Source organism: Legionella bozemanae (assembly GCF_900450575.1).
In the GTDB taxonomy this organism is placed as follows: Bacteria; Pseudomonadota; Gammaproteobacteria; order Legionellales; family Legionellaceae; genus Legionella; species Legionella bozemanae.
Genome location: NZ_UGGY01000001.1, coordinates 520,685 through 578,355 on the forward strand (window position 1 = coordinate 520,685; position 57,671 = coordinate 578,355).

Consider the following 57,671-nt stretch of genomic DNA (forward strand, 5'->3'; position numbering starts at 1 on the left):
GATCAAAATGATGAAGAGTTTTTCTCGAAACTTACATGTGCACAGCAAGAGCAATTCTTGAAACTTTTAAAGAAACTTGTTTATTTCCATCAAATTAAAACCGCACCAATTGAATAGACTTCTTTTGAAACTCTACTGCAATGGCAAATTGCTTTGCGGTGCTCGAATCCTCATGTGACTGCGTGTACACTCCGGTTCTGCGCTCCGTTTCTTCTCGCACTTTGCTCACGGCAGCGAGTTTTGAAAGAAGTCTAAAAAAACGGAGAATTAAACGTGAGTAAAGCAATTGATAATTTAATGAACGCAATCCAGTCGGCAATTGCAATTCGTCCTAAAGTAGGAGGTTTTCCTGTTTTAGCAGAAGTGATGCGTCAAGCAGGAGTCAAACAGACTCTTTGGTATTTACCGTCTTGTCAGAGTATCTATATTACTAAAGAGGGGAATATTGTTTCTCAAGAATCCCCTTTGGTTACAGGACAAGTCGATATTCCCGAGTTTAATAAGGCAGAACTTATAAAGGCCATTCGTATTGATCAAGCGGGTGAAAGCACTTTTCCTGAGTTTCTTCGCGCATCTTGGGAAGCTGGAGTAGTCCATTATCATGTTGACTTAGAGAAGCGCACCGTAACTTATTATGGTGTACTTGGTGAGTCGTATGTTGAAGATTATCCTGCTGTAACAGTGAATTAATAAAATTTTATTTTACAGTGAATTTGGCTCAGAATTCATTGGTATCTTTCAAAAGAGTTTTCCGGGATGTTCTAAACATCCCAGATGGTGCTATTTGTTGCATGTGTTGCGTTTTAAAAACTGCTTCTCTTCAGGTGTTCACTGCAGTTTATTCTCTTGTTCTGTCTGCTGTGAAAGAACATCGATCTTATAAGTGCAGCCATTGCGCCAAAGCATGGATCCCTGCTGTTAAATCCTCTTCACTGCCGCCAAACGATAAGCGTACATAACCTTCTTTGCCAAATGCAACTCCTGGCACGAGAGCAACATGGGCTTCTTCTAATGCGTGTTTACAAAATTCTGTGGAGTTCTGTTTTTTAAAACCGAGACTGCTTAAAGAAATAAATACGTAAAGGGAAGAAGCAGGAGCTTGTATGGTGAGATCAAAATGCTGACACAAGGCATTAAGGAGTGTATCTCTTCTTTTTTGCATGCATTGTTTCACCCAGGAACTGATATGATCTATTTCATTTAATGCAGCAACTGCCGCCCATTGACTTAAAGTAGTGACGCCGCTGGTACTTTGACCTATTAATGCTGTTAATGGCTGGATAATTTGTTGAGGGGCAAAAATAAAGCCAATTCGCCAACCGGTCATGGCAAAATTTTTTGAGCAACTTTGAATAATAATGACGCGATCCTGAAATTGGGGAAAGGAACCACAAGAGATGTAATTGTGCTCATTGTAGGTCAGGGCACTATATACTTCATCAGCAATAACTAAAAGTCCTTGCTCATGAGCAATTTGCAATAATTGGACGAGCTCGGATTCAGTATATAAAGCACCGGTTGGATTTGTGGCATTATTCAGAATAAGGATTTTACTTTTAGGAGTGCATGCGTTTTTGAGCGCCTGAGGCGTCAGCTTCCAGCCTTCTGTTTCTTTAGTTTCAACAATAACTGGTACCCCGCCAAACAGTTTGGTCATGGCTGGATAGGAAACCCAATAGGGGGAGGGGATGATGATTTCATTGTGCTCTTGCACTAATAATTGCATCAGTAAGTAGATTCCAAATTTTCCACCATTAACGACAAGGCAGTTCTCTTTTGGGAATGAACAATCATAAACTTCATTCATCCATTTACTTGCTAAAAGCCGTAGTTCTGGAATTCCTGATACTGGAGGATAAAGAGTATGTCCTTGCTCTAAAGCACGCGTCGCCGCAGTGATAATTAATGGATGGGGTGGAAGTTTGGGCTCACCAGCGCTTAGATTATAAATTTTAATCCCCGCATTTATTTTTTGCTGAGCCAATGAATTAATCACAACTGTTGCTGAATCCTCAGGTAAAATCTTCATTATTTTTGTACCTTTCTAGAGTTTGATATAATTATTTTGAATAAACGATTAATAAATTCCTTTGGCAAATGATATTGTTTGGATAAATACTCATAAAACTCAAACAATTGTTTTTCACGGGAGCGGTCTACTATTTTTTTTCCTTCTTTTGATTTTAAGGCGCCAATTTGTTTCGATAATTCGAGACGCTTTGCTAAGATTTCAATGATGCACGCATCAGTTTGTTCAATTTGTTTTCTCAATTCTTCGAGCGTAGGCATGATTTTCTCCTTACTTGAGAAGACTTGTGTTATCGCGATACTTTTTTACCAGGATAAAAGCAGTTCGATTCGGATGGCTGTCGTGAATATTTGCTGCTTTTATTTCTAAACCATAAAGTTCGGCACACCGTGCCGGTGCAATCACCGCGGCATGGGATGGCAATATCCCTTCTGCTAAATCCTTTGCTGCTTTTGCGGTATCGATCCACTCTATTTGTTCGGTCTCTTTAAATTGTTTTCGTAAAAATTGGTTGCATTGAGCTAATCCTTGGGGATGGGATACAATGTGCGTAATTTGATCGCGCTGAATTCCAGGATTTACAAGCAAGCATTGATTAATTTCATGCCATAATTCGTCAACAAGAGTAAATAAATGTCTGCCCATTGCCTGGAATGCTGGTTTTACTAATCCTCCTAAAAGATTAACAACAGGCACGATACCCAGATTAATGGCTCCGTTTTCAATAGCATTGAGAACGCCTTCCATATCCAGTAAATGGATAAGAGTGGGATCAATTCCTTTTTGTCTTGCATAAATTAGGGCTGCTTCTTCAGAAAACGAGCCCACATCACCAGAAATACCGAATAAAGTCGTCATACGAGTTCCTCCATGGGTAATTCTTTTTTCTCTAAAGATCGTAACTTAGCTAATTCCAACAGAAAAGTTTCTGTTTGCTCCCAGCTTAGACAAGGGTCGGTGACAGATAGCCCACTTAAATCAAGGGCTTCTGGGGCCATCGGATCTACTTTTTGACTCCCTTCTTTGATAAAACTTTCAACCATGAATCCTTTGACCAATGGCTTTAAATCAGGATGCCTTTTAAGGCTATCCAAAACACTTAAAGCAATGGAGGGTTGTAATTGATGATTTTTTTTGCCATCTACCAGACAATTATCATGGCTGACATCAACAATGACCGAAGGGTTAGCTATCTTATGGAGATCCATATAGCACTTCACCTCTTTAAGATGGGCAATGGAATAATTAGGTGCATGGTTTGAGCCACGTAAAACCAGATGAGCATGATGATTGCCATGTGTTTGCACTTCATAGCCATCAAATACAGCGACATGATCATGTTGTGAGGCAACAATACTATTTACCCCCACTGCTAACGAACCATGTGTGGGATTTTTTAATCCTACAGCGCAATCTAGAGCGGAAGCAAAAATTCGATGCTCTTGATCCTCTGAGCTGCGAGCACCAATGGCTACCCATGAGAGAAGCTCAAGAAATCCTTTGGCATTATGAGTAAATAAAGCTTCATCGGCAATGGACAATCCCATTTCGATGACTTTAATCATCATCTCTCGTGTGTATTTTATTCCGGCTGCGATGTCTGGGGGAGAAAATAAATCGGGTTGGTTTACAGGGCCTGTCCATCCTTTAGTTGTCCGGGGCTTTTGAATATATACTCTCATGATTAATTTTAATTCGTGTTTTACTTTCTCATTGAGTTTCACTAAACGTTTGGCGTATTCCAGAACAGCCTTTTTAGGCCAGGCAGAACAAGGCCCCACGATCATTAAAAGACGATGATCACGGCCTTCTAAGATTGCTTTGATTTCTTCTCTATCGCGAGCAATTTGTTGAGCGGCAGCATGCGATAAGGGGATTTTTTGAATAATTTCTTCTACAGGAGGTAGTTTTTTTAAAATTGAATAACTCATAATCCCCTCCTGCAACCCGTAAGTACTTTGGATAGGTCATGAGAACAACGCGGCGATTGATGATGCATGATGTACACTCCTCTTTGGTTCTATCCAACGCCCATGCTTTTTATTGTCTGGGAATTCGGGTACCAAAAACCCCCAGACTAAGCTGGGGGTTGGAGTGTTAGTTTATTCTACCTAACCACCCAGCGCCGGGCTAAAAAAGCTAAAATAAAAAAAGCAAACAACGGCTTGTGTAAAAGCTGCTTTTCTATTTAACTTTTGGTGTACGGTAGAATGAGACATGAAAAAATCACAAAAATTTATCTGTACTATTAATATACAATTTAGTGGTGGGGCTGTCAATACCCTAAAGAATATTGAAATTATTTGCGCAGCAGCACTTATAACCCTCTGTGTGATTATGTTGGGTCTGATTTTGCTGTGTTTTCTGTGACTTGCCAGCGACGTGCAATAGGGCTATATTTTTTACTTCTCTTTCTAAAACAGTAAAAAATGACCAAAATTGCGCTTTACTTAGCTGGTGGTGGAGCCCGCGGCGCCTATCAGGCAGGGGTTCTTAAAGCGATCAGCACCATTCTTGATACAAAAAAAATTCCTTTCAATATGATTAGCGGCGTGAGTGTTGGCAGTATTAATGCTGCGGTAATTGCTGAAAATGCACTGGATTTTTCTGCTGGTACGAACAAATTAAATGAATTATGGAATAATATTACGTGCCAGCATATTTTTAAGTCCAGCAATTATGCGCTAAGCATATCAGCTATGCGGAATATGAGCAGTATGCTGACCAGACAACGCCTTTTGGGCCATATTCTTGATACCTCGCCTTTGCGCCAGTTTATTAATAACATCATTAATTTTGAGGTTCTGGATGGCGTGATTAAGAATAAGCATTTAGACATGATGGAAATCATCAGTAACTGTTATGAAATGCAAAAAACCATCTCCTTTTATCAACATCATGCAGAGGATTTTGCAGATTGGGATGATCCACTTCACAGCAGTCAACGGGTTACTCTGCAAATGAAGTATTTTTTGGCGTCGACCTCATTGCCTTTATTCTTTCCGCCTGCAAAAATCGATGGACTTCATTATGGAGATGGTCATGTGGGATTAGCAGCTCCGTTACGTGGTGCTATCCGTTGTCAGGTAGATAAGATTTTAATTATTGGTACGCGCACATTACCGAGTATGAGCGATCCAGAAAAATTACGCGGCGGCGATATTGATTTTTCTCGTGTTTTGGGGGGTATGGTTAATGGGTTATTTTTAGATAATCTCGAGCGTGATCTGGAGATGGTAAGTCATATGAACCATATGGCGCATATGGTTCCCACGAGGGATCATTCTCATTGGCGTCCCATCCAAACCTTACATCTACGACCGAGTGTGGATGTAGCCAGTCTGGCTCAATCTCAATACAATAATATACCTATGCTCTTGCGTATTCTGCTTAATTTTCTTGGTGCTAAGCGGCATTCTGGTGATTTACTCAGTTTTCTTTTATTTGAAAAGGCGTTCACTCGCGAATTAATAAAATTAGGTTTTGATGATACGATGGCTGCACATAATTCCGTTTTAGATTTTTTTAATGCATAGCCTATTTTGTGCCTGGAATATTCTTGTAACGTTTCATCTAATAATTGTCTTGAACTCCTACTTCAAAACAGTTGCTTAGCGTTTTTTATTCATTATGTTGTCTTCTAATTGAGTGGCATAATCAGTTAATAACTTTGCAACGTAGTCTTCTGTTTTTTTATCATAGAAAGATTTAGGGGCTTGCCACATGTCCGCTTCGGCTAAAATTGATTCTTTAGATTCATCCAATACGTGTGCCAACTGTTCTTTATCTGCTGCCGAAATGGGAAGCGTTTGTATTGTTTGCAAAACATGTTCTTTTTCTAGGGGATGATGTTGTGAATTTTTTGTTGATGGAGAGTGGGTACTACTAAAAAATAAAAAGGATTTATGATTACTATATTCTTTAGGTGGCTTATAGGTACTTTGAGGTTGAATCGCACGGCTCAAGTCCATTAAAATTTGTGCTATTTGTTGACTCAATTGCTGCTCGTAAAATGTGCTGTCTCGCCACGCAGAAGCTTCTTTATTGAGTACTTCGACAGGTTGGTCTATCAATAAAACTAATTCTTCCTTATCTTCTTCACTGATAGGAAGACTGAATAAGCGGTTCAAGGTTTGTTCTTTAAGACGAGCATGGACATAGTTTGTTAGAATTTGCTCTACTTGGTTGCAAACATTTTGTTCGTATAAGTCGCTATGCAGCCAATCAAGCGCTTCTTTTTTAATGAGCTCAATAGGTTGATCCAACAATAAAACGAACTCATGTTTATCTATATCGCTAATAGGAAGACTTAATAATGCGCTTAAGGTTTGCTGCTTTACATCCATCGCGTCATTTTCAGAAGTTTCTGGAGGATACATCATCTCTTCTGCATCTACATCATAATTATCCGATAAATATTCTTCAGAAATACCTGTTTTAAGGATTGCTTCAATTCCCGAGGGAAGTAAATGTGTGGGTAAAATTTGAAATAAACTGGATAATGTCTCAGAAGAAAGTTTTTTAAAGTATTCCTCATCATTATCTTCAAGTGCTTTTTTACATAGAGCGATAATATAGTCTTCATCGATATCCATTGTGATGTCGATGCTAAAATTTTCTAATGATCTGCAGTCAACAAAGTCTGCATATTTATCTTTTATCCATTGATTGCCACCGGCATTTTGTGCACAACGCAAGAAAATATTTGATAAAAAATATTGCTGATTTTGGGCATCTAAATGATGCAAAATTGAAGTAATTAATCGATCATCGTCTGCATTTAGAATTAACTTGAATATTTTATTGTTTTTTTCCTCGAATATTTTTAATACCGTGGTTTGCTCCAATTTTCTGGTTTCTAATAGTTTTATGAGTAATTCTGTTTTTTCTGTATGGATAAGATAATTAAAGAAATCTTCCTGATATTTTTGTAAAAAAATACTCCCTTTCTCGCCTTCCAAATCACGGGATAACTCCTGTGCTGCCAGTGCAAAAAATTGATATGTGGCGTTTTCTTCAACAAATCTTAATAACCCATCATAGGCATTAAATTCTTGATGAATCGTTGCAGTAATTTGTTGCCACTGCTTTAGGAGGACTGATCTTTGCTCCGTGGCAATTTCAATCATTTTTTGTAACATTTCTTGATTGATTTCATCTTCGGTAACAAGATGTACACAAGCATTGATGTAATCATAAAGTGGTTGGTGCTCATTAAGTTCTTGAATGAATTTTAAAAATTGGTTATCCAAAAAATATCTTTTATTATCTACAACATCAAAAAAAGGTAAGGAAAGAGAAGACATCACCTGACCAATAGAAGTATCCCCCGCTGCACATGTTGTATCTGCTATAGCGAATAAAGCATTTATTTCATCATTGGAGCAATCTTTCATTTGCAACACATCTATTTGTCTTTGCCCATCTCCAATTTTGATAATCGATTCACTACCATCACTGTTATGAAAAACAATGTGTCCAATGCCTGCTTGAGACAAACTGGATAAATCCATTTCTTTTAAAGTGGCAGGATTTAATTGATTCGAGGTAATTAAAATATTTTTTTGCTCCGATATCTTACTGACTAATGTGAGGTAAGCTTGCTTTGTTAATTTGGTATGCAGATAACCTGTAGCAATAAAGCAGTCTTGACTTATCGCTTGGGACACAATCTTTTTAACAAGCGGGCTTTTAATGTGTTGATCGATTATGTCTTTTTTAGAGATTTTTTGAGAATCTAATTCGTTACTCAGCTGACTTATTGTTTCATTTAATTTTATTCCTGTTTCTTTATTATGCTTTTCAAGTCCCATATAAACTAAACCTTGGGCATAGGGTTTGGTTTGGTGTGCAGATATGCCGGGTCTAATTTCAAAAAAAGATAACCAATCGTGTTGTGTAAAAATTCCGTTAGCATTCAAAAATGTATTTTTATCTGAAATTTGAAGTTGGGCAGATATCTGCATTCTAAAATCGGAGCGTTCTAAAATACCTGCTTGTTGTAAGGCTTTTAAAGCACCTTGCCCTTTATCTGTTAAAACCAATGCTCCATTTTCATTAACTGTGTAAGGAATAAGATAATAATTTTCAGACTGCCCGACTTCTAAAATTGATGCCGCTTTCTCCATGTCTGTATCAAGGACAAATGCAACACGAGTAATATTGGTATGGGGGACTGATTCAAGATAATCAGCAAAATCTTTCAAATGAACTAAATCACCAATGCCATCGGGCAACACATGAGTACAGAGTACAAAATTAATGGGGGAGTTTGTATCTGAATTAAAAAGTTCAGATTTTTCTTTTCGTAAAGAGGCCATACTCTCTAGAAAATGATGTATCTCTTTGTCGGTATTCATCGTCAGCGTACTTCTCGTTATTTGCTTATTTATTGTTGTTTTTGGTTAAAAACTAACTCATTATTGAAGTGTAGCATAGGATGTTTTGTGATTTAGTGTCGATTTAAATAATTAATCTAAAGTTCTAATAACAAGAGTGGGTTAAAAGATTTTACAGGACCTAGGACGTTTACAATAAAACTGGCTCCCGTGGATAAGCGTGGGAGGTAGTAATTCATTGAAAATGACTCAATAACTCAAGATTTCTTATCAGAAAACAGAAGGGTTATTGTTCGTAGGATTTTCATTTTCAGGTGGTAGTTCTTGCGTCTTTAAGCGAACAAACCTTCGCCATGCTTTTTGTAGGGTCAGTGCCGCATCATGATGTTCGGCATGATATCCGTCTTTGAAAAAATAATGACTTCGAATATAGTTCGCGGTACTTGGCGTAACCAAGCCAGCTATTTGAGGTTCTTCATCGTTGGGCATATTACATACTTTGGACCGTACCAAAGTTGAAGAAACAGTTAAAAACTCATTTCCCAGCTCCAGTATCCTAATATTGTTCAATTGGTGCTCTGCTATGGCCTTGGTTAATTGATCTGCTTCATTTTCGCCTCTGGGAGCAACAATAACTTCTTCATAGTTTTTACAATATTTTGCTGAGGTGATAAATGAATCTTGACCAACGATAGGTACAATACAGGCGTTTCCATTCATCTTCTCAATTAATTGACTGTCTACTTTATAATTATCTGTTTGAACAATGATTTCGATTGGGGTCTGCTTCATCAAAGCAATGGGTTGTTGTTTATCACTATCCCAAAACATTTTTCGAATCATGGCCGCTCTATTTTTGCCTGGAGTATGGTAGTGCTTAGGGCCAGTATTATCATTAATTACAATGACTAATTTATCGAGGTTGCCTTGAGTTATTGCGTTTTTCATGATGTTGAAATGTGCCACGGTTGGTGGATCAAACGTTCCCCAATAAAGTCCAATCTTACTTCTTGCCATGATACTCCCGGATAAAAAGGAAGAATTATATAAATTGAACATTAAGGAATTATTAATGTTTGATGCTTCGAAGCATAGGTCAGAGTAACTGCATGAATATAAAACAGCTTTTTTGCCTTTTGCTTTGTGCGCGGGATCCACCTCTTTGGTGGTCATCATGGATTCCGCGCACAATGCGCGGAATGTAGGTATTTTGATTCGACGTGATCCATTACTTGATGAGCATCAGCCATTTTGAGGATGGATCAATCTTTTGATTATTATTAGGGTTTCCAGCGGTATAATGTTTGCTCATTAAGGTGCTGGTGGCACTATCAAATTTATTATTATTAATATGCTTATTAAGGCAACTACCGACACTAGAGGCAGTTCCTGAACAGAACGCTTGATTAAAATCATAATATTGATTGAGCTGACTCTTAGCAGCAGTATCACCGATGAAATTGTAAGTAATGTAGTCTTTCAATTTCCATGGAGCCTGTTCATTGGGTCTTGATAAATTTAATGTTTTAAAAGAAGAAGCATTGCCATGATCTGAGCCAATGGAAGCAGAATAAACAATTGGAATGACATAACCGTTACTTGCAACTTTAATTGCATGGATTTCATCAAAATGAGTATGGGCTGCGAGCATGCCAATTACAACTTCTGGATAAGCTTTTATAATGTTTTTGAATGAGTTTTTATAAGTTGTTTCCCAACTTTGTGGAGGAACATGCATGGCTAAAAGAACGCTCTCATGATTTGCTTTACTTGTTTTGAACTCTTTTTCTAACCATTGCAATTCATCCATAGCTCCGTCGCGAGAAGGAGAAAATCCTGGCCTTGATACAAATACAACACTGTTTAGTGAAATAAGCTTGAGGTGATCGCCTAAATAAGCAGAGTAATAACCGTATTTAGTATTTTCATTGTCAATACACGTTTCACCATTAAAAGGACATTGAAGTCCTGTTGAAAGAAATCCATCATCATTTCCTGTTATTGCTTTTAACAAATCAGAAACAGATTCACTGTTGTAGGTAAAGGGTCCATAGTCTCTTTGCAAGGAATCATTATTACCAAAAACGTAATACCAGGGGGCTGGGTTTACTTTTTCATTCAGTTGCTCAAAAACTAAATTAATATTGTCGTGGGTTGTTTTACGGCTGTATGCATTATGGGCGGGTAAGTCGCCGAGCAATATAACTGCATGATCCGTTTCTTGATGTAAATCAATTTGCTCACCAATTTTAGCGATTAAGGTTGTGAAACTTTTTTGATCTAATTCTTCAGAGGTGCCTGGACGAGGGTTTATATGAGTCGCTTGACGCTTGGTAATATCCACATGGGGGTCTGAAATTAAAAAAATATTCATTTGATTTTGATCTGCTGCCAGGGCGGCAAAATTAACCAGATAGAGTGGAATCACGGTTAAAACGGTTATCAATTTTTTGAAACTTAACATGTTCATCTCCTCCTCTGCCTCAGTGACAGAGTAATTTGCTGTTTAGAGTAACGGCTTTAAGAAGCTTTTATTCAACTTACAATGATACGCTTCGTGTTTTTAAGAGAAGTTAAATTTTGTACGTAAATTACGCAATTAGATTGTTTTTTTAATGATTTTTATTCGTTTATCGGGAGTAGTCATCCTAGGCTGCTCTTGCTCAACTCGCTCTATTCGAGTACATTGAAGTGTTTTGCAATTAATAATGTATCGCGGTAAGTTCCCGGTTTCAAGGTAGTTATTAGTAATATAAAGAGTAAATTTTACTTATCGATTGATTCATTCATCGCAAATAATCTCGGAGGAATAAAAGCAATGGAAGGTGTATTCATTTGTTTAATACTTCTTTTTCTTATGGTGATCTCTGGAGTAATTACACGTTTTGTTTCTTTCCTGCCGACTCCCTTAATCCAAATTACCCTAGGGGCAATTATAGCAGTATTATTTCCCACCTTTGATGTAGGATTTAATCCTGAAGTTTTTATGTTGTTGTTTATTCCTCCTTTATTATTTAATGACAGTTGGCATTTTCCTAAACGTGAGTTTTTACTCTATACCCGACCAATTATTATGTTATCCATTGGATTAGTATTTTTTACTGTGGCGGGAATTGGTTATTTAGTTCATTGGTTAATTCCTCTTATTCCCTTACCTGCTGCTTTTGCATTAGCTGCAGCTCTTTCCCCAACAGATGCTGTATCACTCCGATCAATGACTGCAGGAACTCGAATACCTGAACGAATTATGCATATCTTACAAGGAGAAGCACTTTTAAACGATGCTTCAGGTCTGGTTTCGTTTAAATTAGCTGTTGCTGCTATGTTGACTGGCGTGTTTTCACTCAAAGAAGCAGTAGGAAGTTTGTTATTTATTAGTGTGGGAGGAATTGCTGTTGGTGTTATTCTTACCTATATCTTTATTTCACTTTTAGGAAAGTTAAGCAAGCATAGCGCTCACGAAACCACTACTGAAAATTTATTATTGCTGCTTTTACCTTTTACTGTATATCTTGCTGCAGAAAAATTAGGTTTTTCAGGAGTACTGGCTGCTGTTGCTGCAGGCTTCACTATTGACAGAGCTGGATTTTTAGACCGAACAATGGCCAAAATGCGTATTGAAGGTCATTTTGTTTGGGGGGTCCTTGATCTTACTTTAAATGGAATTATTTTTATTCTCTTAGGATTATATTTGCCTCATTCCATTAAATTCTTTGCAACAACAGGCTATAGTTTATCCGAGTATGCACTGATTGTTGTTTTTATTACGGTAACCTTAATTTTACTTCGTACAGCATGGATTTATTTAACTTTGCCTTTTGAAGCATTAATTTCCAGACGAAATCGTAGCTCTTGGCGTTTCCCTAATATAAAAATAATCAGTACTTTTTCACTCGGGGGAGTGCGCGGAGCAATTGCTTTAGCTGCGATTTTATCGTTACCTCATATGATCAATGGAGAGCCTTTTCCAGCACGAAAGCTTTTAATTATTCTTGTCATTGGTGTTGTGCTTTGTTCGCTATTAATTAGTAGCCTACTTTTGCCTTTGATTACACCGGGTTTGAAAAACTTAATACATCGACATGCTCAAGAGGAAGAAAATGAAGCAGTGCTTGCATTATCCAAGGCGGCAGTTGAAGCAATTAAAACAAAAATGAAGAGTTTATGTGACGAGGTAAATGAGCGGGATCGGGCTTTGTGTATCGAAGTTGCAGATAAATTAATGACTACCTTTAATCAATTTATTGTCTCCAATCAGGGTACTGAAAGTGAAAAAATGGAGGGTCTATTAGCCTTAACCTTCGAACGACAATTACGATATGCTGCTTTAGAAGGAGCCCATCAGGAATTGCGCACATTGAGGAAAGAAAGAAAAATCAATAATACAACAATGATGAAAATTATTTCTAGATTGGATTTGCGGCAAATTGCTTTATATTCGGAACATCAAACAATTTCTAGTTTAGGAAAAACAATACAGGGCGCAAAAAATATTTTTGGTGCAAGCTGAATAAGCGAGCAGAGTGCTAATCTCCCAATGCTTTTTGTAGTTTCTGCTACACTGTATTTATATAAGAGTATAAGAATAGCAAATGTAGTCTGTATTAATTGAGCGTCAGATCTTTTTCAGATTGTGTTCGTCAAGTCAATATTTGTATCTATATTTTGCAGACATACTTTTAAGTCAGTTTCATTTGAGGTGTAGGGGATTGTATGGCTAAGAAATTAAAAACAATAGTTAAAACAGGTACCACCCCAATCACTAAAGAACAAAATCTTCACTCAGATCATCATCCCCAATTATTCGGTAAAACATTAATCTGGAACATAGATAAAGATAATGTCAATGATGATTTAGAAATGAAAGCCTTTGCCATCGCTCAAAAAATTAACAAAGGAGATGTTACGAGTGGCATGTTGCAGGAAGTTCCTCATGATTCCCAAGATAAATTAATCACCAATATCGAGAAGTATTTAAATCCCAAGCAAAAATTGAGCATGAGGTATAATCAAAATGGTACTCATCCTTTTGGTAATCTTACGTTCAGTTGCAACCCAACTACACCTACCCCCAGTCAAACATTAGAAAAAGACGTCAAAAAGTTACAACAAAAATATGAAAATTCAGGCGCAACACAGGGGCAAGTTTTAATCACATTGGTTGAGGATGAGAAGGGCAAAAAAAGGCTTTTGGTCAATGTGCATGCAGAAAGTCCTCCAAAATCCGGAGCTCCTCATCCTCCAAGAACTCCTCGAGTCGATCTCAATCAAGTCATGAAAGATATGGAGCAATTCAGAAAAAATCATAGCGATATCGATGTGGTTGTGGGCGGTGATATGAATAAAGGACCTAAGGGTTTGCCTAAGGAGATGCCCAACTATCGAGCAAATCCCAATTTTAGATACCAACACAGTGAAGCGAATACCGCCTTTAAACAAGACGGAACAGGTATCGCCGTAGACGCTGTTTTTTCAACGGAAAAAGGAATTGATTTAAAAACTCAAAAGAAAATGAATTCTTTTAATGAAAATTTTCGAAAAGCTTTTAAGAAAAGCAAAGATGAAAAAGAACAATTAGCACAACAAGAAAAAATGAAACCAGTAGTTGATTTACAAAAAAATCTTAAAAGCAGTCCTGCTTTTACTACTGCAACAGTGCATACGGGTCATTATCAGCAAAAAATTAAGCAAGATACCCAACAGGATTTTCCTGTAAAGTTAGTTTTCCAAGATGCACGACAAGCGCGGCAATTTACCAATCATGTTTCGCTAAGGGATAAGAAAAATTTATTTCAAAATGAAAATGAAGTTTATCTAACTCAGGGGGCAGTTGCTAAGATATTAACCCTTGATATTAATCAACCCAAACTTGTATTTACTCATGTAATGCAGGGGCATCAAGATGAAAAACCTTCTAAACAAAAAACAGAAGAATTACAACAAAAATGTATGGAACAAATAAAAGCAGTTAAAGGAGTGCAAATTTCTGCTGTACCTACTGTTAAATATGAAAATACTAAAATACGTCAAGACACTCGTGGAGAAATAGACTATTCCATACAACTGACCTTTGCGAGCAAGGAGGAAGCTCGTGCGTTTAGTGATGCAATGGGTTATAAAAATAAAACTTTATTATTTCAAGATGGTAATAAAGTGTATATCGCAAAAGATGCTGAAGCGGATTTTCTTAAAAAGATGTGTAAACCGGAAAATAGCGCAAGTTTCAAAACACATTTAGCAACGCTCAAATCATCATCACCATTATCACAACCTAAGGAATTACTAGAAGATGTTGAGATGAGTGCACCTAAAAGTGCTCAGGGCCCTCTATCTTAATGGTTTTCTTTTTGCTGGGAGTGATCATTTAATACCTAATACTTTGAGAGAAAGCGTGTAGCTTTCGGGCTAAGCTACTCCCCGTTTTTTTAGACAACACTTCCATCGTGCCACTGCTCAGAATATAATTTTTACTTGCCTCCGAAACAAGCTGCAAGCGTTACTGCATTACTTTCAGGAAGCCAATGACCGTAATGTTCTCCATGCCAACGACGGGTTTTCTCAAGCTTAGCTTGCACCATTTGCGGTGTAAGGCCTTCACGACTAATCCACTGAGCACAACGTTTTTTAATTTGTCTACGAATTTGACTTCGGTTAAAAGAATATCGGCAAGGATTATACGCTTCATTTAAATTATCTGAGATATAAGGCTTGAGTAGATTTTCCTTGGTAACGTGCTTGGAAAACTCCCATTGATTTCCATTTAAAACCAGGATGGGAGGAAGCGTACGATCGCCAATTTTTACGCTATGGCCAAGATTCATATAAAATTTCCATCCCGCATAATTTCCCGATAAATCACCATTGGAATAAACGCCATTAGCTAATGTACCCAAATAAGTTTGTTCAAGGATTTGACCATATAAAACAATCGCAGCATGGGCTTGTTCCGCAGGTTTTCCATGATCCAGATAATACATATAAATTTTGTAGTAGGTATGGCCCATCATGAAAAAATGGCCTAGCTTATCTGTACCAAAGTAATGGCCGTACATATTGATTGTGGGGGCAAGTCCAATTAAAAATAAGGGGGATTGTGAAAAAACGAGCCAATAAACCGTTTTCCAAGGTAAGACTTCTTTATAGAGTAGAGGTTTGGATTCTTTGGGTAAACGACGTAACCAGCGTGGAAAACCTGGGCCAGTATATTTATATACCAAATCAACGAGGTAGCTATCATTACGACGTGATGCCAATTGGGATGCTGCGTGTCGGCTATGTTGAGCTCTTGGCAGAAGCATTTGAATTTCTGAATTGGTTTGAGCAATCACTTTTTCGAGCACTTCATAAAGTCTGTAGCTTGCTACTGGACCGATGTCTTGCAGTTCGCCAGGAGGAAGGGTGAATTGATCCGTTTCTTCTGCCTGAATTTCTTGTATCCTCAAAAAACTAACCAATACAATTAAAAAGAAAATCCTTGTAAAAACCATAATTCTTCCCTTTCCTAAATCGTTATGACATTAGAATACAAAAGCTTTTCCACTGTCTAGAAAAATTGCTTATGAAATGTATTTTTCAATGAATTGAGAATAAATAGGGGACTTAACTTTAAGTTAAGGTTAAAGGTTTATTATCTAGTTATTAAGAAGCAGAGAATTTTCAGTATCTTGAATGCTATCGAGGTTTCCCATGTCAAAAAAGCAGAAAGTAAATACTGGTCAACATTTAATTATACCAAATCTCAATAAATACCTTAAATATCATAATTTACCGATCAAATTAGATGAAGAGGGAATTTGTCATGCCTTATCCACTTTATACATTCAATATGTGTTAGAAGGAAAAGAACAGGAATTTGTGGAGATCTTATCGTTTATTGCACAAAAAATTCCTCCGACAACTGAGCTCAATGTGAAATTATTTAGTTTAGTGGAAAAAATAATTGCATTGCAAGTAAGCGATGATCTCAGCACCCGCAATAGATTCAGTCAAAGTAACTCAATTGAGCAGTTAGAAGTAAAGGGCAAAGATCTGCGATCGATTTTCCAAATAGGACTTAAAACAAGTCGCGAAAATTGGGCTGAAATAATAAAGCAAATTGATCTAAAACCAAATGAGGCGATGCGTGTTTGCTCTTTAGATCATGCTATTGCCATTGTGCGCGATGGCAATGGATATAAAGTATATGACCCTAATAATTCAATAGTGAGCAAGAGATTTGATGACGTAACCAAGATGACAAAGTGGTTATCGGGTACAGCATATAATTTTTCAATACTTCCCTTTGCGTGGCGTACGACGCTTGATATGCATATTGATGTGATAAGTACTGAGCTTCCAAGTGATAGAACATTTCCAGATAAGAAAGCACTTCTTGATAAGTATTTAACACCAGTACAAAAAAAATTAAACCCTAAGGTTGGTGGTGGTTTATACTTTGCTATGAAATATGATGATGCTGAGGCCGCTGAATATATTTTCAATGATAGCAAGACGCAATTATCTGAAGACGAACTTTCAAATGCTGGAATAGTGGCAATTAATAGTGATTCAGCAAAAGCCCTTGAGAAACTCATACATAAATTACAAAAAGAGAATAAAAATGAGTTACTAGGGCCTTTTTTCATGCTTGCGTGTCAAAACGGAAGTTATAGATGCTTTGCAATGTTATTGCAAGGACAGGAGATAAGAGATCTGTATGAAGAAATTATTTCTGATGCCCATGAAATGATATTAAAAAAAGTTTTTGCAGGCCTGAATGATCATTTAATTGGTAGAGTAATGGATGACGTTCTAAAGAAACATAATGCGAATGTTTTTACTCCGAGACTCTTAACTGATTTGATTGATATTTCTATTAAGGAACGAAATTATCAAGGCGTCAAACTTATTGCGGAAAAAATTAATGATTTGGCCAAAAAAATTGATGATCCAGAACTGCGATTAAAATTTTTGAAGAAAGCAATAAAGCAAAATGATCCTTTAATGGTTAGAGTATTAATCGAAAAGCTTAAAATAACAAAAGATGAATTAAATTGTATGGATATAAGCATTACCATGATAAATAAGCAAAACATTGAAATATTCACCACATTGAAAAAGAAGGGGTATGAGTTTTCACCTCAAGCAGTTGATTTAATTGAAAGAAAACAAAAAAATAGCGTTGGTTTTTTAAAGAGTTTGGGGATAGCATTGATTAGTTTTTCAGAGTTTCTTCTGCAGCAAAGTAAGATAAAAGTAGATAATAATAAACTCAGGCTCTTTTTTGATTTCAAGAAGAAATTTGTTGACATAAAACTGAATGACACATTAACACAAGGCCCGCAAGATGATCCGACGATTAAATCTTTTTCTGGTAATTAAACAAATTGTGGTGGGTTCGGAGCATAAAAATCAAGAAAGGCGCTAATCTTGGGTAGCTCCGATCCATGAGGTTGATAAAAAGTAAAAACTTCATATCGTTTAAATTCGATTTCTGGGAGAACTTGTATGAGCGTTTTTTCCTTAAGCGCATTTTCAACCAGTCGATCACCTGTTAAAAAAAGACCTATTCCGTTTTTACATGCCTGGTTTAGCGCATTAAAGTCATCCATAAAAAGTATTGGCTTTGGACAGGGTAAGTACGTTCCATTTTCTAATGGAAGCTCTGTAGCAGGTTTCCTTAGACTATGTGAAATAAAAGGAAATGACATAAGATCAGCAGCCTGAGCAGGCATGCCATATTGTGTAATTAAACTTGGAGCTGCACAAAGAATATTGGTAATAGGCCGCATCCTTCTATATTTTAAGTGATCAGTAAAAGGTGGAATCTCAGGAAAGCCAACCATCACATCGATGTCTTTTCGTGCCAAATCATTATCTTGCTCCGAGAATAAAAATTCACACTCAATTAAAGGATATTGTTTAATAAAATCAGAAAGTCTATCTAAAATTAACTCGCTTGCAAGAATGCTCGAAACCAAAATAGTAATTTGGCCTTGAGGAACTGTGTGTCGTGATTCAATAAATTGTTCGATGAATTGGGTTTCTTGGAGTAATCTCTGACATTTTTCCAGGAGCATGATACCAAATAAAGTCAGCTGTACCTTGCGCGTGTCTCGAATAAAGAGTTTTTCACCCAATTGATATTCCAGATTTTTAATTTGCTTACTCACAGCCGTTGCCGTGATACTCAACTTCTCTGCGGCACGATTGTAATTGAGATGTTCTGCAACTTTTATGAAACATCTTATTTGGGAAAGATTAAACATAATAAAGTATTGGTCATTAAATATATTTATAATTATAAACTAAAAGTTCATAATGGCAGAAATAATATTGATTAATATTGGAACAATTAAACTGTAGAATATAAATAAATCAAAGCAATTAGGGGCTTATTATGAAATATCAATATCATCATGTTGGAATACCGGTAACTGCCCCCCGTCCTGGCGAGCGTTATAGTTCTGTTATGGACATGTATACCTCGGGAGGAGACTTGCCTGGTCGAATTCAATATCATCGATTTGGCCCAAATTGTCCTTTGCATCAGCTGATTCAAACGCAACCACATATAGCCTATAAGGTAGATAGTATTGATGAAGCAATAAAGGGAAAACATGTGCTTCTGGAACCCTATTTTCCATTAAAAAATTTTAGAGTGGCTATGATAGAGGAGCATGGAGCCATAATTGAGTTCATTGAAACAAGTTTATCTGAAGACGAAATATGGGATGATGCAAAGCACCAGGATTCAATGTTATATCCTAAAGAATAAGCGTAGTCTGGCTGCAAGCAAAAGCAACTTGGTTGCCTTGAAATCAAATTATATCAGTAATTTTAAAAACTGATGAATGTTTACACTGAATACCTAATGATTTAAAGTTCATCATTTTGATTCATGTTGAGATTGTTTATGTTTGGTAAATTATTAGAAAGCTCAATAGGGTTAAGTATACGGTATTACTCAACCCAAGCTTATGAAACTGCGGTAGGTATTTTCCATCAAGTTGAACGATTTGGATTTGGTTACACTAGAGAATTTGTCCAAGATCCTAAAGTGATCCTCCAAAAATTAATCTCTAAAGCTCGAAGCAGTGAGGAGGGGTATAGCGTAATTAGCTTGGGATATTTGGGCGGAAACTATGCAGTAATCACGCCACGATCTCAATCTCAGCTCGTTGAATTAATAAATCAATTTGACAAAGAACAATCGAGTCGCAAGGGACATGCCTCATTTAAATTTTTTTCTGGGAATGATTTTTTTATTATTTCAGATATTGGACATGATGCAGTGCTATCAAGAAAAAATCTTTCTCGTTTTCTTACACCATCACGACTTGCTTACCCTACGATCACAGAAATTGAAAAAACTGTAGCTGCTGATACAGACATTTCAACCAGGCATATAGTTTGTGGTATCGTGCGGGCTGTTATGGTAGAAAATATGCTGGGCATCAAGCAATTACCGGCTGATACTTATGATGTAATGGAGTCTTATCGAAATGATGTAAAGCGGTGGGGCGCATTCCCTTTTCCTGAATTGCTTCATTTTATGCCGAGTTTAAGAAAAAAACGGGATGCTTACCGTGCTTTTTCAAGAAGTATTTTAGAGCAAGAATTCGAAAAAGTTGTTGAAGTACTTCATCAAGATGATCATCCAGGAAACGCTAATTTAATTGCTGCTTCTATAGTTAGTTTATTTAAAGAGGAAAATCCAACACTTAAAGAGGATGAGCTGTCATTTGCCTTAAAATCTTTGTCTACTGAGGAGATTAGAAGATATTTTGAAAATCCAATAGTCCAATCGTTGCCAATGATCCTAAAAGCTGCAGATAACCTCACTGATGCAATTGTACTATGTCTCGAACAAATTGCAGCAGACCCCAAAAAACTTGAAATGCTTCGATATGAAATTGAAGGATCTCATCTAGTGTTGGATGATAAGTTAGATATTAGCGCTCTTAAGTCATTGCCTGTATTGAATGCTTTTTATAAAGAGTCAGTTCGGTTTGATGCTCCCGTGGCGGTACCCAGATATACCCAAAATGGATATTCATCTGATTCAATGACCATACCTCCTAATACGATGATAATATTTGATTTACATGCTTTAGCTAAAGGAGAGCAGTACTGGACTAATCCAAATGAATTTGAACCAACACGCTTTTTGCAAGTTGAGCCACAACATGTTGATGAAGAGGGAGCGATGAGCGTTAAAAATAACCATCCTACGATAGGCCAATTCCCATTTGTACCTTTTTCTGTAGGTATGCGTAATTGTCCAGCAGTCGCCGTGACTGAGGTTCTTTTTAAAGTGGCTATTGCTAAATTTGTTTCAGACTACCAGCTTCAATTTGTTAAAAAAGACGCTGATGATTCAACCTTGCATATTAGCTCCAAAGATAAATCTTTTGAATTCATATACTAGAAGCTTGAACGAGTAAGTTTAGGGATGAGCCAAGATCCAACCTAAACTTGCTGAACTGATATTAGAGATTTATTGCTATGTGACTCAAGCCATTCATCGAGTGTGCGTAACTCATTGAGATGTTTTTGTGCCGACTCTGTGAGCGTGCTGTATTTTTGAGTGCCTTCAGGAGATAACTGGCGTAAATCTCCCAGAGTAAGATATAAAGGGCTATGTACTTCAGTAATCGTACAATAAACTATTGATTCAGATGTGTTAGGCTTTTTTACGGTTAATTGATAGATGTGAATAGCAGCTGATTCTTCAGTTGTTTTCATCTTATTTTTTGCAATCTCAGGTAATTCAGTAATGCCAAAATATACATCTTCTTTAGTTAAATCAAATCCATCATCTTTAATCGTTTGACCAATAGTACTTCCGCTGTAAATTTTATTATGAGTATCTTTCAGCCAGGGTGAGGCTGGTAAAGAGAAATGAACAACTGCAAAAGTTCGCATGACACCATTTGAATTTAAATTGGATATACGAACATTGTTTTCTTGTAAAATGAGTTCTACTCCATAGTTGTCAAATATGAGTTTAATTCGTTGACTGTTTAGTAAACCCTGCATCTTCTCAAGTTCATCGAGTTTTCTACAAGGCATTTGTTGATTTACCTTACCTGGTTGAAAAAACCTATCAATTTTGGTCGCTGAGGTAGTTGTTTTCGCATACATCTTAAAATCCGTGGGATTAAATAGCTATGAGATTGGATGTTGTAACTCTTTGAGGTAGTGCATGTCAATAAATGGAAGGCCAAGAGGTTGCCTTCCTAGAAAGGGTATAATCAAATAAGCATAGCAATTAAATTTTCTACACATCGCTGCGAAATCAGCCCAGGCCTATTCTGCTGTCGTATTCGCACAGCTTGTTCGTGGGTTCCAGAAGAGCTGTCCCTAAAACACTGGGCCTCGCGAACAAATCCTGAGCAATCCACGCGAAATTTGAATGTGACTTTATATTTTTAAATGAACGATACTCAACGTTCTACGTACTGCGCTTTATGCGCGTTACGTAGGGGGTAAATTTCGCGTGGATCTCTCAGGAACAAGTCGCGGGGTATAGACAGAGATGTGTCAAGAGCTGCATTTGCAGCTCGGAACTATTTGGCACATTTCAGGAAAATCCTGGTGGCAAGCCGCCTATCATAATAGCGAGTATTGTGCAGATCATGTATAATTTATACTGTGAGGACGACCTCACCCATTATGGTTGCATGCGGGACGGCCCGATTTTTGAAAGGAGGGCTGTATGGCATGGGTTCTCTTAGTTTTCGCTGGTCTATTTGAAGTGGTCTGGGCTTTTTCCATGAAGCAGTCTCTTGGTTTTACTAGGATTTTACCTAGCATCATCACTATTGTAACGATGATTGCGAGTTTTGTTCTCTTATCCATATCAATGAAAACTCTTTCATTGGGAACAGCATACACGATTTGGACTGGTATCGGGGCCGTTGGTGCTTTCCTGGTTGGTCTCATCTTTTTGGGTGAACCGGTAAATACCATGCGCATTGTTGCGGCAGTACTGATTGTATCAGGTCTTTTGCTGATGAAGCTGTCTTCATAGATAGAGGCTCGTATCATCCTAAAAACCAATTAACAGAAAATCTGTTAATTGGTTGGAGAATGCAGTAGTAAATCAAGCATACATCGTGTGTCGGATTTCTTCGAATCGAGCTTGATCTTGTTCTTGCATTTTTTCAGCGGCTTGCAACTCTTCTTGCTCTTGTTCTTGCTGGGTTTTTAGTTTCATGAGTTCAATCATATTTTGAGTCTTTAATTCTTGCAAAATAGCAGCTAATAAGATGTCAGTAGTAGTTTGTAAACTGATTTCTTGAGGTTGTGGCGTTTTTTGTGCTCCTTGCATTTCTGATGAGGGAGTAATTTGTTTTTGATTAAAAAAACGTTGTGATCTCGGATTAGAATCGGGTTGTATTGATTTATTATTTCCATTTTTTAGACGAGCATTTTCTTTTTTACCCATGATGATCTCCTTTTCCTTATGAGTCCCCTTCAGATTAATATAAATATTGCCTTAAATGCAAATGTTTTTTTCAATATTAATAAATTTTGTTTTCTTGCAGTCAATATTGCTCACATTGATGTTATAAGTCCTATTTGTTTTAATTTTAATAATAAATCTCCAGGAACATTGAACTGAAAATAATGCGTAAAGTTAATAAGCTGAATAGTAATGTTCCTATTTGTCCGAAATATAATAGAAACTTGCAACATTAAATGAAAAATTAAATGTCTGAATCGATTAAATTTGTTGTCACCGGAGAAAGTGCCGGGATAGTCGAAGTGATTATTGATAATACGTCATCAGAACTCACTGTAACATTCATTTATAAGCCAAATCCAGAAATCCCTATCCCCAAAGAAATGTTATTGGGTTATCGTGATTCATCCGGGAAAGGTCATATGATTTCCATGACAGAGGATAATGGTCAATGGATCGCAAAAAGGTCTATCGAGCCAAATGAAAGTAGCGATTTTTTCATGCATCCTGATGTGAAACCGGGAGAATTGACTCAAAAACCTAATATTATCAACAAAATTGCCTTATCTGATGGAAAAATTGTCACATCTGTGTATGAAAATTCTGAATTAGCCAAGAAAAATAAAGGAAGCATACAAAAACGTGTGCTTCATGCAGAAGGTATTTTAAGTGAACCAGTGGATGAGCATTATCAATTAGGCTTTGGGGAGCAGTTGGTTGAAGTTTATTTGCCGGCGGGTTATAGGGCTTCCGACCCTAAAGAGTATGCTATTCAAGTAATGCTGGATGGTGATATGCACTTACGCCAGGATGCTTTTGGAAATGCCATGGGCACAAAGGACATTTTAGATAATTTAATTGCTGAAGGTAAAATGGAGCCCGTCATTGCCGTATTTGTATCGCCTACACAACCTACCATGGAAATGGGAAAATGGGTATCAATGCCTCGACTTAAAGAATATGGTTGTGATCTGCAAACGGATGCGATGCTTATTAAAATTCCAGGCGCGCTAAAACAAGCAGGTATTCCTGTCACAGATGATCCCCAAAAAATAGGTTTATGTGGCCAAAGTATGGGGGGGTTGCAAGCACTGTATACTGCTAAAATGCATCCTGATATTTATGGACAAGTGATTGCTCAATCGCCTGCTGTTTGGTGGGGCCCCTCTTCTCTGCGATTAAGTGGTGAAGAGGTGACTGTTCCTGTGCGATATGAGGATGATCAAACTTGGCGTGCTCCTTTGGCAAATAAGCAAGAACAGCGCTATTTGTTGCATATGCTACAGACTGGTTATGATGTACTTTCCAAGCGTGAAGTACCGAAAGGAAATCCCTATATTTATCTCCAGGCGGGAACCCATGAAACAGGAGACTGTGGTCTAGGTGATGAACCTTTAACCCAGGCAGCCATGTTATTAGCTCAAGAGTTACATGTTGAATGCAGGCTACACGATGGGGGACATACTGCAGAATCCTGGGCGACTGGACTTGCCGTACAGCTGCCTCAGGCACATCCTAAACTGGCTGCTTTTAAGGAGGAGCAGTTGAACTCCATACCAAAGACTGAATCGGGCGCAATTGATTTAACTAAAGCCGAGCGTATTGCTGAAGGAGGGACTCATGTGCTTTATCGATTTCCAGAAGCCCCCTTTGTTATTAAAGTAATGAAACAAAATCCCAACCCTAAAGAGCTTGAAGAGTTAGAAAAAAAATATGCTGTTTTATACGAATGCTTTGACAAAGATGGAAAACAGCGATGCATTCGCGAGCATCATATTACTCTTCCTGTACAGCTTCCGAGAAAAGAACCTCAAAATGCAGCATTGTCAATCGTTCCATATGAAAAATGTTTCAAATCTAAAGTAAAATTTGATTTTAAAATAGAACCTGCCGAACTGGATCCTTACTTAATGGAGCACAATAAAGAGTTGTTTGGTAAGGTACATAAAGCGCTTATACATAAAAATGGCTCTGAATCCAGTTTTGATCTTAATGATTATCTGTTCATTGATGAACGAATTGGTGCAATTTTGCAACGTTTAGATAGTGATCCTACGCTCAGAGACGTAATGATTGAGTTTCTGACTCATTATCGTGATTTTTATCAAAAGACAGGGATTATCATGGATGCCATGGGATTTGAAAACATTCTGTTTTTTAAAGATGAACATGGTGATTGGCAATTTAAAGTAGGAAGCGTGATCAAACACGATACAGGAAAATACACGAACGAATTGTTTGCTGCATTACATCACGGACGAAAAATCGATTTAGACAGTTTTGTCAACTTTACCCATGCTTATTTTTCACCGGCGAACATCAGGGCTGTTAACGTATGTGCCATGAAACTTGGCCTGGAGCCTGTTATTCATAATGTGATGATCGATGCACACGATTTATTTAAAATATCCCAGGCATTATCGATACCAGAACGGATGCTTGCTTATGTGCGGCATGGTGATTTTGAAAAAATGAAACAAATTCTCCAGGAGCATAAAAGCGAGCTACGTTTTAGTTATAGAGATTTTTGGGCATATTCTTTAATTGCTGATGAATACATCAAACATGCGCAGCCTCCTGAAGCCCTGCAAACGTTTCTCCATATTGTGAGTCAATTACCGGTAATTTTGCCTGAAAACAAGGAGGATGCACAACGAGTACAGGATGCAAAAAAAGCAATTATTGCTCGAAACAGGGTGCATGATAAAAAAATAGCGCTGCATGAAGAGCTCACAAAATCTGTGCCTGATTTTAAATTTAGGAATAGGATATCCATTTTACCTGGAGAAAAGGCTTATGACACAGAATCAGTGACCTACAATTATAAAAAACAACTGCAACAAACAAAATCTGAGAACCTTCCTGATACTCCCCTTTTTATTCTGGAGCAGTAACAGTAATAGGGTCTACTTATAAATAAGATGTAGTATAGGAGCGTAGACTTTTTAAAAATCGGTCAGCATTGCATTAATTTTTTAAAAATATCCAATATAATGTTTTTTTGAAAAAATTTAATGCTGGAGAGCTAGGGATGAGTAGTGCAAGTTGTACAAAGGTACAATCAAATGAGCAGGATCCAAAATTAAATTATAAACAAAAGATTAATGTTGATGTTGCTAGTGGGTTAATTGCAGGTATATCCAACTCAGGTCTTTTTAATCCATGGGATCGCGCCTCCAAATCGCAAACTGCCATCTGCATGTGAGGTATTCACTAAAGTATGGAATGAATCAAAAACACCACAACAAGCCTTCTTAAGTCGATTGAGTTTTTTTCAGCAACGATTCAGAATTGGACAGGGCACAGCACGAGTTGCAGTTGGAATGGCTGTTGGTCAAAAACTATTTGATTACACGCAAGCACACCTGAGTAATTTATTCTCAGAGACCTCAGAGAACAGTTTGAAAAAATAAGCAGTTAAGAAAGCGTGGCTTAGAGTTTGCCAGATAAATCAATGTTGTTTATCAAAGCATATTACTTAAAAAGATAAGGAGAGGTTTTAAATGAATCGATATACAGGCGAATGTTTATGTGGTGCATGCCGTTATGTGATTACTGGGCAAAAGCCTACAGCAATGTATTTATGTCATTGCAGTCGATGTAGAAAAGAAACTGGCTCGATTCACGGGGCAACTGTTTTTTTTGATGATGCGCAATTATCCTGGGAGAGAGGTGAAAAAAATATCAGCTATTTCAAACTGAAAGATACAAGAAAGGAGCGTATGTTTTGCACGACGTGTGGATGCCCGCTCCCTAGAAAGAATGAAAAGGGTAACGTGGTGTTACCAGCGGGGACCCTGGATAATGATGCCTCTCTAGAGCTAACTGCCCATATTTTCTATGCGAGTCGAGCATCCTGGGAAGATAAATTAGTGCACTTGCAACGATTTGATGAGTTGCCAAAATGAGACTAAATTGGTTTCAAAATTTTTTAAAATCAATGTGTTAAAATTAGGTGTGGTGACTTTTTAAAGCCCAAGAATGTTAGTGAGATAGGACTCGCTACATGATCTAATTTTTTTCGGTATTTACACATTTATTTATATTTTAACGCAACCAGGAAAAAGTATTTTTTGACCGTACGCCCTGTATAATATTCATAATGTTCAATGTATGATCTATAATCTCAAGTTTAGAGCATTTGAGAGAAAAGTATATATGCCAATTCCAAATATTGTTGTTACTAAAAAAAGCGAATTTTTTATCACTATTGTTAAAAATGGTATTCATAGCATGCTCATGCTGGGGGTTATGGTAAATGGAAAACCTGAACTTTTAGCGAAGGTAGGTAAAGGGAATGTTATTGACAAAGACTTTGAGCATCCCTTCACTCTATTTGGAAAAATTTTGGGAAGTCATTCTGATGCTTCATTGATGGATGAAGGGCACGATACAAGAGACTCAGACATTAGCTATCAAGCGTACTCCATTACTTATGAGCACTATTTAGAATTTTTAGCGATTACAAGAGATATTCATCAGGATCAGCGTGAATTCTATAAAGAAAGAAAAGTTCGAAATGTTCCAGTTAAAAAATTAACCTATCCAGAAAGAGGTGTATTTTATCTTCGAGAGGGCATCAAGTGCTATATTCCTGCGGAAGAGTCCTCAGGGCAAATAACATTGAAACATCAAAAAGTTGATACTTTTGCTAGGGCAAGCACTTTTAATAATGAACAAATTCGCCAAGGTATCATTGACGGGGCAAGAGAAATTAGCGCCTCGAACACATGTCGTACTACAGCACGTGATATTCTTAATTACACCTTACAATATTCTCCCCATGTTCCTGCTTTATTTGCTATTGGGCTTGATTACAAAACAAAACTTGTAGAAGGACAATTACCGCAAAAGGGATTTTATATTCTTCCACCACCACCCAATTGTTTTAAGGTAAATCCTACTCAAATGGAAGTACTCAAGGAATTGTATAAAAAACTTGAGAATCTTCCTAAAAATCAGCCCAATTTAGATATTACAGAGAAAAAATTTAATCAATTAAAATACTTATATCAGGAGATAGCTGGCGAATCTCAATTATCATTGAATCAGCTTTTACATAAGATCACGACTCACAGAGTCGACAATGATCTATTATTTAACACCCGTAGAAGTCAAAGCATTTTTAGTAGCCTAGGTGAAGCACTTGGGTTTAAAACAGGCACTCAGCAGACTTATGACCGAATGACCAAAGCTGTAACTGATGAAATTGAAAGGAAAAAGAAAGGCGAAACAGAAATAGAAGAGGGTGCGATGGTTCCATCCATGTAAGCCAGTTCTAAAACCGGCCAATCACAACTATTCTTACAAGTCAAAACAAATTCGCTGTGATGTATCGACCAATGTCCAGTTGAGGTGCTTCTTATTTTTGCACTATGCCATGAAACTGACATGCAAACGATTTATCTCATTTGCACGAGTTCATAATAGTAAGGGGATATAGGTTTTCCCCTTCCTTGGCTGTGCGACCATAGCTTTTGCGGCGGCTTCAGCACTGCTATCTTGCTGCTGATGTAAGGCAAATCAAAATCCTTGGGATCTGCAGAAATTAAGATTAAAGTCCTGCCAGAAGGCATTGTTGCATTGGACCAATATTGATACATTAAACTATTCATACCAAAAATATGTCGCCCAATAACGGGATAAATGGTTTGAATTTTTCCGTGTTCCAATAGTTTTGCTTGATAAAATGCAAGCTCACTTCCTATATTATATGCATCCAATGGAACAAGTATGGCTTCAGTATTTCTTGCAGCACTCACATTTTTTGCTAAATCATGGAACTGCTCGGTAAAATTTTCCCATGAAATCATTTTTTGAAAGAACGTTTTTGATGCTTTTTCAGAGATGCCAAACGCTATCATGATGATTAAGAGAATATAACAAGGTAATAAAACAAATGAGCTTAGATGCCATTCCTTGTAGAATTTGTTTTTAGAGATCAAGAATGCAAGCCAAGGAATAATAGAGATTAACCCTGGGCCTATCCAATCTAATCGAATCGAATGCTTAAGACTATATACTCCAAAAAAACCCAAAGGAAACAGTGTAAATATTTGCAGAAAGCGTTGGGTCTTTACTTCAATGTTGATGGATTTTTTATTCCATAAGAGATAAAGGCCCATAACCCCAGAAGGCAATAAAAACAGAAAAAGCAAGCCAATAAAATGATGCAAGGAAAAACGATGGGCTGGCTTAAATCGACGCACGCTTTGAAATACAAATGAAGCCCACTCATGCATGAAATTCCAATAAATTACTGGAGTGAAACAGAGTAAGGCAATTAATACACAAAGATAAGGTTCTTTCTTAATAAACCAATATCGTGCTGAAGGGACAATGATTAAATAAAGAAGTACCGCAGGGCCGAGTAATACAATTGTATATTTGGACAACATTCCTAAGCCAAGCCATACACCTGCTTTGTACCAGGATTTAGATTCATCGAAAATAAAGATGCGATAAAAATAATAGAGTGCGGCGGACCAACAAAGCAGAACCGGTTGATCCGGCGTTATTAGGGTAGACTGTATAAAATAAAATGGCATTAGTGATAGCAATAATACCGCATACAGACCCGCGCCTCGATGAATTAATTCGGTTAATTTGAAGCTGAAAAAAGCAGCACCTCCCCAACAAAGCAGTGCAGGAAGACGAACGGCAAACTCATTGGTACCAAAAATCAAGGTAGAAATTTTAATAAGCAAAGCGACCATAGGAGGATGGTCCAGATAACCAAAATCGAGATGTTGCGAATAATTCCAGTAATAGGTTTCTTCAACAAATAGGTTGTGTGAACCAAGACATAAAAAACGTATTGCTACGGAAACAAAAATAATCGAAAAAGTAAATAATATGCTGATATTTTGGCTTACTCCATTATGAGTAAGAGCAATATTTTCGGATTTAAGTATAGAAGTCATTATCCCTGTACAGAAAAACTTAAACAGAGCACATCTTATCCTTTTTAAGGATACTAAGCAAAATAATAGTCTTCTTAATTATCTGATTTATTTGGATGATAAAACCAGGAGGACAGGAGTAGGTTAAAGTACTTGGGTAAATTGGTGTAGATCCACCCTGCAAAAAAACGCAAATAGGTTGGGGCATTCTGGCCCAGCGCTTATCTATATCTATTTTTAAGGCGTTCTTGCATTAAAAATTTTTATAGCAAGAGTGCTCTGAGGATAGTTAGTTTTCTTTAACATATCTGGCATGCTTGTAAAGAAATTACAGGTCCAATTGCTATCTTGATAAGAAGCGGTATTACGTCCTGATGTTGTGCCTGCATCTCGCTCAAGAAATCCTTTTTCAGAATCTGAATCTACAATATTAACCATAGCATGAATTGGATTGGATGCATCCTTCTTAACCAGACAAACGCCTTGATTTAAGCCTATATCTTCAAAATCACAATTGACGATCTTATATTTTGTTTTGCTATTCAGTGCTTGTACAAGTACTTGAATGTCAGCAACTTGTGTACTCACCTTTATTTCAAAAACTGCTTTTTCCTTACTATAAGTAATGCTGACATTATTTCTATTTAAGGTATTATCATATTGGTGTAGGAGCTTTAAAATCGCACTTTTTTCTTGTCGGACATTTATTTTTTTAGTACTACACGATAATGAAATGAGATACATCACGTTCCGTTTTGTTTGGGGTTCAGATTCTGATTTAAAATCTTTAACGTCCTCCTGCATCGCCACGACATGCTCTGTTGAAGCCAAACAAGAAACAGGTAAGGTAGGCGCTTTAGCAGCTCTTGAAATGAGGTAATGCTCTTTATCTATCTTGCGTTTCTTTACCATAGAAGTATTTATTTCGACTTTTTTTCCACTGAACATATAAGCTGAATAACCTGATTCACGTGATGTACATGGGGGCGTTTCTGAGTGATGTTTCTTCATGAACTCATCGATTTTTCTTTGCTCCTCCTCATCTTCTATGGGAACAATTTTTTTACCAACTTCTTTATAATAGTGCTGTTCACGTTGGTTTAACTCGTGTTTTCTTTTCAAGGGCATATAATCCAAATGATGCAATTAGAATAATAATTGAGCGATATTATATTCAAATAAAATTAAGAAATTATTAAAAGAAGAGTTTTTTTAGAGTTTTTTGTTTGTTTTTTTATCAGTGCAAGATAGGTGAATTCTATTCTTCAAACTGTATTGTTGTTGTATTTCTTCCTAATAGGACTTGATCAAGATGGCAGTCTTCAAAAAATCGTGCGATGGTCGGTATAAGATCTAACTATTAGTATCATTATTTCCCCCAGGTGAAAAGGATAATCCCGATTCAGACGTTTTTTGGGGTTGAATTACTGGGGCATTCGTTGCTGGTTGGAACATTCGATAGGGATTGTTGTCACTGGGAGTAGGTTCCTGTATTTTTACCGTTTCTTTTATCTTCGAGGTAACCCCTTCAATATGTTCCTTAACCATTAGATAATCTTGCCCATCTTCAGTTTGCATGAGCTTTCGAATTGCGTTGACGAAACTATCAATATCATCAGAAGAAATGTTAATCTCATATTTTCCAATACATTCACTCAAGAAAGAAAGTAAAGGCACTATTTCTGCTTTTGCTTTTTCTTGAATGGCTTTCGATTTAAATGGTTGGGCATCACTCCCCATTGCAACGATTTTGCTTAAAATATTGAGGGTAAATTGCGGGTCAGAAACTGCCATGAGCATCGGTAATACGAGACTGATATGCTGCTTTTTTAACTCCACCTCAATGAGCTGCTTCAGCTGATCTTGATTATTTTTTGAACCCTCAATAATTGCCTGTAACAATTGTCTTGTTGTTTCTTCATTGGGTGAGCAATCAAAAATGGTTTTCTCATCACTCCGTACATAAGGGGGATCGAATTTTAATAAAATTTTAAAAATATCTACTCGACCACTTTGGGCTACAAGCATTAAGGGTGTCATTCCAGCGCCATTTATTGTATTGAGTAATTCTGGATTTGTATAAAGAATAATTTTTAGCATTTCTTTTGCTGCATCTTTATCTTTTGCATTTTTACAAAGAAGGTGCAATGCATTATTTCCCATCTGGTCTACCAAAGTAATATCTGCTTTACATTCTAAGAACAGGCTTACGAGCGATGGATTATTAAATACGACGGCAAACATTAAGGGAGTCTGTGCTTTTGCATTTCTTAGTTCAGCCATTTTTTTTATTTCAGCTATTACTTCTTCCTGGTGAGTCTCTACCCGTTGTGTAATTACATGATATAAAGTCTCGTTCTTTGCCACAGTACACGCATCGTGTATTGCTGTATTCAAATCTGGATCTACAGCATAAATATTAGCTCCTTGTTTAATTAAATAAGAGGCAATCGCCGGGTTATCTTTTAAACTAAGAGCTAAAAACAGAGGTGTTCTACCATCGGGGAGAGGAGTTTCTAAGACGCTATGGTCTTTTTCGACAAGCCATTTGACCAGTTCGATGTGGCCTTTTTCGCACGCACGATGGATCGCACTGATGCCTTCGGAATCCTGCATTTTAATATCGACGTGGTATTTATTTGCGACTAATTCTAAAAGAGGTAAATGTCCTTCTCTCACAATATAGGTAAGCCATTTAGGATCAGTCTTTATAGCGCGATTAAAGTTAGGACAACAATCCAGCAAATATTCAGCAACATTCGTACGTCCTTCTATAATAGCAAAAGTCAGAGCATTGTTGTTCTTATTTGTAATCGTTTCTATATATTCAACACCTAACTTTTCTACAAATAATTTAACGATACCTAAGTTACCCATACTGCACGCAATTAAGAATGCCATCTCAGCTTCAGGTGATTTTAAAATATCAGGGTGTCTTTCGGCAAAGATGCGCGCAATATCAGCATTGCCATTCTTGCACGCAATTCTAAATAATGGGAGAGGCTCATAGTCAATTTGATGTTCAGGAAGTTTAGGTTCAAGAAGTAGTTTTACTAATTTTTCGTTGCCACTATTGACAGCGGCTAAAATGAAACGTGAGTCATTTTTTAAAATACTTGGATCATGTTCAAGTAAAACTTCAAACGCACCTAGACGGCCTTTAACACAAGCAAGGTATAAGCTAGCAAGATTAGCTTCAGCCTTGTTAGCTAATAATAATTGTGGCAATTCAATATCTTCATGCAATGAAATTGCATAAACCAAAGGTGAAACCTCCTCAGTATTTAATAGATTAATGAGCTCAGGATTACTGCTTATTATTTGCTGAGCGATGTTCGTGTATCCTTCGATGCATGCATGATGTAATACAGTATTTCCTTTCTTATCGGTTAAAGCTGTTTTTGCACCGTTTGCTAACAAAATTTGCACGATGTCATCAAATCCATGCCTGCACGCCAGCATGAGAGGGGTTAATCCTTGCTTATTAGGTATATTAAGGTCAACTCCTTTTTCTATAAGTTTATTTAGAAGCTCAACATTTCTTGATTTAACAGCGGAAAGAAGTAACGTTGTTGTGGAAGTTATATGTAGATTACTTCTTCTAATTTCTCGGTGTAACGCACCTTGAGTAATAGATACATCTGAGCCAAATTGCAATTTGTCTATTTCTTGCATTACCTCACTCGATGGATTTTTTAATGTATTGAGTTGCCATTTATTTTCTTTTGATAAGCCATATATCATTATTGTATTGCCTTGCTTTATCAAAATTGGAATATTTCCGTGTTCTGCCGATGCTCTACTCAATTGTTCTTCTTTCAGAGTTATCCCCTTATTTATTTCTACTACAAACATAAAATAAGGGTTTTGTTTTTGATTTTGAAGATGTTTTGCAAAAGTACCATTTAGGAGGCGCTCATATGCTTGTATATTGAGTTCACTTAATGCTTCTTCTGCTTTTAAGACATCAAGTTTTTGTATTTGAGCCAGTGCTAAATCTGGTTTTTCACATAAAATGGCATATTCCAGGAGTTTTAATTCACGATTCGGAGATTTGATCTGGCACACATCGTCCAATAAATAATCTAAAACCATTTTATTGTTGTTGTAAACGGAACCCATTAAACACTGCTCTAAGGTAGCTGCTAACTGTTCTTGACTCAATTTCGGAGATAATTGCTGATATAATAGTTTAAAATCATTTAAAGGTTGTGAAGTAAACTCAGCTAGAATGGTATCGATATCCCGTTCACCTAAATTCGTTAATTCAAGTTCATATTCTTTAAGTTTACCGATAAAATAATCATATACCTCTCTTTTCTTCCTTCTTATGCTTAGAGAGGTAGAGACAGAGGGAGTGAGATTGTCCAGTATTAATTTAACGACATCGTCATTATCCATTAGACCCGCCACAATTTTTTTTATGGCGACTAGATTATCTGATTTTGCTGCGATTTCAGCCCATGTTTTACCATCAGCATCAATTCGACGCACATCACTAAAACCAGTTTTATGAATATCAGAATTTACTTGTATCGAAGTCATCGTCTCTTTTACTTTAAGGGCTTGATCTTGATTATTTACAGAGGCAGTAAAAACTATGCCAATGTATTCACCTTTATTATCCTTTTTAGCAAGGGGCATATATGCGCCTGTTATAAATGCTGTTATTTCTTTGACAGGCGAGGGATCATTATTAAAAAATTTGAATTTACGATTTGGATCAAATGCGATCCATTGGTTATTCACATAAGTAAGCTCAATTGCATGATTGCAAGCAGTTAGGCTAAATGTAATAGGTTGATATTGAGGTGCAATTTCTGTAAAAGATTGGATCAGTTTTTCAAGTGATTCATTATTATAAATACCACATACATCTCCTGCGGGGAAAATGTTTTTTCTCTGAAAATATTCAGGACTAACTTGATGGCCATTTTTTTTCTCGATTAAATCGATAACTTTTTTAAACGATGCATTTAATGTTTTGAATGGCTGTTCTTGTTCACTGGATTTGAATACAGTATTTAGCTCTTCTGCAAGAAGTGTTCCTCTTACCTCATCACCTTTTGGATTTATGAAAACATAGTCAAGTCCTTCTGGAGTAAATTTAGCATAGAATTTGCCTTTTTCTGGTACTTGATTTGATAGCTCTTCAATGTCGTATTCATTTTTCCATTTGTCCAAACCCAATATTGAAAGTGTTTCTTCTACTTCCTGAGTTCTAATCGCGAGTTCATTAGGAAATAACTGTGAGTAATGCCTTGGTTGTTGCAGGATCTCGACCATTTCACAGAAGCTAGCGGCTTCAAGCAACAGTTTTTCTGTTTCGGTGAGTTCTTCTTGTGGATTTTTTGCAATTCTTGCCCATAACGCATTAATCTCTTCTCTTTTGATGAGGTGACGGTTTTCATTGATAAAATCTAACATTGTAAAGAATGAATCAGCTTTATTATTGAGACAATAGACCATAAACAAGGAAGATAATCCACGACATACTCCACCTCGACTACTTCTGTATCCCAGCCTTCTCATACTATTAATAAACCATTTTTGCCCATCAGGAAGACTTTCCATTTTGGCTTGCATAAGACACCTGGATTCATTTATTGCTTATAAGTCTAATTATAGACCATTTGGTGTGGGTGAAATGAGCAAAATTGAAGCGATTTTCAATCTGTAGCGGCATCAAAATCAGAAGAAATGAGATTGGAGATTTGTTGGGAAATGTAACAATGAAAAATTCAATATAATGAATGCATTATGATTTGAAGGGCATCCTAAGAACAGGGCAAAAATCAATGTTTGAACTAAGTTTTTGAGGTTGGTGAAAACGTCTTGTTCAGGTCTTTTTCTAAAGTTGTGTCATCAGGTTTCTTGAATAAAGAATAATAGCTCCGTGCTACTTTTGAAGAGCGCCAAGAAATCTCTTTTTCTTTTCCTATATTTAAAAAATCTTTTTTAGCCTGTAGATAACTATAAACACCATTCTCTCGGGCTTGTTCTATAACCTTCAATTGCGCTGCTACAGTTGCGGGAATTTTCTTCTCTTTACCTTCTACGACTATGGTATGCTTTTTCCATTGAAGCCCGACGTCCCAATTGCTAGCACGTAAATATTTCTCTGCTTTATCCAAGAAGAGTTTGGCTTGAAATTCATCGGATGATTCAAGTTGGGCTATATTTTTTGTTATTTCTTCGGATAGTTCAAAGATTTTTTCAGTATAATCTACCTTAGGTTGTTTTTTTAAATTGTCTACCCTATTTTGGTATGGAATAAGTGGGAGTAACTTTTCACATAGTTCTCTCCTAGCAATCAATTTGCTATGGACTGGAACGCATGCATTTTTTTTGCTTGGATCCATCATCTGGGTTACATTATTCCGAGCAGCATCCAAAACACCTTGCAAAGAAGAAAAATTCCCCTTGACCATTTTTTTCAAACATTGTTCAATATAATGTGTATATTGCTCGGTGATAAATTCTTTATTAAAGATATCAATTTCTTCAATAGCTGGATGAATTTCTTTTAGATAAGCATCAGACTGTTCTATTGATTCGATATAAAACTGTGTGCGTAAGTCATCATGACCGGCTGTAAACTTTACTTTATCAACGTCTACTTTTAAATGGTCGAGATTTTCTGATTCCAAACCTTGAGTAATCATTGCGCGTAACAGCTTCGCTTCGGAACTTAGGAACGTTGGTGAAATATATTGTGAAAATTGTTCATCCATTTCAATAATTTTATCAGCTTGGAGCTGTAGCTCAGTTAACTTGTCATCATGTTGAGAAGAATGAGATGAGATTAGCTTGGCAAGTTCTTGATTTATTTCTTTTAAGGCTTGATGCACATTCCTATAATAAGTTTTCACGAAATCATCTTGCGACGCTTTGGGTAATTGTTCAAACCGTTCAATAGCTGCCGCAAAAAATTGTTCTTTATAACGTTGTTGGATTTCTTTTTCTGTACTTAATTCAGGTAATTTCGCAAGTATTGCTGACATTTCTACATGTAATACAATAGGAGAATGTTGAAACTCAGATAGTCTAAAATCAGGAATGCTGGTTAAATAAGACGCTAACGTTTTATTGATGCAGCCTGGACCATAATTTTTAGGAGCATTTTCTCCGTCGCCTTTTAAATAAGCAATAACCCCATTATATGCCCCCATCTCATAATTAAGCTCTACTATATGTCGCAATGGGTTTTTTCTACCATTATCAATCTTAATTGTTCGATAGTTACTGCGTTGATAAATTTGATTAATAATATCTTGATGACTATCAAAAACCACTATATCTTCTTCATTCAAGACAGCTTTTTTATATATTCCTTTTTCGTATATTCTTTTTTGGTACGCAAGTCGATGTTGATAAAATGCTTCGATCTGCGGAATATGTTGGAGAAAAAGCTCTTTATTATCCTGAATCTTTTGCCTTGCTTCTTCCCATTGATGAAGGTCGCCATATTTCTTCTGTAATAGTTTCGGTTTATCCGCATTAAAAATAAGTTCTTTTAATAGGGTTTGCAATGAAGGTCTGGCAGTTGAAGGTTTGGCACTTGGCAGTTGAGGATATTCTGTCTCCATAATGACTTCTGCTAACTGAAATAAGTCGTTCCAAACTCCCGGCATTTCACCAAATAATTCAGGATTTTTGAAATCCTTTAAAATACCGCCTTCAACTGCTTGATAATAATCAACATCATTGCTCGGTTTTCTAAGTGCATGATGATGTTTTATGGCATCCAAATGGATGAATTTATCTGAAGTTAATTTAGCTGCTTTTTCAGGAATAGATTCAATTTCTGCTTGTAGCTTTTTAATTTTTTCTTCTAATTTTTCTTTTTTTGTTTGTAATTTCTTAGTCTCTTTTTCTAATTCGTCCCTATCTTTTTCTGCGGGGAACCGTGTTGCTAATTCGTCCAGATCTTCTTCTGTAGGTATCTGGCTTTTTAAGAGGTTAATTTGTTCTTCTAATTGAGCACTTTTTCTTTGAAAATGCCTGGATGTGGTTGCTTTTTCATGATGTAAAGGAAGAGTATCTAAGAAAAATACCATATGCGAAATATCCATCTTCGCGTTTTTTTCTATTATTGTTTTTAATTGTGCGAACGGCGATTGTTCCTCATTATCGGGAGGCGTATGGCTGCAAGCAAGAGTTACTTCCATACTATATTTCTTGGCATAGTTTAGTACATTGATCAGTTCCTGCGTCCTTGTCATTTCACCATGATTCAACTCGATGAGTACATCATCTATATTGAACACAATAAGCTTTGGACGTTTAGGATACCCCATCTCTTTGGGTTTTTTCTGTTCAATACGCGATTCAAAAAAAGGAATTTCATCTTGAGCTTCTCGAGCAGCAGCAGATCTAATGGCTTTAATTCTTAAAACATTTTCCCTAGATTCTTGATATTGCTTTGTAAGAGAATTTTCTTGCTCTGAGTCTGAGTCTGAGTCAACGGTTTCTGTTTGGATTTCCGCTTCAATTGCGCTTATCACATGCTCAATGAACTCATTCTTATCTTGTTTTTGATATTCTGATTTTAATTCAGCAAAGCGATTTTTTAATACCTCAAACTCAGGGCCTCTCAATTGAGAACCATTTTTAAGACGCATAAAGTCTTTGACTAGATTTTCAAACCGCACTCTAAAATCTGTTGAGGTGATAAGAAATGGAAGACGCTCTTCAATTAAGTCAATAACCTGCTGCCGTGCTTCTGCATAGTCTTCTTGCCTTGGGGTTTCACGTACTTCTCCTTTCTTCGGTTTTTTAGTCGCAGCTAACTTTGAAACGTCTTCTAATAATAGGTCGATTTTTTTAGAATAAATACTGTCATCACTATAATACTCTTTTGGAAAATCTTTGAGCAGAGTATTTAATACAACTAAAATTATGCCAGTAACAAATTCCTCGAGACTTTCTTTTTTCGATTCGACTTGTAAAACCTCCCATTTAAGTAAAATGGATAAATGGGCAACATGTTCTCTTTTTTCTTTGAATAACTTATCCAAAGTTGAAAATATGTCAGGGGTTTCCATTTCATCTGGCTTTGTAAAATCAAATATGATCTTAAATGCAGTGAACTGTTTTTTTAACGTCATCCATTGTCTCGGGCTCAGTTCATTAGTGGCAATTAACTCACTTAATTCTTCATGGATCAAATGCATTTTTCCAGTTATATGAACCGGGTCCACTGTAAGATGGTCATAATCCAAAAGAAAGAATTGCTCTATAACGTTGATACGTTGTTCCACCTCCTTATCAAGCACCTTATAGTCATTATCAATTTCTGCTTTTTTTAATAGTTCAATACATTGTTTCCATTGATAATATTTTTCTTTTAAATTATTGAATTCTGCTTTTGTAAATTTCTCTGGATCATGATTAATTATTGCATCTAATATTTTATCGCCTGTTTCTAAAATATTATTTAATACATCAAGTTTTAATTGTATTTTGTTTGGATTACTTAAATTTCTCGAATTTTTTAAATAGGCATTCTGCACGCGCACCTTAAAAGAAGACTTATAGTTATCAAATTGATCCTGCTCCATTTGAACGTGCTCAGGAAGAATTCCTTCCAACTTATCAAGAATATCTTGGTAGTTTCCAGTATGTGTTTGTAGATCAAAAAACACTGCCAGTTCATCGAGGTTTCTCTGTTCTGCAAAACCATGTAGTAAGAAGTCGGTAGAATTCTTAATTGACCCGAATAATGTTAATGTAGGCTCAGAGATAAGAGGATTTTTACAAACATCTTTCACCCACTTAGGTAATTGATGAGGAGGAGTCGAATTTAATTCCTGATATTTTTCTATTAACTCAAGAAGTGCGGCTTGTTCCGTTTCAGCCGATATCTGCTTGGGTATCTCAATCTGTTGAAGGAGACGATCAATTTCCTGCTTTAATAAAGTTCCATAAACAATGTAGCACTCAATATCTTCTTCAAGAAAGGCTTCAGGGCCAATATGTTCCTGAATTAAGTATCCGGCCTCCTCAATGTAATCTTTCTGTAGATCTGTTTCTATAAAATGCCCAGGTTTTCCCTTAGGAGTTTTTTCTGCTCTCATCTGAGCGAGTCGTTCTTCAGAATTAAGTTGAGAATACTTCGGATTCAAAGATGCCAAAAGGTAGGCAATTTGAGCACTACGTCCTTTTCCTTTTCGACAATGTGCATGGATATTTTGTTCTGGAGGAGTTTTCTGGCCCACTTTTTGGACATGGGCTAATTCTTGTAGAGTTAATTCCAGAGGTTGCTTATCCCGAAGAGGAAAATGGTGTACTTGGATAGGAGCACTTCCATTGATACTGATCTCATAAGTTATAAATCGTCCTACTTTTCTAACTGGACGTGAAGTAATATGAATATTTTCAAGTTCAGGAATATCAGGAAGTGTTACTCGCCCATTGGCATCGGGTATGAAGTAATTAATAAAATCATTTAAAGCTTCATCTTTTCTTATTTCCCTTTGCCCAGAATCTGCTTGAGGATAATAAGGAAACACCCTACCCATAGCAAATACATGAGTTACATTATTGGTGAGTAAATTGTTTAAATATCTTGCGATATCCTGTTCCGCTTCATAAAGTTCAGGATTTGTCTCAGGGGTAAGTGATTTGGCGGAACTAGGTCCTGGTGAAATGGAAACATTAGTATCTTTAAATTTAAAATAACCCATGCCTATCATTTGCCGGGTCGGACCTGTTAATTCCATACTTAAGGGATTTACAAGTCGGAACAAAGTAGGCGGCAAAAACTCTGCGAAACACTGTTTCGCCAATCCCATACTCGGCTGATTCGAGCTTATATACTCATCATCACGATCCATCGCTGCAGAAGTGAGATCATTGATTACAGAACGAATAGCAGATTCAAAAATGATCATTTCTCTTACAGAAAGATGCTTGAATCCATAAGATTTCAGTCGTGTTTTAATTTCATTTTCATTGAATTTTATCTCATATTTTGCAGCAATATCTTTATTTATAGAACCGTCTGAATTAAATACTCCGTAAGCATCTAGTTCACGTAACGATGCAGATTTATATGTTCCAAATGTATTTTTTATTTGTGCAACATTTCCTTCAAGAACAGCTTGATCCATCTTATTAGGGTCTGACACTATCTGACCTAATCGAATTAAAAACTCACGTTTTTCAACTTCTGAAAATTCAACCTCCTCTTCAGGTTGTACTATTGTTTGAAATGTTGCTAATCTTGAGGATATCTCTCTACTTGCATAACGCAGAGAGTCTCCTTTATTGCCCCGGCTATCCAATATAGTAATAAGATCTTGATTATAGACGCTATTTGGAGCGCCAAGTGCCTTCATTTTTTTATGGCTATAAGCACAAGTAAAGTCTCCACAAGCATACATATCTCTTTGTGGATGAGTAGGGCCTGTGGTTTCAATTGTTATTTGACTCTTATCAATCCCACATTCTTTTAACAAATCCAAAGCGATGTCCTTGATTGCATCTGCACCACTTGGGCCAAAAGGGTCAAATAATTCAAGGTGATATTTCCCTTTCCCACCTACAGGTTTTGTTAAATAAAAACCTCGCCAATGACCAGGGCCTATTGGAATAAAAATATGGTCAAAATGTTTATTTTTAAGGGCTAAGTTCAAGCCCTCTTGTGCTGCTTCAATAGATCCGGAGTCAAAGCGATTTACTGGCCCCAACACCTCGATATTGTTATGGGATTTGGGCATTAACAAAGACATATCGTGGTCTTGCAATTGATCCCGCAGGCTGCGCTGATGAATATATTTTAGATCAAAACGTCCCTGAGCGTGGTGTTTACTCATATTTATATTTTTTTCACGATCGTTTTGCTCTATGACCATAGAGTAAATGGAAGCAGCAACATTTTGAAGCGAAGACGCATCAAAAGGCTTTGCGAGCTGTTTGCCTACAAGCTCAATAACGTCATCGCTTTGAAAACCTAAAGGCACATCATAACTAGCAGCCAATTTATTGACAGCATCGAGAAGAATTTTGCTTTGGGCGGTTAATTTCTTATTGTAACGTTTAATGAAATTTTCCAAGCTTTTCTTTTGATATTCTTCACTTAATGCCATTACTATTCCTCAAGCATGTCATTCGTTAAAAAATTCCAAGCATTATGACAAGTCCAGGGATTTACTGTCTGCTCTGAAGGAGCGATCTAGGCTTATCCTGTTTTTTATGCACAGAAGTTCCTCCTATTGTAAGCTTATATCATTAAGATTAAGAAAATATGAGCAACTCATTAGGTAAAGGCATTAAATACAGATTAATAATGCAGCTTTTTTCCTAATCACACAGTATGTAATTGTACGACTAGCGCCCTCTATGGTCAATGTTTTGTAACCTTGTTCTTGACAAGATCATTGCGAATAACAATAATTCGACTGATTTTTTGAAATCCCTTCGCTGCAAGGACTGTCGGCCCTAACTAGGAAAAGAATATGAAAAATAAAATAGTTAAGTTGGCACTAACTTCCTTATCTTTTACTTGCATGCTTGATGCTTATGCTGTTGATTACCGTTTGAATGGCTTGTCGTTAAGTACTTCTATAGGCGTTCTGTCAGGTAATGCCCATGAATATGTTTATAACCAAAAAACAGATACTAAGCTAAGCCAGCTCAATTGGCGCATAAAGAATGCTGCAATAATAAATGGGGAATTAAATTATGATTTCCTGACTTGGCTCAGTATTAATGGCAGGGGCTGGATCACCTTGGCAAAAAATAAAGCTTCCATGGATGATTATGATTGGCTCAATCCCTATCAAGAAACCTGGACTGACTGGTCACATCATGAGAATACGCATCTTAATTATGCCAATGAAGTGGATCTGAATCTAAGAGCTTGGCTGATGCAAAATGAACATTATAAGCTAGGTCTGGCAGCAGGTTATCAATGGAGTTCCTTTAGCTGGCGCGCAATTGGTGGTTGTTACCAATATAACAACGGCACTGATATGGGGTGTTTTCCTGGTAATGAGCTTGGAATTGGATACCAACAAAAATTTAGAACTCCTTATGTTGGCTTAGCAGGGAAATATTTCATCAATAATTTTGAATTCAATGCCTTTTTAAAATATAGTAATTGGGTTTCAGCACGAGATCATGATGAACATTATGCTCGCAACTTAACGTTTAAAGAATATGGAAATAACTCCAGATATTATGCTGCAACAATTAATTCTGGCTATCATGTGACACGTAGTGCGACAATTTTTGTTGAAGCGTCTTACAATCATTATTCTAATGGGCGTGCTGATACTGAAGTAATCGACAACGATACCGGTGAGCATTTCTATGAGAACGACTCAGCTGGTTTATCTAATAAAAACTATAGTGTTGCCCTAGGTTTGCAGTATCTTTTTTAAGATGAGCCGAACAATATATACTCTCAATTCTGAGGGCCCCCACGACTTGTTCGCGGGATCCAGTAGATCTGCCCTAACACACTGGACCCCGCGGACAAGCCGATAGGCAGAGATATAATCAAGCGACTGTTGCTTGCAACCAGGATTTTTTCAACAAAGAGGTTGAGCTATATTGACCCAACAATCCGTGATGAATTTTAATTTTTGTTGGGTTTAAAGACCCAATATATTGTTCTTCTTGTTAGTTTGGCCCCTTATTAGAGAACATACTAGTTACTTCATCGTGTATCGCGCCTCCGCCATTGATAATATTTCTTATGGTATTGTTCACTTCACCAATATTTTCGTTGGGCGAGTTTTGGGTAAAAAACATTCCTGAGAAATAAGTTCTTCCCTGATTGAGCAGATTGGAGCCTGGCCTTCTTTTTTTCCCTATGTCATGGAATTGAGAAATTAACAATCCATTGATTACCAAACCTGCTGTCAAAGCAAGACGGGAGTCAATTAAGAGCAGGGGAGATAGCATCAAATTTACCACTCCCAAAACCTGTAAGGTTTTTTGCATTTTTACATCAGGAGTATCGTTTCTAGGCATAGTAAATCTCCTTATTATTTTTGAAAGGCTAGGTGGGGAAATAGAGAAAATGAACCAATCATATGCCCGATTATAACACAGAGTGCTCAAGTGGCAAGTGATTGATATTAACATTATTTAGTTTCATTTCCTCCTATTTACTTGCCTCTAATTTGTCCCATAATTGACTTCAAAGAAAAATATTTTATACTGAAAAATCTCATGCTATACCATGAATTATCATGTTCAGGATGAACGCCGATGCTCTTTCACCGGTTACCTTTAAAGTCTCTGTCTTATTTTCACAAGGCTCCCATTCGTTTTATGGCTCAAGTTGCTCACTGCCATGGGGATATAGCTGGTTTTCAGTGTCTGCATCAGCGTTTATGGGTAATTCGTCAACCTGATTTGGCTGATGCTTTACTAAAACATAGCGGTTTTGCCAAGTCTTCTCTTGTTTTTAAACAGCTAATTCCTATTACTGGCCGCCAAGGGTTGGTCCAGTTAGATGACAATGATTGGAAACATAGAGTACCTGCAATTAAGCCGCAGTTCTCTATTCAAGGACTGAATGAATCATTACCTTTGATAACTACTAATATTGATAATGTATTGCAACAGTTTGATAAAGGGCTCATTGATATTCACCCAATCATTATGAGATTGACCATGGGTAATATATTAGCCTTAATGGGTATTGAAGAGGTGACGGATATATCACCAATCATTAATGACATGTTGGTATTAAATCATTACTGTGGCCAACGCATGCGGCAATTGCTGCGCTTGCCTTTATTTTTGCCTTTACCTTCACATCGCTTGATTCATAAGAAAGCGTTTGAGTTGAGAACCAAATTAGACATCCTATTACAAACAGCCAGAGTCCGTACTAATTCACCATTACATCAACTTCAACTACACTGGTCTAGAAGGGAATGCATAGACCACCTGAGTACGTTTTTATTTGCTGGTTTTGAAACGACAGCAAGTTCTATTACTATAGCTCTGCATTATCTGGCTAACAATCCAGAATGGCAACAGGCTATATTAGAAGAAAGCACCAACAGCGCGCAGTTGTCAGTGCAATCACTGAAGCAATGGTTTTGGACTCAAGCACTTTATTGTGAAACACTTCGTTTGTATCCTCCAGCATATATGCTAGTGCGCCAGCCAACTGTCGATGTTAATTTATACAATCTGAATTTCCGGCCTAATGATTTGGTGATCATCAATATCCATGGAATGCAAAGACATAAAAAATACTGGCCAGATCCAAAGTCATTTGATATCAGGCGCCATCTGAATAGTTCTCCATTTGCAAATAAAGCATTCATGCCTTTTGGTTTGGGTAAGCGTATTTGCACCGGGCATCAGTTGGCCATGACTGAAAGCATGATGATTTTATCTGCAATGTGTCAGCGTTTTTGCTTATCAACACCAAGTAGTATCAAACCAATAATGAATGCTGAAATTACGCTACATCCAAGGAGCCGTATATGGTTGAATTGCCAGCTACGCTAAGCTGTTGGTTAAGGGAGTACCTAAGATTAAACATGGGACGTGATGAACGTTTATTTACCCAGTTTTTGTCTTTTGGTTATGCAAAGACTACTTTATCCAGCGTCAGCACTCTTTTTTACGAACAATGTCAATTGGCAAAATGGATGCTAGGCTCACTCATTACGTTGACAGATGATTTCACCGATCATCCTTCATTCAAGAGCATGCAATGGGTAACAAGTTTTATTGCTGCAATCCAAGGTGGTCATCAAATAGCACCTTTATCTGCTCATCAGCTGCAAGCATTAAACTTGGCTTATCAATTGTACGGATGGTTACAACAATCCATTCATAAAATGACACTGCAACCAAGACTTATTGCGCTCATTGAGTTTGACTTACAACAGTACTTTCTCAATATGCGTTTTAGTACTTTTCTCAATAGTGAGCCTTTATTGATTTGCAAACGAGAGTATTTATGGCACGCACCTCATAACATGGGCATGGTTATTGCGGGAATGATGGATTTGGCCTGCAGTGATCACATTGAATGGCAAGAAATGGCAGCCATGCGCGAAATTTTTTACTGCGCTCAACGCAGTGGGCATATCTGCAACACATTAACCACCCTGGATAGAGAAACAGAAGAAGGGTGCATCAGCAATGAAATTCAATTAAGAAAAATGCATGGGAAGAATGGGAGCGAAGAAAGCATTATTGAACTTCTGCAACAAGAAAGAGCTAACTTGTATCAAAAAATAGCTAATGAATCGTTAAAAACATTTTCGACCAAAGGTTATGTGCAAGGACTGCGGCAGCTGCAAACTTTGCATGAAGACATGCAAGGTGTGATATGAACTCCTCACTAACTATCATTGGTGCAGGTGCAAGCGGGTTATTATCAGCGCTGGTTTTAGCGCCGTACTATGAAGAGATTTTACTGATAGACCGATATTGGCCTGATGAGCTTGGTGTCAGTCAAGGAACACCTCAAAGCCACCATTTGCACGTACTGTTAGCAGAAGGGCAGCGGTTGTTAAGTTCCTTATTGCCGGATGTTTGGCAGCAATTAACAGCCAACTCACTCCCTGTTGTTGATTGGGGCAAAGATACCTGGTGGAAAACGCCACATGGCATACTTACGCCTAATGATTGCGCCGTGAGAACTCATCTATTTAGTCGGCATTACTTTAACCAGGTTTTATGGTCTCAATGCCAGCAACGGAAAAACATTAAAACGTTAACCGCTACAGTGGAACATTGGTTGATTGCAGAAAGAAAGATAAAACAATTGCAATTTAAAGCGAGAGAATCTCTAGCTATAGCAGGACACGTTATTGAAGCGCGGGGTAGAGCCTCCGGTTTGCACACGCAATTAGGTCTGGAAAGTTTACACGTGAATAATCAATATCGCTATTTTTCTACTCGGCTGGAGCAAAATGATTGGTCAACCGATTTAAAGGCCAAACAGGTTTATATCCAGGCATGCCCTAAAAAACAACCTATTGGTCTGGTTTTATCGCCCATAGAGGGAAATGCCCTGATTTTAACATTAATTGATACTACAGGAACTATTAAAACGGATGAGCAAAAACAAGCGGCAGTAAGCTGCTTATTTAAAAAAAACCAACTGGGCCATATCCATTGTCAGGGAAAGTCCTGGATTCCTTATGCTAATTTGAATAATACGCGTTTAATTATTGAACGCCAGCGTTGGCCTTTGAACTTATGGGCTGTTGGAGACAGCATTGGATACCAAAATCCTGTCTATGGGCAGGGTTTAACGATTATTCTTAAGCAAGTAGATTTGTTAAAGAGACGCGGTAAAGTGAATTGGTTGAAGCAAAAACAGCTTCACCGATGCAGTTGGATGCCTTGGTTATTGGCTTCTAATCAGGATATGTCTGGTGAGAAAAATAATGTTTTTCAATGGTTGATGCAAAAGTTATTGCGACAGGCGTCCAATGATCCATCTGTTGGGGAAACATTTATTCAGCTTTTGCACCAAATCAAATCTCCCTGGATTTTATCGAATCCAAGATTGATACTCAAACTTAGCCGCAGAGGTGATTATGATTAAATTATACCAATACCCAGGTGTTTGGGGTATGCCCAGTTTATCGCCATTTTGCAGTAAGGTATTTTATTTTTTAACCTGGGCTAGGCTCCCTTTTGAGGTCATCCAGGTTTTCAATCCCCGCCAAGGCCCCAAAGGTAAGTTTCCGGTGATCGATGATGAAGGGGTTGTGGTTGCTGATTCAGAATTTATTATTAAGTATTGTCGGGAAAAATATGGGGTGAATATCGAGGATCCTATTGGCGATTTGTCTATCAGACGATTAGTAGAAGAGCATCTTTATTTCATTATTTTATATTCACGCTGGATTGATCCAGAAAACAAAGCACAGATTGATAGGGCGTTTAGACATTTTTTTCCCAAAGGCACAGGCAAACTCGTGTTATCTCTAATTCGTCGACAATTACGAAAACAAGGCTATTTTCAAGGAATTTCCCGGCATAGCAGACAGCAAATTTATCAAAAAGGTGTCGAGGATTTGCAGGCTGTTGAGTCTTTCATTGTCCAGAGTCAGCAAGATGGGTGTCGTGTGGTTGATATGTCATTGTATGCCTTTTTGCAAGTCATTCAACAAACACCACTGGATATTCCTATTCGCTCTTATCTAATTGAGTCACAAGCCATCCAGGATTATTTAGTTCAGAAGAGAAATCTATTTGAGCATTAAATGAATCTATCGTTAATAAGATTTGTTTTTAAGAAATTCATAGCGTATCAAGTTTTTCAGATTAGCATACCGCATCCGTAGCAAGGTTTGATTTCAATTCTGTAAAAAATTTTCAACGAGACTAATCTATTATTGCCCACTTTATTAGCGTGGAGTAGAATTTCTGCGGCTGCAGTTTAGAGTAAGCAGAAAACTCAATACATTATAAGGAAGCAATAAAGTGGAACGAAGTTCTCATCCTCCTGTGCACCAACATTTCAAATATCGTGCCGACATTGATGGCTTAAGAGCTATTGCTGTTTTATCGGTAGTGGCTTTCCATGCTTTTCCCCAATGGGTGAAGGGAGGATTTGTTGGCGTAGACATTTTTTTTGTAATTTCCGGCTTTTTGATTTCCACAATCATTTTTGAAGGCCTTGAAAAAAATAGTTTCAGTTTCGTAGATTTTTACAAAAAAAGAATCAAGCGTATATTTCCGGCATTGGTGTTCGTGCTGCTATTTTGCTTAATATTAGGATGGTTCGTCTTATTCCCTCAGGAGTACAAACAGCTGGGGAAGCATGTTATGGGGGGAGCTGGTTTCATCTCTAATTTTTTACTTTGGTTTGAGACTGGGTATTTTGATAATGCAGCTGAAACCAAGCCCTTGTTGCATTTATGGAGTTTAGGTATCGAGGAGCAGTTTTATATTATCTGGCCCTTTCTCATTTGGTTCGTATGGAAAAGAAAATTAAATCTATTTTCTGTAACCGTACTGATAGTCCTTATATCGTTCCTTCTCAACGTAAAAAGAGTTAGCGTAGATGCCACGGCTGCTTTTTATTCACCGCAAACCCGTTTTTGGGAGTTATTATGTGGAAGCTTATTAGCCTATATCACTTTTTATAATATTAATTTTTTCAATAAAATAGGGAAAAAGATAGATACAGTACTTGCCAAAATTATTTACCAACAGGGAAGGGAATCTAATGGGGAGATATTAAAAAACACCCTTTCTTTCTCCGGCATTGTGATCATTGCCTATTGCCTCTATACGTTTTCAAAAGCCACAACCTTTCCTGGTGCTTTTGCATTACTTCCTGTGTTAGGGGCCATATTCCTCCTTTCTGGGAAAAACTCATGGATAAATCGTGCCATTCTTTCCAATCGCATTATGATATGGTTTGGTCTAATTAGTTATCCACTCTATTTATGGCATTGGCCCTTGCTTTCCTTTGTAAGAATTATGGAAGAAGATCTTCCTAATCGAACTATTCGATTCATCGTGGTTGGAATTTCGATTGTTTTGGCTTGGGTTACTTATAAATTAATCGAAAAACCAATACGACATGGAATTGGGCGGGACAGGACTAAAGTAGCTTTTCTTGTAGGATTAATGTCCATCATTGCGAGTTTCGGTTTATTTCTACAACAATATAATGGGCTCGATTTTAGGATTAAAAATCTAAATAATTTAAATAGTGTACATGATATCGTTGCTCTTCCCTTGCTTCCGCTAGAAAATACCACGCCCTGCGAAAAAATAATTCCTGAGTTCAAGAATTTTAAATTTGCGGGTGATGGCGTTTGTGTTTTATCAAAAAATCAAGAACCAGATATTATGTTTCTTGGCGATTCTCATACTTGGCACTATCAAAACGCATTATGGAAGCAATTTCCTTCGCAATCGGTTTTGATGCTTGTATCAACTTCCTGCCTTCCTTTTTCCAGTAATTACTTTTTAAAGGGTGAATGTAGGAAAAAATACGATGAAATACTTTCATTCTTGGAAACGAATAAATCCATTAAAACGGTAGTTTTAGGGGGGTATTGGGCCTATTTAATGACAGGGGGTTTTGAAAAACAAGGAACCAACTGGCGTACAGCAAAGGCTTTAGATCCGGAAGGAACTAAGAGTTTTCTAGAAAATGGGCGCTATTTTCTTAGCAAAGCGCTTAAGGGAAACAAGGAAATTGTTTTTATAAAAGACATACCTGATTTAAATTTCAATATAAATACGTGCTTTAAAACAAGACCGCTTCAGTTGCCTCATAAAGTGGCTTTTAATAAAGAGTGTTCCATGGATAGAGCCAGTTATGAGCAGCGGGCTAGTGGTTATGACAATGTGGTGAATCAATTGTTAGCAGAATTCCCACAAGTAAAAATTTATAATCCCCGGCCTTTATTTTGTAAAGACGAAAAATGTACAGCGCGTGGTGAGGTACTGCCTTATTACTTTAATGGCGATCATTTAAACCATTATGGTGCGAATATTGTCATTGAAGATTTAAAACATAAAGAACATTTAGATCAAAAAACAGACTTGGCGATGGTAGAACCTAAGAAAACTAAAGGATAATAGGTTGTGCAAATGAACAGGTAAACTCATTTGTTAGCCTGTTACAAAAAGAGGTAGTCATTTAGATTTGTTGGTCTAAGGACCTAACCTACATTGTTATACAAAAGACAGGTTGGGTCATTTTGACCCAACAATCGAATATTTTATAGTGTTGGCTCTAAAGACCCTACCTCCCTTGCTGTGGCTGCAGTTTAGAATAAGCAGAAAACTCAATACATATAAGGAAGCAACAAAGTGGAACGAAGTTTTCATCCTCCTGTGTACCAACATTTCAAATATCGTGCCGACATTGATGGCTTAAGAGCTATTGCTGTTTTATCAGTGGTAGTCTTTCATGCTTTTCCTAAATGGATGAAAGGAGGATTTGTTGGCGTAGACATTTTTTTTGTAATTTCCGGCTTTTTGATTTCCACAATCATTTTTGAAGGCCTTGAAAAAAATAGTTTCAGTTTCGTAGATTTTTACAAAAAAAGAATCAAGCGTATATTTCCGGCATTGGTGTTCGTGCTGCTATTTTGCTTAATATTAGGATGGTTCGTCTTATTCCCTCAGGAGTACAAACAGCTGGGGAAGCATGTTATGGGGGGAGCTGGTTTCATCTCTAATTTTTTACTTTGGTTTGAGACTGGGTATTTTGATAATGCAGCTGAAACCAAGCCCTTGTTGCATTTATGGAGTTTAGGTATCGAGGAGCAGTTTTATATTATCTGGCCCTTTCTCATTTGGTTCGTATGGAAAAGAAAATTAAATCTATTTTCTGTAACCGTACTGATAGTCCTTATATCGTTCCTTCTCAACGTAAAAAGAGTTAGCGTAGATGCCACGGCTGCTTTTTATTCACCGCAAACCCGTTTTTGGGAGTTATTATGCGGCAGTTTATTAGCCTATATTACTCTTTATGATATTAAACTATTGAGTAGGGTAAGAAAAAAAACAGATGTTGTACTGACCAAAATTATTTATCAAAATGGAAGGGAGTCTAATGGGGCACTATTAAAAAATATTCTTTCTTTTTCCGGGCTTCTCATTATTATTTGCTCCTTTTTTACCTTTTCAAAAGCTACAGTTTTTCCTGGAGCTTGGGCTCTAATTCCTGTGCTAGGAGCTTTACTTCTTGTGGCTGGGAAAAATTCATGGACAAATCGTGTCATTCTTTCCAATCGTATTTTAGTGTGGTTTGGTTTAATCAGTTATCCACTTTATTTATGGCATTGGCCGTTACTCTCCTTTGTAAAAATTATGGAAGGAGGTTTTCATCATAAAATTTTTCAATGGGTGGCCGTTGGACTCTCTATTGTGTTAGCCTGGATTACTTATAAGTTAATCGAAAGGCCAATACGGCATGGGTTTGGGCAGGATAGAGCTAAAGTAGTTTTTCTTGTAAGTTTCATGTCCATTATGGCGAGTTTCGGTTTCTACATAGAAAAAAATAATGGCCTCGACTTTAGGATTAAAAATCTAAATGATTTAAACAGCTTAAATGCAATCATTAATCTTCCCCTTCTTCCAATAGAGCCAGCTTTTGGATGTGCATTGAAAATTCCTGAGTTTAAGAATTTTAAATTTGCGGGTGATGGTGTTTGTTATTTATCAAAAAATCAAGAACCAGATATTATGTTTCTTGGCGATTCTCATATTTGGCATTATCAGAACGCATTATGGAAGCAATTTCCTTCGCAATCGGTTTTGATGCTTGTATCAAGCTCCTGCCTGCCTTTTTCCAGTAATTACTTTTTAAAGGGCGAGTGCAGGAAAAAATATGATGAAATACTTTCATTTTTGGAAACGAATAAATCCATTAAAACGATAGTTTTAGGCGGCTATTGGGCTTATTTAATGACAGGAGGTTTTGAGAAGGAAGGATCTCACTGGCGCATGGCAAAGGCTTTAGATCCGGAAAGAACTAAAAGTTTTCTAGAAAATGGGCGCTATTTTCTTAGCAAAGCGCTTAAGGGAAACAAGGAGATTGTTTTTATAAAGGATATACCTAGCTTAAATTTCAATATAAAAACGTGTTTTAAATCAAGGCCGCTTCAGCTGCCTCATAAAGGGGGTATTAATAAAGAGTGTTCCATGGATAGAGCAAATTTTGAACAGATAAACAGTAGTTATGACAATGTGGTGAATCAATTGTTAGCAGAATTCCCGCAAGTAAAAATTTATGACCCCAGGCCTTTATTTTGTAAAGGCGCGAAATGTACAGCGCGTGGTGAGGTACTGCCTTATTACTTTAATGGCGATCATTTAAACTATTATGGTGCAAATATTGTTATTGAAGATTTAAAACATAAAGAACATTTAGATCAAAAAACAGACTTGGCCATTATAGAACCTAAGAAAACCAAGGTACAATAGATTGGTGCCACGCGAAACTTACCCCTCCCTACGTACCGCGCATAAAGCGCAGTACGTAGGATGTTGAGTATAGTTCATTTAAAAAACATAAAGTGACATTCAAATTTCGCGTGGTTCTCTCAGGGGCAAGCCGTGGGACGTAGTAAGTAGAATATTTATTGAAAATGGCTCAATACAACAAGCTTTCTTATCAAAAAGATTGATGATACTTCAAGTCTCAAGATCAAATCTACCTTGCTATTTTTTCGTTCTTTTATCAAAGGGAGTTTTGAGAGCAAAAGTTTTCGCTTCTCACGAGCATCACAGTTAATCTTATACAATTGCAACTAATTATATCTACATTAATTACAATTAACACTTTTTGATTTTATTGTGATTAAAAAGTATTGAATAAGTCACAATGATCTAGTAGATTACATTTTAGGTTAAATAATTACTAAAGGAATAAGATTATGCCAACCTATTTTGATCCAATCATGCTGGAAGACACGCTACTGAATGAAGGTACCAATGTTTACTTAGTGAAAATTGGGGATAATAAATTCTGTATTAAGGGAGTATCCTCAGGATTAGAGAAGCTGCCTGGTGATCCCACTACGCACGCTACAGAATATTGGCCCATTTCCATTGACACTTTAATTGGCCTTGCAAGTAATAAGATCCTCTTTGAGGATGATAAATTAACAACCAAACCACTCACAAAAGAACAGGTTAAAGAATTTTTTGCTTTTGATCCTAATGAAGTAGCTCCTCAACAGTTTAACAGTTCCATTAAACAAGAATTAACAGATGAATGGACAGAGGATCTGATTCAAAACACATTCGGCCAATCTGCTCTAAATCCTCACTCATTCTTTTTCCAGCCGATTTTTTTACACGCACATCATGGAAACCATAATCCTGGTGTACAGAATGGTACTAATCCGATAATTCCAGCTATCTTGGTATTCCATTTGATGCCAACGTCGGAAAATAATGAAGAAGGAGCAGTACCATTAGTTTTAAACATGTTGATGTTGATGATGGATACAGAAGCTCACGCAGAAGAAGAAAACGAGCAAAGTAGTTCCAATAATTTAAGCGGAACTTCTTAATCACATGGTTTAGGGTAAAAGGCAGATTGGTTGGTTCAGAATAAGCCAAAAATCTGCTTCACTAAGCGAAAACGCTTTGGGATAATGGGAAAATTATTCTATACTCTTACATAAGTAAAAATGAAAGAGAATAAAAATATGCCACATGGACGATCTGAATTTGAACCAATTGATGATGCGATTATAAAAACTCTAAATTCATTATTAGAGCTTGAGATGGCAGGTGTTGTGCGTTATACCCATTACTCTTTCATGGTTTTTGGTTTTAATCGTATCCCTATCTGTAAATGGATGCGTGATCATGCTCAAGAGAGTTTAAACCATGCTCATTCAATAGGTGAACTTATCACCCATTTTGCCTATCATCCTACGCTTAAGATTGGCAAATTATTAGAGACCCATGAACATAATATTGGCCATATTTTAGAAGAATCTCTTGAGCATGAAAAACAAGGCTTGAATTTGTATTATCAACTATTACAACTCTCAGAGAAAAAATCTGTGCTAGTCGAAGAATTTGCTAGAAACATGATTCTAGAAGAGGAAATGCATATTGGTGAAATACAAAAAATGCTTATGGATCCTAAGACTTTGAGAGATTAAATAATATCCCTAGATTTTTATTGTAGCCTGGGTGCTAGTCCGAAGGATTGTAACCCGAGTTCCACTGCTAATCTCACATTATTATAATTATTGAAATAAAATATGGTGTAGCTTTTTGTATAGGAAAAAAGTAAGCTGCCCATTGTTGACCCAACAACATTTAAATAAACTTAAGCTAATTACTATTCACTGATGCACTAAAGTTTATATAAAAAATTTTGATCAAATACTGATCTAAAATTTTCATCTAATTAGATTTAAAATTTAACTAATTGTATTTTCACTATGACTAAATATAAATTTGAACTTACGGAACAAAACGAAGATATTCAGATATCAGCCAAAGTAAGAGCAACAGGAGTAATACATGGCTATGTTCAAATAAGTTCTTCCATAACCTTGGAAAATAAAAAATTAATAGAAATAGCCCAGCTCTTCGTGAATCAAAATATTAGAGGGTCTGGATTAGGAAGCGAACTTGTATCAAGAGCAATCGAATATGCTCTTAAACAGAATAAAGGCATCCATATGATGATCCAGCCTGGATCGGTAGGGTTTTGGAAGAAATATTTTAATAACCGTTTTGATGGAAGGCGTATGACCTTATTCGGTGGAGAAGCTTTAAATTCAAAACTATCTGACGGAGTAGTATTTGAAATATCTATGATTAGCTTAATTAAAAATTATAAGTTTCCTTTGGATGAAGATTTACGAGCTCCTGGAATCGAGCGAATATGTCGAGAGATAAGTTGGAACATTTTAACTGAATAATTTAAAGTGCTAATTAAATAAGGAAACGGCAGCGAATCCCTACATTTTAATAGAGGGTTCGCTGTTACGTAGATTAAAGCATGTTAGAAATTAAAATAGCTTCTCTCATAGCAGTATAGAGTATGTTTTTTCTCTCTTATCATGACAGTGACAGTTTTTGGCGTTGAGAGAACTTTTACTTTTGTGTAATTTTTTCGAGGCTGCAAACAAGTTCTGTAGCGTCAATGTTTAAGAAATAAAAACCACAGGAGTTACAGTTTCTGGTAAGTAGTACACATTATTACGAAACGCTACATTAGTAAAAGTAGGTATCAAGAGCAATTATGCTATTTAATAATGACATACCTTTAATCAATGATAAGTTTTCCCATACCTCATTTAACGAATGAAATGGCGTATTGTGCAACAAATGCAAGTTGATTACGTAAAGAGAGCTAGAAAATGAAAAATCATACACTTATCCTCAAGTGGGCAACTCATTACCTGCTCTCTAAAGGATATTCGCTACTGCATTCACCTGAAATCATGCTGGAAACCCCTTGGTCCAATGTGATTCGATTTTCAACTTCAAAAGGTTATATTTATTTGAAACAACCAGCACCGTCCATATCTCAAGAGTCAAAGATCATACAACTATTGGCAGATAAATTTCATGCCAGTGTACCTATTGTAATAGCGATTAACGATAAGCTGCATTGTTTTCTGATGAAAGATGCCGGACAATCACTGCGCGAATATCTGAAACACGAATTGCAGACGAACTTATTGTGTCAAGCCATTAAGCAATATACATCAATGCAACGCTCGACAGAGAACCATATAGAATCCCTGCTTGCACTAGGAGTCCCAGATTGGCGATTAGACAAATTATCCAAACTCTATGATCAAATTATCAACCAAGAAGAGTTTTTAAAAGCAGATGGTATGACGGACAAAGAACTACGGTCAGTACATGATTTAAGTCCGCAAATTTCAGCAGAATTCAAATTATTATCCCAATACAATATTCCGGAAACAATAGTTCAATCTGATTTTCACAGCAACAATATTCTGATTAATCCGAGTACCCAAAAATTGACATTCATTGATTTGGGAGAGATAGTGATTACCCATCCATTTTTTTCCTTACATACTTTTCTTCGCCAAGGCATTACCCATCATGGTGTAAAAGAACAGGATCAAACTTACCAGCAACTTCAAGGCAGTTGCTGCGAAAACTGGCTGGATTTAGCGGCTAAAGACAAGCTGTTAGAAGGATTTTTGTTAGCAAAAAAATTATGGCCCATTTATTCCGCACTTGTTCATTATCGAATAATGAATAGCCTCGATCTGCAGGCTTTTAAATCCTTTTATGCTAATAAGCCTAATCACCGACTCGCCAATTTTTTTAGAGAATATACTGAATCCCACTTAAACTTTTAGGCTACCTTAATCTTCTGAGCAAATGAGTTGAGTTATTTTGATCTGACATTAAGATTTTAATCAATTTTTGCTGCAACAGAGATATTTATTTCTATTTCATACTCAAATCCCATTCAGACTGATTTGGCATTTCTTTGAAAATTTTACCTACCAAACAATCCATTTCTACTGATTCCGCTCTTTTTCTAAATAGCATATTAACGAAATCGTCTGCTACCAGCGGCCAATGATCTTCAGGATTGGGCTCGTTACTATTTTCTTTTTGGATAATGTTTTCATTTTCTTTTAATAAGTCATTTACAGCTTTTTCATCGTACGCAACAAGGGCTCCTGAACGAATACTTAAAAAGCCGCCTTTGGGAATTACTTTATATTCCGTATTGTCTGCTATTCGTACATATCTTTTTTTGCCCGCATCATAAGCATACATCTCTTCGGGGAGAGGGTTAGGAATAACAAAAGATTTTAACCCTGCTTTTTTTAATAACATAGTGACTTGAAATAGTTCAAATCCGGAACCACGAATTGCCTCTAATGGTAAATATCCCAATGCTTTTGTTTTTCCAACCTCTGCCAAATCGCTCATTTTCTGATGAGAAAAAAAGTCACTGGTTGTTTGACTTGGTGAAAACAGAGGTTTACTCTGGACAGGTTCTGCATCGTGAGGACTAATAGTTGTTGTTTCACTGGAATCTCTTTTTGACGAAGTGAGTTTTTTTAGGAGCTTTTTGATCGACTTCATAATTAACAATAAGATTTGTATTTATTCAAATTGTAGACAAAAAATCCTGATACTGCAAAGCAAGGAGGTTGACAGCAATCTGCAGAATAATGAGTGAATAGGAATGAGCGATTTAAATGGGATATCCCTCTGCTATTATTTGCGAATATCGTTAATGAGGCTAATCTATAAATAGAAGGAAAAAAGGAGCAAATATTGGAGGGAAACACATGAAAAAATTATTAATATCTTCCTTACTCACTGTATGGAGTATGGCCGCCATGGCTGATAGTGCCATCATAACAAAAACCCAAACATGGAAAAGCATTCCCATTACAGTAAATGCCGAAAAACACATTTATACTGTTAATGAGGGAGATGTACCTCTACCAGGGAGCGAATTTTATTATACTTATTCTGGTTATCGATGTATAACAGAGAAA

Annotated in this window: 42 protein-coding genes (2 of these 42 running past the window's edge); 25 read left to right on the forward strand and 17 right to left on the reverse strand. The window is 36.8% G+C overall.

The window, feature by feature from the left end; genetic code table 11:
• Positions 1-117, forward strand: partial view of a MarR family winged helix-turn-helix transcriptional regulator gene (locus DY223_RS02300; RefSeq protein ID WP_058457859.1) — the final stretch only. The gene continues 357 nt to the left of window position 1, outside the view; the window shows 117 of its 474 coding nt (coding positions 358-474); the start codon falls outside the window, past its left edge; it ends in the stop codon at positions 115-117.
• A 156-nt stretch (positions 118-273) separates the two neighbouring features.
• Complete coding sequence (locus DY223_RS02305; RefSeq protein ID WP_058457860.1) at positions 274-690, forward strand: DUF1398 domain-containing protein; 417 nt, start codon at positions 274-276, stop codon at positions 688-690.
• A 187-nt stretch (positions 691-877) separates the two neighbouring features.
• Here DY223_RS02305 and DY223_RS02310 read toward each other — a convergent pair whose 3' ends face one another.
• From DY223_RS02310 to DY223_RS02325, 4 genes are read right to left on the reverse strand one after another with little or no spacing between them, the layout of a single operon-like run.
• Entirely contained in the window at positions 878-2,029 is a 1,152-nt protein-coding gene (locus DY223_RS02310) for a pyridoxal phosphate-dependent aminotransferase (RefSeq protein WP_058457861.1), read from the reverse strand.
• Positions 2,029-2,289 (reverse strand): chorismate mutase, encoded by a 261-nt coding sequence (locus tag DY223_RS02315; RefSeq protein ID WP_058457862.1) that lies wholly within the window; start codon positions 2,287-2,289, stop codon positions 2,029-2,031. The genes DY223_RS02310 and DY223_RS02315 overlap by 1 nt, the downstream gene beginning before the upstream one ends.
• A 10-nt stretch (positions 2,290-2,299) precedes the next feature.
• Positions 2,300-2,887 carry a prephenate dehydratase domain-containing protein gene (locus DY223_RS02320; protein ID WP_058457863.1) on the reverse strand — a complete coding sequence of 196 codons (588 nt, stop codon included), beginning with the start codon at positions 2,885-2,887 and terminating at the stop codon, positions 2,300-2,302.
• Positions 2,884-3,960 carry a 3-deoxy-7-phosphoheptulonate synthase gene (locus DY223_RS02325; RefSeq protein ID WP_058457864.1) on the reverse strand — a complete coding sequence of 359 codons (1,077 nt, stop codon included), beginning with the start codon at positions 3,958-3,960 and terminating at the stop codon, positions 2,884-2,886. Before DY223_RS02325 ends, DY223_RS02320 begins: the two co-directional genes overlap by 4 nt.
• 498 nt (positions 3,961-4,458) lie before the next feature.
• Between DY223_RS02325 and DY223_RS02330 the strand changes: the two genes are divergently transcribed.
• Positions 4,459-5,565, forward strand: coding sequence for a patatin-like phospholipase family protein (locus DY223_RS02330; RefSeq protein WP_058457865.1), 1,107 nt, complete (start codon positions 4,459-4,461; stop codon positions 5,563-5,565).
• Positions 5,566-5,640: 75 nt separating this feature from the next.
• Here DY223_RS02330 and DY223_RS02335 read toward each other — a convergent pair whose 3' ends face one another.
• From DY223_RS02335 to DY223_RS02345, 3 genes are all read right to left on the reverse strand, one after another.
• Positions 5,641-8,388, reverse strand: coding sequence for a hypothetical protein (locus DY223_RS02335; RefSeq protein ID WP_176580213.1), 2,748 nt, complete (start codon positions 8,386-8,388; stop codon positions 5,641-5,643).
• A 249-nt stretch (positions 8,389-8,637) separates the two neighbouring features.
• Positions 8,638-9,384 (reverse strand): adenylyltransferase/cytidyltransferase family protein, encoded by a 747-nt coding sequence (locus DY223_RS02340; protein WP_160116262.1) that lies wholly within the window; start codon positions 9,382-9,384, stop codon positions 8,638-8,640.
• A gap of 211 nt (positions 9,385-9,595) precedes the next feature.
• Positions 9,596-10,831 carry a metallophosphoesterase gene (locus DY223_RS02345; RefSeq protein ID WP_058457867.1) on the reverse strand — a complete coding sequence of 412 codons (1,236 nt, stop codon included), beginning with the start codon at positions 10,829-10,831 and terminating at the stop codon, positions 9,596-9,598.
• A 354-nt stretch (positions 10,832-11,185) separates the two neighbouring features.
• Between DY223_RS02345 and DY223_RS02350 the strand changes: the two genes are divergently transcribed.
• Both DY223_RS02350 and DY223_RS02355 read left to right on the forward strand, forming a co-directional pair.
• Positions 11,186-12,877 carry a Na+/H+ antiporter gene (locus DY223_RS02350; protein ID WP_058457868.1) on the forward strand — a complete coding sequence of 564 codons (1,692 nt, stop codon included), beginning with the start codon at positions 11,186-11,188 and terminating at the stop codon, positions 12,875-12,877.
• A gap of 203 nt (positions 12,878-13,080) precedes the next feature.
• Entirely contained in the window at positions 13,081-14,703 is a 1,623-nt protein-coding gene (locus tag DY223_RS02355; protein ID WP_058457869.1) for an exonuclease/endonuclease/phosphatase family protein, read from the forward strand.
• 131 nt (positions 14,704-14,834) lie between these two features.
• On the opposite strand, the gene DY223_RS02360 is transcribed toward DY223_RS02355, so the two are convergent.
• A complete protein-coding gene (locus DY223_RS02360) occupies positions 14,835-15,854 on the reverse strand; it encodes a hypothetical protein (protein ID WP_058457870.1) in 1,020 nt (339 codons plus the stop codon).
• Between the two features lie 199 nt (positions 15,855-16,053).
• On the opposite strand from DY223_RS02360, the gene DY223_RS19310 reads away from it, so the two are divergent.
• Positions 16,054-17,727: a hypothetical protein gene (locus DY223_RS19310; RefSeq protein ID WP_064115056.1), complete on the forward strand. Its 1,674-nt coding sequence runs from the start codon at positions 16,054-16,056 to the stop codon at positions 17,725-17,727.
• Here the strand turns inward: DY223_RS19310 and DY223_RS02375 are convergent.
• On the reverse strand, positions 17,724-18,614 hold the full coding sequence (locus DY223_RS02375) for a LysR family transcriptional regulator (RefSeq protein WP_058457871.1): 891 nt from the start codon (positions 18,612-18,614) through the stop codon (positions 17,724-17,726). The two genes, DY223_RS19310 and DY223_RS02375, sit on opposite strands and share 4 nt — an antisense overlap.
• Before the next feature lie 131 nt (positions 18,615-18,745).
• Between DY223_RS02375 and DY223_RS02380 the strand changes: the two genes are divergently transcribed.
• Together DY223_RS02380 and DY223_RS02385 are read left to right on the forward strand one after the other, a co-directional pair.
• Positions 18,746-19,123: a hypothetical protein gene (locus tag DY223_RS02380; RefSeq protein ID WP_058457872.1), complete on the forward strand. Its 378-nt coding sequence runs from the start codon at positions 18,746-18,748 to the stop codon at positions 19,121-19,123.
• A gap of 138 nt (positions 19,124-19,261) precedes the next feature.
• Positions 19,262-20,776: a cytochrome P450 gene (locus DY223_RS02385; RefSeq protein ID WP_058457873.1), complete on the forward strand. Its 1,515-nt coding sequence runs from the start codon at positions 19,262-19,264 to the stop codon at positions 20,774-20,776.
• Positions 20,777-20,817: 41 nt separating this feature from the next.
• Here DY223_RS02385 and DY223_RS02390 read toward each other — a convergent pair whose 3' ends face one another.
• Entirely contained in the window at positions 20,818-21,492 is a 675-nt protein-coding gene (locus DY223_RS02390; protein WP_058457874.1) for a hypothetical protein, read from the reverse strand.
• Between the two features lie 574 nt (positions 21,493-22,066).
• Here DY223_RS02390 and DY223_RS02395 point away from each other — a divergent pair.
• Positions 22,067-22,381: a DMT family transporter gene (locus tag DY223_RS02395; protein WP_058457875.1), complete on the forward strand. Its 315-nt coding sequence runs from the start codon at positions 22,067-22,069 to the stop codon at positions 22,379-22,381.
• A 72-nt stretch (positions 22,382-22,453) separates the two neighbouring features.
• Here the strand turns inward: DY223_RS02395 and DY223_RS02400 are convergent, their stop codons facing one another.
• Positions 22,454-22,798: a hypothetical protein gene (locus tag DY223_RS02400; RefSeq protein ID WP_058457876.1), complete on the reverse strand. Its 345-nt coding sequence runs from the start codon at positions 22,796-22,798 to the stop codon at positions 22,454-22,456.
• 266 nt (positions 22,799-23,064) lie between these two features.
• On the opposite strand from DY223_RS02400, the gene DY223_RS02405 reads away from it, so the two are divergent.
• The 4 genes from DY223_RS02405 (at position 23,065) to DY223_RS02415 (ending at position 28,087) form a co-directional block, all read left to right on the forward strand.
• Positions 23,065-25,710, forward strand: a complete 2,646-nt coding sequence (locus tag DY223_RS02405; protein ID WP_058457877.1) for an alpha/beta hydrolase — start codon at positions 23,065-23,067, stop codon at positions 25,708-25,710.
• Between the two features lie 234 nt (positions 25,711-25,944).
• Positions 25,945-26,229, forward strand: coding sequence for a hypothetical protein (locus DY223_RS19000; RefSeq protein WP_131744458.1), 285 nt, complete (start codon positions 25,945-25,947; stop codon positions 26,227-26,229).
• Between the two features lie 90 nt (positions 26,230-26,319).
• Entirely contained in the window at positions 26,320-26,724 is a 405-nt protein-coding gene (locus DY223_RS02410) for a GFA family protein (protein WP_058457878.1), read from the forward strand.
• 250 nt (positions 26,725-26,974) lie between these two features.
• The gene (locus DY223_RS02415; RefSeq protein WP_058457879.1) at positions 26,975-28,087 is read left to right on the forward strand and encodes a hypothetical protein; all 1,113 of its coding nucleotides are present in this window, start codon (positions 26,975-26,977) and stop codon (positions 28,085-28,087) included.
• 131 nt (positions 28,088-28,218) lie between these two features.
• Here the strand turns inward: DY223_RS02415 and DY223_RS02420 are convergent, their stop codons facing one another.
• The 4 genes from DY223_RS02420 to DY223_RS02435 all read right to left on the reverse strand — a co-directional run bounded on the left by DY223_RS02420 (position 28,219) and on the right by DY223_RS02435 (position 41,810).
• Positions 28,219-29,739 carry a glycosyltransferase family 39 protein gene (locus tag DY223_RS02420; protein WP_058457880.1) on the reverse strand — a complete coding sequence of 507 codons (1,521 nt, stop codon included), beginning with the start codon at positions 29,737-29,739 and terminating at the stop codon, positions 28,219-28,221.
• A gap of 216 nt (positions 29,740-29,955) precedes the next feature.
• Complete coding sequence (locus DY223_RS02425; protein WP_259293188.1) at positions 29,956-30,846, reverse strand: hypothetical protein; 891 nt, start codon at positions 30,844-30,846, stop codon at positions 29,956-29,958.
• Between the two features lie 225 nt (positions 30,847-31,071).
• Complete coding sequence (locus tag DY223_RS02430; protein ID WP_058457881.1) at positions 31,072-35,304, reverse strand: ankyrin repeat domain-containing protein; 4,233 nt, start codon at positions 35,302-35,304, stop codon at positions 31,072-31,074.
• A 221-nt stretch (positions 35,305-35,525) separates the two neighbouring features.
• On the reverse strand, positions 35,526-41,810 hold the full coding sequence (locus tag DY223_RS02435; RefSeq protein WP_160116263.1) for a hypothetical protein: 6,285 nt from the start codon (positions 41,808-41,810) through the stop codon (positions 35,526-35,528).
• Between the two features lie 369 nt (positions 41,811-42,179).
• Between DY223_RS02435 and DY223_RS02440 the strand changes: the two genes are divergently transcribed.
• Positions 42,180-43,106: an omptin family outer membrane protease gene (locus tag DY223_RS02440; protein WP_058457882.1), complete on the forward strand. Its 927-nt coding sequence runs from the start codon at positions 42,180-42,182 to the stop codon at positions 43,104-43,106.
• 241 nt (positions 43,107-43,347) lie between these two features.
• Here DY223_RS02440 and DY223_RS02445 read toward each other — a convergent pair whose 3' ends face one another.
• Positions 43,348-43,701, reverse strand: coding sequence for a hypothetical protein (locus DY223_RS02445; RefSeq protein ID WP_058457883.1), 354 nt, complete (start codon positions 43,699-43,701; stop codon positions 43,348-43,350).
• A gap of 240 nt (positions 43,702-43,941) precedes the next feature.
• Between DY223_RS02445 and DY223_RS02450 the strand changes: the two genes are divergently transcribed.
• The 10 genes from DY223_RS02450 to DY223_RS02500 all read left to right on the forward strand — a co-directional run bounded on the left by DY223_RS02450 (position 43,942) and on the right by DY223_RS02500 (position 56,507).
• Positions 43,942-45,201: a cytochrome P450 gene (locus DY223_RS02450; protein ID WP_058457884.1), complete on the forward strand. Its 1,260-nt coding sequence runs from the start codon at positions 43,942-43,944 to the stop codon at positions 45,199-45,201.
• Positions 45,177-46,037, forward strand: a complete 861-nt coding sequence (locus DY223_RS02455) for a hypothetical protein (protein WP_058457885.1) — start codon at positions 45,177-45,179, stop codon at positions 46,035-46,037. Before DY223_RS02450 ends, DY223_RS02455 begins: the two co-directional genes overlap by 25 nt.
• Positions 46,034-47,260 (forward strand): FAD-dependent oxidoreductase, encoded by a 1,227-nt coding sequence (locus DY223_RS02460; protein ID WP_058457886.1) that lies wholly within the window; start codon positions 46,034-46,036, stop codon positions 47,258-47,260. The genes DY223_RS02455 and DY223_RS02460 overlap by 4 nt, the downstream gene beginning before the upstream one ends.
• Positions 47,253-47,924 (forward strand): Tom37 metaxin N-terminal-like domain-containing protein, encoded by a 672-nt coding sequence (locus DY223_RS02465; protein ID WP_058457887.1) that lies wholly within the window; start codon positions 47,253-47,255, stop codon positions 47,922-47,924. Before DY223_RS02460 ends, DY223_RS02465 begins: the two co-directional genes overlap by 8 nt.
• A 220-nt stretch (positions 47,925-48,144) precedes the next feature.
• Positions 48,145-50,262 carry an acyltransferase family protein gene (locus tag DY223_RS02470; protein WP_115684263.1) on the forward strand — a complete coding sequence of 706 codons (2,118 nt, stop codon included), beginning with the start codon at positions 48,145-48,147 and terminating at the stop codon, positions 50,260-50,262.
• Positions 50,263-50,496: 234 nt separating this feature from the next.
• On the forward strand, positions 50,497-52,617 hold the full coding sequence (locus DY223_RS02475) for an acyltransferase family protein (RefSeq protein WP_115684264.1): 2,121 nt from the start codon (positions 50,497-50,499) through the stop codon (positions 52,615-52,617).
• A 452-nt stretch (positions 52,618-53,069) separates the two neighbouring features.
• Complete coding sequence (locus DY223_RS02480) at positions 53,070-53,711, forward strand: hypothetical protein (RefSeq protein WP_058457889.1); 642 nt, start codon at positions 53,070-53,072, stop codon at positions 53,709-53,711.
• A gap of 138 nt (positions 53,712-53,849) precedes the next feature.
• Positions 53,850-54,314, forward strand: a complete 465-nt coding sequence (locus DY223_RS02485) for a ferritin-like domain-containing protein (protein WP_058457890.1) — start codon at positions 53,850-53,852, stop codon at positions 54,312-54,314.
• 285 nt (positions 54,315-54,599) lie between these two features.
• Positions 54,600-55,085 (forward strand): GNAT family N-acetyltransferase, encoded by a 486-nt coding sequence (locus DY223_RS02490; RefSeq protein ID WP_058457891.1) that lies wholly within the window; start codon positions 54,600-54,602, stop codon positions 55,083-55,085.
• A 441-nt stretch (positions 55,086-55,526) separates the two neighbouring features.
• Complete coding sequence (locus tag DY223_RS02500) at positions 55,527-56,507, forward strand: phosphotransferase (protein ID WP_058457892.1); 981 nt, start codon at positions 55,527-55,529, stop codon at positions 56,505-56,507.
• Between the two features lie 91 nt (positions 56,508-56,598).
• Here the strand turns inward: DY223_RS02500 and DY223_RS02505 are convergent, their stop codons facing one another.
• The gene (locus tag DY223_RS02505) at positions 56,599-57,249 is read right to left on the reverse strand and encodes a hypothetical protein (protein WP_058458093.1); all 651 of its coding nucleotides are present in this window, start codon (positions 57,247-57,249) and stop codon (positions 56,599-56,601) included.
• 209 nt (positions 57,250-57,458) lie between these two features.
• Here DY223_RS02505 and DY223_RS02510 point away from each other — a divergent pair, with 209 nt between their 5' ends.
• On the forward strand, positions 57,459-57,671 hold the 5' portion of the coding sequence (locus DY223_RS02510) for a hypothetical protein (RefSeq protein ID WP_058457893.1). Its footprint extends 81 nt past the window's final position; only the first 213 of its 294 coding nucleotides appear in the window; it begins with the start codon at positions 57,459-57,461; its stop codon lies beyond the right edge, outside the window.

Coding starts and splice junctions, on each gene's coding strand:
- DY223_RS02500 (WP_058457892.1), top strand. CDS start 55,527: ATGAAAAATCATACACTTATCCTCAAGTGGGCAACTCATTACCTGCTC.
- DY223_RS02360 (WP_058457870.1), bottom strand. CDS start 15,854: ATGGTTTTTACAAGGATTTTCTTTTTAATTGTATTGGTTAGTTTTTTG.
- DY223_RS02320 (WP_058457863.1), bottom strand. CDS start 2,887: ATGACGACTTTATTCGGTATTTCTGGTGATGTGGGCTCGTTTTCTGAA.
- DY223_RS02410 (WP_058457878.1), top strand. CDS start 26,320: ATGAATCGATATACAGGCGAATGTTTATGTGGTGCATGCCGTTATGTG.
- DY223_RS02335 (WP_176580213.1), bottom strand. CDS start 8,388: ATGAATACCGACAAAGAGATACATCATTTTCTAGAGAGTATGGCCTCT.
- DY223_RS02315 (WP_058457862.1), bottom strand. CDS start 2,289: ATGCCTACGCTCGAAGAATTGAGAAAACAAATTGAACAAACTGATGCG.
- DY223_RS02395 (WP_058457875.1), top strand. CDS start 22,067: ATGGCATGGGTTCTCTTAGTTTTCGCTGGTCTATTTGAAGTGGTCTGG.
- DY223_RS02450 (WP_058457884.1), top strand. CDS start 43,942: ATGCTCTTTCACCGGTTACCTTTAAAGTCTCTGTCTTATTTTCACAAG.
- DY223_RS02340 (WP_160116262.1), bottom strand. CDS start 9,384: ATGGCAAGAAGTAAGATTGGACTTTATTGGGGAACGTTTGATCCACCA.
- DY223_RS02440 (WP_058457882.1), top strand. CDS start 42,180: ATGAAAAATAAAATAGTTAAGTTGGCACTAACTTCCTTATCTTTTACT.
- DY223_RS02380 (WP_058457872.1), top strand. CDS start 18,746: ATGAAATATCAATATCATCATGTTGGAATACCGGTAACTGCCCCCCGT.
- DY223_RS02405 (WP_058457877.1), top strand. CDS start 23,065: ATGTCTGAATCGATTAAATTTGTTGTCACCGGAGAAAGTGCCGGGATA.
- DY223_RS02415 (WP_058457879.1), top strand. CDS start 26,975: ATGCCAATTCCAAATATTGTTGTTACTAAAAAAAGCGAATTTTTTATC.
- DY223_RS02430 (WP_058457881.1), bottom strand. CDS start 35,304: ATGCAAGCCAAAATGGAAAGTCTTCCTGATGGGCAAAAATGGTTTATT.
- DY223_RS02375 (WP_058457871.1), bottom strand. CDS start 18,614: ATGTTTAATCTTTCCCAAATAAGATGTTTCATAAAAGTTGCAGAACAT.
- DY223_RS02465 (WP_058457887.1), top strand. CDS start 47,253: ATGATTAAATTATACCAATACCCAGGTGTTTGGGGTATGCCCAGTTTA.
- DY223_RS02330 (WP_058457865.1), top strand. CDS start 4,459: ATGACCAAAATTGCGCTTTACTTAGCTGGTGGTGGAGCCCGCGGCGCC.
- DY223_RS02490 (WP_058457891.1), top strand. CDS start 54,600: ATGACTAAATATAAATTTGAACTTACGGAACAAAACGAAGATATTCAG.
- DY223_RS02355 (WP_058457869.1), top strand. CDS start 13,081: ATGGCTAAGAAATTAAAAACAATAGTTAAAACAGGTACCACCCCAATC.
- DY223_RS02345 (WP_058457867.1), bottom strand. CDS start 10,831: ATGTTAAGTTTCAAAAAATTGATAACCGTTTTAACCGTGATTCCACTC.
- DY223_RS02400 (WP_058457876.1), bottom strand. CDS start 22,798: ATGGGTAAAAAAGAAAATGCTCGTCTAAAAAATGGAAATAATAAATCA.
- DY223_RS02420 (WP_058457880.1), bottom strand. CDS start 29,739: ATGACTTCTATACTTAAATCCGAAAATATTGCTCTTACTCATAATGGA.
- DY223_RS02460 (WP_058457886.1), top strand. CDS start 46,034: ATGAACTCCTCACTAACTATCATTGGTGCAGGTGCAAGCGGGTTATTA.
- DY223_RS02485 (WP_058457890.1), top strand. CDS start 53,850: ATGCCACATGGACGATCTGAATTTGAACCAATTGATGATGCGATTATA.
- DY223_RS02390 (WP_058457874.1), bottom strand. CDS start 21,492: ATGTATGCGAAAACAACTACCTCAGCGACCAAAATTGATAGGTTTTTT.
- DY223_RS02445 (WP_058457883.1), bottom strand. CDS start 43,701: ATGCCTAGAAACGATACTCCTGATGTAAAAATGCAAAAAACCTTACAG.
- DY223_RS02480 (WP_058457889.1), top strand. CDS start 53,070: ATGCCAACCTATTTTGATCCAATCATGCTGGAAGACACGCTACTGAAT.
- DY223_RS02385 (WP_058457873.1), top strand. CDS start 19,262: ATGTTTGGTAAATTATTAGAAAGCTCAATAGGGTTAAGTATACGGTAT.
- DY223_RS02455 (WP_058457885.1), top strand. CDS start 45,177: ATGGTTGAATTGCCAGCTACGCTAAGCTGTTGGTTAAGGGAGTACCTA.
- DY223_RS02325 (WP_058457864.1), bottom strand. CDS start 3,960: ATGAGTTATTCAATTTTAAAAAAACTACCTCCTGTAGAAGAAATTATT.
- DY223_RS02350 (WP_058457868.1), top strand. CDS start 11,186: ATGGAAGGTGTATTCATTTGTTTAATACTTCTTTTTCTTATGGTGATC.
- DY223_RS02310 (WP_058457861.1), bottom strand. CDS start 2,029: ATGAAGATTTTACCTGAGGATTCAGCAACAGTTGTGATTAATTCATTG.
- DY223_RS02505 (WP_058458093.1), bottom strand. CDS start 57,249: ATGAAGTCGATCAAAAAGCTCCTAAAAAAACTCACTTCGTCAAAAAGA.
- DY223_RS19310 (WP_064115056.1), top strand. CDS start 16,054: ATGTCAAAAAAGCAGAAAGTAAATACTGGTCAACATTTAATTATACCA.
- DY223_RS02435 (WP_160116263.1), bottom strand. CDS start 41,810: ATGGCATTAAGTGAAGAATATCAAAAGAAAAGCTTGGAAAATTTCATT.
- DY223_RS02425 (WP_259293188.1), bottom strand. CDS start 30,846: ATGCCCTTGAAAAGAAAACACGAGTTAAACCAACGTGAACAGCACTAT.